The organism is Nocardia sp. XZ_19_369, assembly GCF_015355715.1.
Lineage (GTDB): Bacteria > Actinomycetota > Actinomycetes > Mycobacteriales > Mycobacteriaceae > Nocardia.
Window position 1 is genome coordinate 1 of record NZ_JACVED010000009.1, and the last position, 57671, is coordinate 57671.

Annotated in this window: 50 protein-coding genes (1 of these 50 running past the window's edge); 28 read left to right on the forward strand and 22 right to left on the reverse strand. The window is 68.1% G+C overall.

Annotated features, from left to right (window positions below; genetic code table 11):
• Positions 1 to 497 precede the first annotated feature (497 nt).
• The 4 genes from IBX18_RS30650 to IBX18_RS30665 form a co-directional block, all read right to left on the reverse strand.
• Complete coding sequence (locus IBX18_RS30650) at positions 498 to 1493, reverse strand: TAXI family TRAP transporter solute-binding subunit (protein ID WP_194836994.1); 996 nt, start codon at positions 1491 to 1493, stop codon at positions 498 to 500.
• Between the two features lie 143 nt (positions 1494 to 1636).
• Complete coding sequence (locus IBX18_RS30655; protein WP_194836995.1) at positions 1637 to 2632, reverse strand: TAXI family TRAP transporter solute-binding subunit; 996 nt, start codon at positions 2630 to 2632, stop codon at positions 1637 to 1639.
• On the reverse strand, positions 2629 to 4656 hold the full coding sequence (locus IBX18_RS30660; protein ID WP_194836996.1) for a TRAP transporter fused permease subunit: 2028 nt from the start codon (positions 4654 to 4656) through the stop codon (positions 2629 to 2631). Before IBX18_RS30660 ends, IBX18_RS30655 begins: the two co-directional genes overlap by 4 nt.
• A 100-nt stretch (positions 4657 to 4756) precedes the next feature.
• Entirely contained in the window at positions 4757 to 5740 is a 984-nt protein-coding gene (locus IBX18_RS30665) for a YafY family protein (RefSeq protein WP_194836997.1), read from the reverse strand.
• 62 nt (positions 5741 to 5802) lie between these two features.
• On the opposite strand from IBX18_RS30665, the gene IBX18_RS30670 reads away from it, so the two are divergent.
• Entirely contained in the window at positions 5803 to 8088 is a 2286-nt protein-coding gene (locus IBX18_RS30670; protein ID WP_194836998.1) for an excinuclease ABC subunit UvrA, read from the forward strand.
• Between the two features lie 33 nt (positions 8089 to 8121).
• Here the strand turns inward: IBX18_RS30670 and IBX18_RS30675 are convergent, their stop codons facing one another.
• On the reverse strand, positions 8122 to 8886 hold the full coding sequence (locus IBX18_RS30675; RefSeq protein WP_194836999.1) for a tyrosine-protein phosphatase: 765 nt from the start codon (positions 8884 to 8886) through the stop codon (positions 8122 to 8124).
• A gap of 159 nt (positions 8887 to 9045) precedes the next feature.
• Between IBX18_RS30675 and IBX18_RS30680 the strand changes: the two genes are divergently transcribed.
• Complete coding sequence (locus tag IBX18_RS30680; RefSeq protein ID WP_373889245.1) at positions 9046 to 10218, forward strand: MFS transporter; 1173 nt, start codon at positions 9046 to 9048, stop codon at positions 10216 to 10218.
• Positions 10219 to 10289: 71 nt separating this feature from the next.
• Positions 10290 to 11177 (forward strand): glycosyl hydrolase family 32, encoded by an 888-nt coding sequence (locus IBX18_RS30685; RefSeq protein WP_228542080.1) that lies wholly within the window; start codon positions 10290 to 10292, stop codon positions 11175 to 11177.
• Positions 11178 to 11188: 11 nt separating this feature from the next.
• On the opposite strand, the gene IBX18_RS30690 is transcribed toward IBX18_RS30685, so the two are convergent.
• Positions 11189 to 13336, reverse strand: coding sequence for a trehalose-6-phosphate synthase (locus tag IBX18_RS30690; protein ID WP_194837002.1), 2148 nt, complete (start codon positions 13334 to 13336; stop codon positions 11189 to 11191).
• 45 nt (positions 13337 to 13381) lie between these two features.
• Positions 13382 to 14356, reverse strand: a complete 975-nt coding sequence (locus tag IBX18_RS30695) for a carbohydrate kinase family protein (protein ID WP_194837003.1) — start codon at positions 14354 to 14356, stop codon at positions 13382 to 13384.
• A gap of 139 nt (positions 14357 to 14495) precedes the next feature.
• On the opposite strand from IBX18_RS30695, the gene IBX18_RS30700 reads away from it, so the two are divergent.
• The 4 genes from IBX18_RS30700 to IBX18_RS30715 are packed head-to-tail and all read left to right on the forward strand — an operon-like array spanning position 14496 to position 18943.
• Positions 14496 to 15908, forward strand: coding sequence for an L-fucose/L-arabinose isomerase family protein (locus IBX18_RS30700; protein WP_194837004.1), 1413 nt, complete (start codon positions 14496 to 14498; stop codon positions 15906 to 15908).
• Complete coding sequence (locus IBX18_RS30705) at positions 15908 to 17392, forward strand: FGGY-family carbohydrate kinase (protein ID WP_194837361.1); 1485 nt, start codon at positions 15908 to 15910, stop codon at positions 17390 to 17392. The genes IBX18_RS30700 and IBX18_RS30705 overlap by 1 nt, the downstream gene beginning before the upstream one ends.
• A 58-nt stretch (positions 17393 to 17450) precedes the next feature.
• Positions 17451 to 17921, forward strand: a complete 471-nt coding sequence (locus IBX18_RS30710) for a co-chaperone YbbN (protein WP_194837005.1) — start codon at positions 17451 to 17453, stop codon at positions 17919 to 17921.
• Positions 17918 to 18943, forward strand: a complete 1026-nt coding sequence (locus IBX18_RS30715) for a glycoside hydrolase family 172 protein (RefSeq protein WP_194837006.1) — start codon at positions 17918 to 17920, stop codon at positions 18941 to 18943. The genes IBX18_RS30710 and IBX18_RS30715 overlap by 4 nt, the downstream gene beginning before the upstream one ends.
• Here the strand turns inward: IBX18_RS30715 and IBX18_RS30720 are convergent.
• Positions 18922 to 19437 (reverse strand): hypothetical protein, encoded by a 516-nt coding sequence (locus tag IBX18_RS30720; RefSeq protein ID WP_194837007.1) that lies wholly within the window; start codon positions 19435 to 19437, stop codon positions 18922 to 18924. The genes IBX18_RS30715 and IBX18_RS30720 overlap by 22 nt on opposite strands.
• 78 nt (positions 19438 to 19515) lie before the next feature.
• On the opposite strand from IBX18_RS30720, the gene xylB reads away from it, so the two are divergent.
• From xylB to IBX18_RS30745, 5 genes are all read left to right on the forward strand, one after another.
• Positions 19516 to 20994 carry a xylulokinase gene (gene xylB / locus IBX18_RS30725; RefSeq protein ID WP_194837008.1) on the forward strand — a complete coding sequence of 493 codons (1479 nt, stop codon included), beginning with the start codon at positions 19516 to 19518 and terminating at the stop codon, positions 20992 to 20994.
• An 86-nt stretch (positions 20995 to 21080) separates the two neighbouring features.
• The gene (locus tag IBX18_RS30730) at positions 21081 to 22805 is read left to right on the forward strand and encodes an amidohydrolase family protein (RefSeq protein ID WP_194837009.1); all 1725 of its coding nucleotides are present in this window, start codon (positions 21081 to 21083) and stop codon (positions 22803 to 22805) included.
• Between the two features lie 188 nt (positions 22806 to 22993).
• Positions 22994 to 23656, forward strand: coding sequence for a maleylpyruvate isomerase family mycothiol-dependent enzyme (locus IBX18_RS30735; protein ID WP_194837010.1), 663 nt, complete (start codon positions 22994 to 22996; stop codon positions 23654 to 23656).
• A 134-nt stretch (positions 23657 to 23790) separates the two neighbouring features.
• Positions 23791 to 24420 carry a maleylpyruvate isomerase family mycothiol-dependent enzyme gene (locus IBX18_RS30740; protein ID WP_194837011.1) on the forward strand — a complete coding sequence of 210 codons (630 nt, stop codon included), beginning with the start codon at positions 23791 to 23793 and terminating at the stop codon, positions 24418 to 24420.
• A 51-nt stretch (positions 24421 to 24471) separates the two neighbouring features.
• Complete coding sequence (locus IBX18_RS30745; protein WP_194837012.1) at positions 24472 to 24996, forward strand: DinB family protein; 525 nt, start codon at positions 24472 to 24474, stop codon at positions 24994 to 24996.
• Positions 24997 to 25076: 80 nt separating this feature from the next.
• On the opposite strand, the gene IBX18_RS30750 is transcribed toward IBX18_RS30745, so the two are convergent.
• On the reverse strand, positions 25077 to 27368 hold the full coding sequence (locus IBX18_RS30750) for a LuxR C-terminal-related transcriptional regulator (RefSeq protein WP_306796494.1): 2292 nt from the start codon (positions 27366 to 27368) through the stop codon (positions 25077 to 25079).
• 114 nt (positions 27369 to 27482) lie between these two features.
• Here IBX18_RS30750 and IBX18_RS30755 point away from each other — a divergent pair, with 114 nt between their 5' ends.
• Positions 27483 to 28292 carry an ABC transporter ATP-binding protein gene (locus tag IBX18_RS30755; protein ID WP_306796495.1) on the forward strand — a complete coding sequence of 270 codons (810 nt, stop codon included), beginning with the start codon at positions 27483 to 27485 and terminating at the stop codon, positions 28290 to 28292.
• Between the two features lie 36 nt (positions 28293 to 28328).
• Here the strand turns inward: IBX18_RS30755 and IBX18_RS30760 are convergent, their stop codons facing one another.
• Complete coding sequence (locus IBX18_RS30760) at positions 28329 to 28913, reverse strand: cytochrome P450 (RefSeq protein WP_228542113.1); 585 nt, start codon at positions 28911 to 28913, stop codon at positions 28329 to 28331.
• Complete coding sequence (locus tag IBX18_RS42405; protein WP_228542081.1) at positions 28798 to 30024, reverse strand: hypothetical protein; 1227 nt, start codon at positions 30022 to 30024, stop codon at positions 28798 to 28800. The genes IBX18_RS30760 and IBX18_RS42405 overlap by 116 nt, the downstream gene beginning before the upstream one ends.
• Positions 30025 to 30213: 189 nt before the next feature.
• Between IBX18_RS42405 and IBX18_RS30770 the strand changes: the two genes are divergently transcribed.
• From IBX18_RS30770 to IBX18_RS30780, 3 genes are all read left to right on the forward strand, one after another.
• Entirely contained in the window at positions 30214 to 30564 is a 351-nt protein-coding gene (locus IBX18_RS30770) for a YciI family protein (RefSeq protein WP_194837015.1), read from the forward strand.
• 16 nt (positions 30565 to 30580) lie between these two features.
• Complete coding sequence (locus tag IBX18_RS30775) at positions 30581 to 31858, forward strand: RNA polymerase sigma factor (protein ID WP_194837016.1); 1278 nt, start codon at positions 30581 to 30583, stop codon at positions 31856 to 31858.
• Between the two features lie 88 nt (positions 31859 to 31946).
• Positions 31947 to 32420: a hypothetical protein gene (locus tag IBX18_RS30780; protein ID WP_194837017.1), complete on the forward strand. Its 474-nt coding sequence runs from the start codon at positions 31947 to 31949 to the stop codon at positions 32418 to 32420.
• On the opposite strand, the gene IBX18_RS30785 is transcribed toward IBX18_RS30780, so the two are convergent.
• The 4 genes from IBX18_RS30785 to IBX18_RS30800 all read right to left on the reverse strand — a co-directional run bounded on the left by IBX18_RS30785 (position 32414) and on the right by IBX18_RS30800 (position 34397).
• The gene (locus IBX18_RS30785) at positions 32414 to 32575 is read right to left on the reverse strand and encodes a hypothetical protein (protein WP_159080367.1); all 162 of its coding nucleotides are present in this window, start codon (positions 32573 to 32575) and stop codon (positions 32414 to 32416) included. The two genes, IBX18_RS30780 and IBX18_RS30785, sit on opposite strands and share 7 nt — an antisense overlap.
• Before the next feature lie 117 nt (positions 32576 to 32692).
• Positions 32693 to 33457 (reverse strand): alpha/beta fold hydrolase, encoded by a 765-nt coding sequence (locus tag IBX18_RS30790; protein WP_194837018.1) that lies wholly within the window; start codon positions 33455 to 33457, stop codon positions 32693 to 32695.
• A 65-nt stretch (positions 33458 to 33522) separates the two neighbouring features.
• On the reverse strand, positions 33523 to 34032 hold the full coding sequence (locus tag IBX18_RS30795; RefSeq protein WP_194837019.1) for a hypothetical protein: 510 nt from the start codon (positions 34030 to 34032) through the stop codon (positions 33523 to 33525).
• Positions 34029 to 34397 (reverse strand): hypothetical protein, encoded by a 369-nt coding sequence (locus IBX18_RS30800; protein WP_194837020.1) that lies wholly within the window; start codon positions 34395 to 34397, stop codon positions 34029 to 34031. Before IBX18_RS30800 ends, IBX18_RS30795 begins: the two co-directional genes overlap by 4 nt.
• Before the next feature lie 21 nt (positions 34398 to 34418).
• Here IBX18_RS30800 and IBX18_RS30805 point away from each other — a divergent pair, with 21 nt between their 5' ends.
• Positions 34419 to 35033 carry a TetR/AcrR family transcriptional regulator gene (locus IBX18_RS30805; RefSeq protein WP_194837021.1) on the forward strand — a complete coding sequence of 205 codons (615 nt, stop codon included), beginning with the start codon at positions 34419 to 34421 and terminating at the stop codon, positions 35031 to 35033.
• 1416 nt (positions 35034 to 36449) lie between these two features.
• On the opposite strand, the gene IBX18_RS30810 is transcribed toward IBX18_RS30805, so the two are convergent.
• A complete protein-coding gene (locus IBX18_RS30810) occupies positions 36450 to 37106 on the reverse strand; it encodes an HAD family phosphatase (protein ID WP_135236982.1) in 657 nt (218 codons plus the stop codon).
• A 200-nt stretch (positions 37107 to 37306) separates the two neighbouring features.
• On the opposite strand from IBX18_RS30810, the gene IBX18_RS30815 reads away from it, so the two are divergent.
• On the forward strand, positions 37307 to 37981 hold the full coding sequence (locus IBX18_RS30815; RefSeq protein WP_194837022.1) for a PaaI family thioesterase: 675 nt from the start codon (positions 37307 to 37309) through the stop codon (positions 37979 to 37981).
• Positions 37982 to 38160: 179 nt separating this feature from the next.
• Here IBX18_RS30815 and IBX18_RS30820 read toward each other — a convergent pair whose 3' ends face one another.
• The 3 genes from IBX18_RS30820 to IBX18_RS30830 are packed head-to-tail and all read right to left on the reverse strand — an operon-like array spanning position 38161 to position 41304.
• A complete protein-coding gene (locus IBX18_RS30820) occupies positions 38161 to 39324 on the reverse strand; it encodes a sulfotransferase (protein WP_373889246.1) in 1164 nt (387 codons plus the stop codon).
• A gap of 40 nt (positions 39325 to 39364) precedes the next feature.
• Positions 39365 to 40141 (reverse strand): SDR family oxidoreductase, encoded by a 777-nt coding sequence (locus IBX18_RS30825; RefSeq protein ID WP_194837024.1) that lies wholly within the window; start codon positions 40139 to 40141, stop codon positions 39365 to 39367.
• Positions 40141 to 41304, reverse strand: coding sequence for a hypothetical protein (locus IBX18_RS30830; RefSeq protein WP_194837025.1), 1164 nt, complete (start codon positions 41302 to 41304; stop codon positions 40141 to 40143). Before IBX18_RS30830 ends, IBX18_RS30825 begins: the two co-directional genes overlap by 1 nt.
• Positions 41305 to 41399: 95 nt before the next feature.
• Here IBX18_RS30830 and IBX18_RS30835 point away from each other — a divergent pair, with 95 nt between their 5' ends.
• From IBX18_RS30835 to cysC, 3 genes are read left to right on the forward strand one after another with little or no spacing between them, the layout of a single operon-like run.
• A complete protein-coding gene (locus IBX18_RS30835) occupies positions 41400 to 42332 on the forward strand; it encodes a helix-turn-helix domain-containing protein (RefSeq protein WP_194837026.1) in 933 nt (310 codons plus the stop codon).
• Positions 42329 to 43261: a sulfate adenylyltransferase subunit CysD gene (cysD, locus tag IBX18_RS30840; RefSeq protein WP_194837027.1), complete on the forward strand. Its 933-nt coding sequence runs from the start codon at positions 42329 to 42331 to the stop codon at positions 43259 to 43261. The genes IBX18_RS30835 and cysD overlap by 4 nt, the downstream gene beginning before the upstream one ends.
• Positions 43261 to 45096: an adenylyl-sulfate kinase gene (gene cysC / locus IBX18_RS30845; RefSeq protein WP_194837028.1), complete on the forward strand. Its 1836-nt coding sequence runs from the start codon at positions 43261 to 43263 to the stop codon at positions 45094 to 45096. Before cysD ends, cysC begins: the two co-directional genes overlap by 1 nt.
• A gap of 57 nt (positions 45097 to 45153) precedes the next feature.
• Here the strand turns inward: cysC and IBX18_RS30850 are convergent, their stop codons facing one another.
• Entirely contained in the window at positions 45154 to 46311 is a 1158-nt protein-coding gene (locus tag IBX18_RS30850; RefSeq protein ID WP_194837029.1) for an epoxide hydrolase family protein, read from the reverse strand.
• A 117-nt stretch (positions 46312 to 46428) separates the two neighbouring features.
• Here IBX18_RS30850 and IBX18_RS30855 point away from each other — a divergent pair, with 117 nt between their 5' ends.
• Positions 46429 to 49386, forward strand: a complete 2958-nt coding sequence (locus IBX18_RS30855) for a helix-turn-helix transcriptional regulator (RefSeq protein WP_194837030.1) — start codon at positions 46429 to 46431, stop codon at positions 49384 to 49386.
• 7 nt (positions 49387 to 49393) lie between these two features.
• Here IBX18_RS30855 and IBX18_RS30860 read toward each other — a convergent pair whose 3' ends face one another.
• Positions 49394 to 50290, reverse strand: a complete 897-nt coding sequence (locus IBX18_RS30860) for a PHB depolymerase family esterase (RefSeq protein WP_194837031.1) — start codon at positions 50288 to 50290, stop codon at positions 49394 to 49396.
• Between the two features lie 45 nt (positions 50291 to 50335).
• A complete protein-coding gene (locus tag IBX18_RS30865; RefSeq protein WP_306796496.1) occupies positions 50336 to 50932 on the reverse strand; it encodes a TetR/AcrR family transcriptional regulator in 597 nt (198 codons plus the stop codon).
• A 96-nt stretch (positions 50933 to 51028) separates the two neighbouring features.
• Between IBX18_RS30865 and IBX18_RS30870 the strand changes: the two genes are divergently transcribed.
• From IBX18_RS30870 to IBX18_RS30895, 6 genes are all read left to right on the forward strand, one after another.
• Entirely contained in the window at positions 51029 to 52144 is a 1116-nt protein-coding gene (locus IBX18_RS30870; RefSeq protein WP_194837033.1) for a hypothetical protein, read from the forward strand.
• A gap of 5 nt (positions 52145 to 52149) precedes the next feature.
• Entirely contained in the window at positions 52150 to 53181 is a 1032-nt protein-coding gene (locus tag IBX18_RS30875) for a phosphotransferase family protein (protein ID WP_194837034.1), read from the forward strand.
• Positions 53182 to 53332: 151 nt separating this feature from the next.
• Positions 53333 to 54454: a CaiB/BaiF CoA-transferase family protein gene (locus IBX18_RS30880; protein WP_194837035.1), complete on the forward strand. Its 1122-nt coding sequence runs from the start codon at positions 53333 to 53335 to the stop codon at positions 54452 to 54454.
• Between the two features lie 113 nt (positions 54455 to 54567).
• A complete protein-coding gene (locus tag IBX18_RS30885) occupies positions 54568 to 56364 on the forward strand; it encodes an acyl-CoA dehydrogenase (protein WP_194837036.1) in 1797 nt (598 codons plus the stop codon).
• 35 nt (positions 56365 to 56399) lie between these two features.
• Entirely contained in the window at positions 56400 to 57026 is a 627-nt protein-coding gene (locus tag IBX18_RS30890; RefSeq protein ID WP_228542084.1) for a QsdR family transcriptional regulator, read from the forward strand.
• Between the two features lies 1 nt (position 57027).
• A protein-coding gene (locus IBX18_RS30895; RefSeq protein WP_194837038.1) for a 1-aminocyclopropane-1-carboxylate deaminase/D-cysteine desulfhydrase crosses the window boundary here: on the forward strand, positions 57028 to 57671 show its 5' portion. The gene runs 349 nt beyond the window's last position; 644 of the gene's 993 nt are visible here — the first part of the coding sequence; it begins with the start codon at positions 57028 to 57030; the stop codon falls past the right edge of the window.

Here is a 57671-nt window from a genome sequence, read left to right on the forward strand (position 1 = left end):
CAAAAAGATTTGCTGACTAAATGTCCGACCTCTCAACCGGGGGGTATGAGAAGCCGGAACCAATTAAATAATTGGCACTGACATTCATCGACACACTATTGAGTTCTCAAAGAACACACGCACACACCATCTCGCGGGGCTGGCCCGGTCGATCGGTGAGGCAACTTATCAAGCTTAGCTCAGCCATGAACCCGACATGAAATCGGGGTACCGGTAGAGCTAGTGTGAGCGTCAGGCGCTCCTCGTCCTACCTCGTTTCCCGGTCCATCCGCGCAGCGTCTCCGCTGTGCTTCTCGGCTCCGGGTCGGTGTCCGTGTCGCTCTGACTTGGATAAAGTTACGCGGCGGAGAACGCCACGTCAAATCGCCTGCGCAGCCCGAGAATTCGCAGGTCAAGGCCCCTGGCATCGGCCGAGGATCGGTCTGAATCACACGAATGTGACCCAGACCACCGCAACTTCATCCGAAGGAGGCCAGCAGGCCTCCTCGCAGCCCCCGTCAGTTGGCCAGTGCGTGCTCCGCCCCGCGGTGCAGCGGCACCGGGTTCGTCTCCCGCGCGTGATCCCGCACGATCCCCTTGGCCGCGGAGTTCGCCTGCTCCAGCTGAGCCTTCCGATCGAACAGCGCCTTGGTGAGCACACAGGCCACATCCGCATCCAAGTTGTCCCGCACCAACAGCACATTGGGCACGACGATGGACGGCACGTCTTCCGGCAGTCCATAAACAGCGGCGGGAATGGCGCCCAACTCGTACACCGGGCTCAGGATGCGCATCCCGGCCAGCAGATCGGACGTATCGAGGAAGCGGAACCTGTCCCCGCCTGAGCTGAACAGCTCGACCAGGCCCGGCGTCGGCACGCCCCCGGTGAAGAACAGCGCATCGAGCGACCCGTCCTTCATCCCGGCGACCGCCTTCGTGAGATCCAGGCGATGGACCGCGATATCGCTGTCCGGGTTCAACCCGGCCGCCCGCAGCTGCCGACGTGCCAGCATCTCGGTGCCGGATTTCGGCGAACCGGTCGACACCCGCTTACCGCGCAGCTCCGAAACAGAGGTGATGCCGGAGTCGGCCCGCACGACCACCGCCGCATAACTCGGGTACAGCCGCGCCAATGCCTGCACCGGCTGCTTCGCCCCGTCGAAGGTGCCGATGCCCAGCACCGCGTCGGCGGCCGTATCGGTCTGCGCGAACGCCACCTGATACTTCCCCGCCACCAATTGCTGAATGTTCTGCACCGACGCCATCGTCTCCGCGGCCGTCGCCGTCACCTTGCCGCCGGTGGCCAGCGTGATCTGGTCCGCGTACGCATTACCCAGCGCCGAGTACACACCGGTCGCGTTGCCGGTGGCGATGCCGAGCTCCGTCTCCTCCTGCACTGTGCAGGTGACCGGCGCTCCCGAGTCGGTGGGCGTGCCCTCCTGACTCTTCGTACATCCGGTGACGAAACCCGCCGACACCGACACCACGGCGACAACGATCGCCACTTTCCTCATCGCATCCTCCCTGGCGTGCGCCGGCGACCACAGCGGCCGCGACCCACTCCGCACCTGCACCGTGTGCTCCGCCTCGTCGACCACCACCGGCGGCCGGCTCGCCACGGACTCGAGCCGGCCGCCTTCGCGAGGTGGTCGGGTTCCTATTTGGTCAGTGCGTGGTCGGCGCCGCGGTGCAGCGGGACCGGATCGGTGTTGCGGGCAGTGTCGCGAGTGATGCCCTTGGCCGCGGAGTTCGCCTGTTCCAGTTGCGCCTTGCGGTCGAACAGCGACTTGGTCAGGACGCAGGCCAGATCGGCGTCGAGGTCGTCGCGGACCAGCAGCACGTTGGGCACCACGATGGTTTTGGCGTCGGCGGGCAGGCCATAGGTGGCGGCGGGAATCGTGCCTGCCTCGTAGACGGGGCTCACCTTGCGCATCGCATCGAGCTGGCCCGAGAGATCGAGAAAGCGGACCTTGTCCCGCGAGGAGGTGAAGAGGTCGGTGATGCCGGGGGTCGGCAGACCACCGGAGAAGAACATGGCGTCGATGGAGCCGTCCTTCATACCGTCGACGGTTTTGGTGAGATCCAGGCGCTGGGCGGAGATATCGCTGTCGGGGTTCAGGCCCGCGGCTTGCAGCACGCGCTGGGCGATCACCTCGGTGCCGGACTTGGGCGAGCCGGTGGACACGCGCTTGCCACGCAGGTCTGCGACGGAGTTGATGCCTGCGTCGGCGCGGACCACCACCTGGGTGTAGTTCGGGTAGAGGCGGGTGAGCGCCTGCACCGGTTGCTTCTTACCGTCGAAACTGCCGGTGCCGAGTACGGCGTCCGCGGCGGTGTCGGCGAGCGAGAACGCCACCTGGTAGTTGCCCGCGACCAGCTGCTGGATGTTCTGCACGGACGCACCCGTTTCCGAGGCAGTCGCCTTCACCTTGCCGTTGGTCGCCTGCGCGACCTGATCGGCGTAGGCGTTGCCCAGCGCGAAGTACACACCGGTCGCGTTGCCGGTCGCGATGCCGACCCTGGTCTCCTGTTTCACCTCGCAGGTGATCGCGCCCCCTGCGTCGTTTTGCGGCGCGTCCCGGCGGCCACCGCATCCGGTGAGCAGACCGGCCGATACCGCGGCAACAGCGAAAATTACGGCGACTCTTCTCATGTCGTCCTCCTTCGAGTGAGCAGAGTGATCCCGATGGCCGCAGACAGCGCGACCAGTCCGGCGATGAGCGCGCCGGTCTCCAGGTACAGCAGCAGCAGACCGCCCACGCCGGCCAGCACCCTGGCGACCGGCCGGGCGGGACCGACCCCGAGGACCCAGCCGCCGGTGGCGACCGCGAGGCCGGCGACACCGAGGCAGGCGGCGGCCGTGGCCCACAGAATGCCGAGCAGCGGGCCGCGCCCGAGCAGATATTCGCCGGGCTCGGTGAGCACGAAAACGACCGGGACCAGGAAGGCGGGCAGCGCGTATTTCAGCGCCTGCCACATGGTCGGCACGGTGCGCGCGCCGGTGACCGCGGCGGCGCCCACCGCGGCCAGCGCCGTCGGCGGCGTCACCTCCGACAGCACCGAGTAGTAGAAGACGAACATGGCGGCCGCCGGGGGCGGCACGTCGAGCGCGAGCAGCGCGGGTCCGATGATCGCCCAGCCGATGATGAACGACGCGGTCACCGGCACCGCGAGGCCGAGCAGCGCCAGCGCGATGGCGGCGAGCACGACGGTGCAGGCCAGCACCACGGTGTGGTTGTCGGACAACGCTCTCGCCGCCCGCACCAGCAGAGCCGCCAGCTGCGCGCCGAGTCCCGTCTTGGTCGTCATCGCGGTGATCACGCCCGCCGAGGCACATACCGCGACCACCGGCAGCGCGGCGCGCACACCGCTGCCGATCGCGTGGAACACCCGCCGCGGCGACCGTGCGTTGGCGCGGGTACGCGGATCGAGGAAGGAGAGCACGAAAGCCAGCACCGTCGCGTAGACGACCGCCCGGGTGGCGCTCACGTCGATCAGCAGCAGCACGACGATCGCGATGAGCGACAGGAAGTGGTAACCGAAGCGCAGCAGCAACCGCCAGGCCGAAACACCGTCCGTCTCCACCGGTTTGGTGCCCAACCGGCGCGCATCGATCTCCACGGCCAGCAGGATGCCGAGGTAGTAGAGCACGGTCGGGATCAGGGCCCAGCCGAGCACCGTGACGTAGGAGACCTCCAGGTACTCCGCGACGATGAATGCCGCGACGCCCAGCGTGGGCGGCGAAAGGATCGCGCCGACACCGGCGGCCGCGAGCATGCCGCCCGCCTGCTCCGGTGGGTAGCCCGCCCGCTTCAGGATCGGCCAGGTGACCGCGCCGACCGTCACGGCCGTCGCGGTACCGGAGCCCGACACGGTGCCGAGCAGGAAGCCCGAGGCGACGGCGGTCCGTCCGGCGGCGCCGCGCGAGCGCCGGAACGCGGCCACTGAGAGGTCGACGAAAAACTGTGCCGCGCCGGAGAATTCGAGGACGGCCCCGTACAGCGTGAACAGCACGATATAGGTGGCCGCGACATCCAGTGGCGTGCCGTAGAACCCGCTGCCCGAGTTGAACAGCGCGTCGATGATCTGCCCGAAGTCCAAGCCCGCGTGCGCGATTGTCCAGTCCTGCGGCAGGAACCCGCCGTAATACCCGTAGGCCACGAACACCAGGCAGACCGCGACGAGCACCCAACCCGTGGTGCGTCTGCACGCTTCCAGCACGAGGATCAGCAGCACCGCGCCCATGCCGACGTCGACCGGGTCCAGCAGTCCTTGCCGATCCAGGAAGGCGTTGTATCCGCCACCGCCGGAACCGATCGTGAACGGCAGCACCGGATACAGGCACACCAGCACGGCGACGCCGGCGAGCAGCCAATCGAAGACGCCGGGTCCGTCGGCCCGATCGAGGAACCGCACGCCGGACCGGTACGCCAGGAACACCAGCGGCAAGGTCGCCGCCAGGAACACCACCAGGTAGTACTGGCTGCCCTGGGGCAACGGCCGAAATACCTGCCACACCACCAAGATCGCGACAACGAACGACGTCACCGCGACTATCCGCTCGGCCCAGCCGGTCAATACCCGGGCGGGCTTCTCCTCATCATCGACCTCCAGCAAGGAGGGCCGATCTTCCACGGGCGCCTCGGCATCCAAACGCTCGCCCGCCGTGTTCGACATGGCGGAACGATAGCAACGCACGCCCGGTTGTATACGGGTATTGAAAACAGGGGTACCGGTCGCCTTTCAGTTTGTGGCCGCCCCGGGCAACCCGCGGGCGTCACCTCGGCTCGTCGTCCTGCGGATCTCCCGCCGCCCGAAGGAGTTTGGCGCCGAGATCGCGCAGCATGGTTCGCATCTCCGGCGGTTCCCGCACCTCGAACTCCACGCCGAGGTGGGCGATCCGCAGGGCGGTCCACTCCAGCGAGTCGGCGCTGGTGCGGATCAGGCAGCTGCGATCGTCGATCGGCTCGACCTCCTCGGGTCGCACGCGGAAAATCTCGGCTAATTGCTCGGCCGAGGCGTGCACCAGGATGACCACGCTGCGCGCCGGGCGTGAATGGGCGAGCTGAGCGGTGACGAAGGCCGCGGCATCGGCGGCGGGTAGTTCCCTTGGCGCGCAACGTACCCCGGTCGGAAACGGGGCGTCGATCCGGTCGAGGCGGAAGGTCCGCCAATCGGCCCGGTCGACATCCCAGGCGACCAGGTACCAGCGGCGGCCCGCGGAGACGAGGCTGTGCGGTTCGGCGAATCGCTTGGTCTCCGCGTCACCCTTGTCGCGATATCGGAAGCGGATCCGTTCGCCGTCGCGGGCCGCGGCGGCCAGGACGACCAGGGTCTGCGGGTCGACGCGCGGCCCGGTGGCCGGGCCACCCAGCGAGACGGTTGCCGAGTCGATGGCGTCCACCCGGCCGCGCAGCCGCGACGGCAGCACTTGCTGAAGTTTGACCAGAGCCCGCGCGGCCGACTCCTCGATGCCGGCGACCGAACCTTGCGCGGCGCTCCGCAGGCCGAGGGTGATCGCCACCGCCTCCTCATCATCGAGCAGCAGCGGAGGCAGCGCGGTCCCGGCTTCGAGGCGATATCCGCCGACCGCGCCGAGGCTGGCGTGCACCGGATACTCCAGTTCACGCAGCCGCTCGATATCGCGGCGCACCGTGCGCACGGTGACGCCGAGGCGTTCGGCCAGCTCAGGACCCGTCCATTCCCGGCGAGTCTGCAAGAGCGACAGCAATTGCAGCAGTCGCGCGGCGGTCTCGGTCACTGTTTCAGTATGACGCGCAATGAGGACCGAAGCTGACCTCATTGCCACCTACCGTGGCGTTCGTGAATGCAGAGCGAGACACCATCCAGATCGTCGGAGCCCGCGAGAACAACCTGCGCAACATCTCGCTGGAGATCCCGAAGGGCAAGATCGTGGTCTTCACCGGTGTGTCCGGGTCCGGCAAATCGTCGATCGTGTTCGGCACCGTCGCGGTCGAGTCGCAGCGCCAGCTCAACGAGACCTACACCTGGTTCATCCGCAACCGACTACCGAAGTACGAGCGCCCGGAGGCCGACGCGATCGACAATCTGGCCCCCGCGGTGGTGGTCGATCAGCGCCCGATCGGCGGCAACTCCCGCTCCACCGTCGGCACCATGACCGACATCCAGTCGATCATCCGGGTGTTGTTCTCCCGGCACAGCGAGCCGAGTGCCGGTGAGGCGACCAGCTATTCGTTCAACGACCCGCTCGGCATGTGCCAGGAATGCGGCGGGCTCGGCCACGTGGTGCGGCCGGACCTGGACAAGCTGCTCGACACCGACAAGTCGCTCAACGAAGGAGCGATCACCTTCCGGCCGTTCGCCATCGGCACCTTTCAATGGCAGTTGTACGCCGAGTCGGGGTTGTTCGATCCGGACAAGCCGTTGCGCGACTTCACGGCCGAAGAGTGGCAACTGTTCCTGCGCGGCAACGGTTTTCGGGTACCGCGGCCGAACAGGACCGGAAGTATGGGCAACAACGCCTACGAGGGTCTGCTCGAACGGTTCGATCGCCTCTACATCAAGCGTGATCTCGACGCGCTGTCGAACAAGAATCGGGCGGCGGCACGTGAAGTGGTCACCGAGGAGGTCTGCCCGGCCTGCGGCGGTGCGCGGCTCAACGCCGCCGCGCTGGCCAGCCGGATCGACGGGCTCGGCATCGCCGACTACGGCAGGCTCGAGGTGTCGGACCTGATCGAGGTGCTCGGTACCATCGGCGATCCGATCGCCCGGCCGATCGCCGAGGCCGCGATCGCCCGGCTGCGCCGGATCGAGGAGGTGGGTCTGGGCTACCTGTCGCTGGATCGGGAGACCTCGTCGCTGTCCGGTGGTGAGGCGCAACGGCTCAAAGTCGTTCGGCACCTGGGTTCCAGCCTCACCGGCATGACCTACATTTTCGACGAGCCGAGCGTCGGCATGCACCCGCGCGACGTGGGCCGGTTGAACAACCTGCTGATCCAGTTGCGCGACAAGGGCAATACCGTGCTGGTGGTCGAGCACTCCCCCGACGTCATCGCGGTCGCCGACCATGTGGTGGACATGGGCCCCGGTGCGGGCGGGCACGGCGGACAGGTCATGTTCCAGGGCACGGTCGAAAAGCTGCGCGCCTCGGGCACTTTGACCGGCGAGCGGCTGCGCCGGGTACAGCCGGTCAAGGACGAGACTCGCGCGCCGACCGGGTGGTTGAGCGTCACCGATGTCGCGTTACACAACTTGAAGAACGTCACCGCGCGGTTCCCGACCGGTGTGCTCACCGCGATCACCGGTGTCGCGGGCTCGGGTAAGAGCACGCTGGTCTCCGGTGCGTTTCTGGCCGCGCACCCCGACGCGATCGCGGTGGACCAGTCGGCGATTCATGCGTCCCGGCGCTCCAGCCCGGCCACTTATATCGGCATCATGGATCCGCTGCGGCAGCTGTTCGCCAGGGAGCATGGGGTGAAGCCGGGACTGTTCAGCTTCAACTCCGATGGCGCGTGTGCCGAATGCGGCGGCGCGGGAGTGATTTTCACCGACCTGGCGTACATGGATCCGATCACCACCGTGTGCCAGGCCTGCCACGGCAGGCGATTCCGGCCCGAAGTGCTCCGGTACACGGTGCGCGGTGCGTCGGTCGCCGACGTGCTGGACATGACCGCCGAACAGGCCCTCGACTTCTGGGACGGGCACGCCGACAGCAAGATTCGGAAGCCGCTGCGTTCGCTGAACGAGGTCGGTCTCGGCTACCTCACGCTGGGCCGCTCGCTCAGTTCGCTGTCGGGCGGGGAACGCCAGCGCATCAAACTGGCCGATCACCTGCACCGCAGCGGCGGCATCTACGTCCTCGACGAGCCGACCACCGGCTTGCACATGGCCGACGTCGACACGCTGATGGGATTGCTCGACCGCCTGGTGGACGCGGGCAATACGGTGATCGTCATCGAGCACGACCTGGATGTGGTCAAACGGGCGGATTGGGTCATCGATCTCGGTCCGGACGGCGGTAAGCACGGTGGCGAGATCGTGTTCACCGGCACGCCCGCCGCGCTGCTCGCCGCTGAGAACTCGATTACCGCCGATTACCTCCGGCGGAGCCTGGTCGATGCCGCATAGTAGGTTCTTGTCGCAGCGCTGGATTCGCGCCGTTCAGGACTGCTCGACCATCGCGCGGCGCAGGGCGGCCAGTTCGAGGTCGGTGAGGCCGTTCGCCCGCAGCCAGCGGGCGGCGCCACCGTGGTCGATATGCAGGTCGCGCAGGAAGCGGCGCATCGGGGCCGGGTCGACGTCGAGGATTCCGGTCCGCACCGGCGGGAGACCTCGGTAGGAATGCATGGCGTCGAGGCGGGCACGGATGCGGACGATGCGTTCCGCGGTGAGCGCGTAGTCCGCGACGATGGCCTCGGCGTGCACGCCCACCGCGTCGAGCAGCATGGCCGCGAGGATCCCGGTGCGATCTTTGCCTGCGGCACAATGGAAGACGACCGAATGCCGACGTGCATCACCGATCAATCGTGCGGCGCACACCACGGAGTCGGCACTGCCGGAGAGCAATTCGTGGTAGAGCTGCCGTAGATCGAACCGGTGCGCGTCCGGCACCAGTTCGCTGGGCGCCGCCGTACTCGCCGCCTTGCACACCGGCAGATTGACCAGCCGCACGGCGCTTTCGGCGAGCCGGCCGTACCCCTCCTGCGTAACCTCCAGTGGCGTCCGCAGATCCACGAGGGTGCGCAAACCCACCGGCCCGAGCAGGTAGGCCAGGTCCGATTCGGACAGCTGCTGGGGTGTGCTGGATCGATAGACAACACCGAAACGAGTGGCGCCGCCACCCTGCACGGGCAGACCACCGAGATCGCGCGCATTGTCGATCTCGGCGAATTTCACCCACCGGCGCGAGGTGAGGTCGCTCTCCATGACTGACTCTCCGCAAGCCCGGATCAACGCTCGCCGGGGTCGCAACACCAGTCTACGGCGAGCACAGCGTAAAGATGTTGCCGGGCGCTGGCTTTCGTGCTTCGCTGGCCGCTTCGTGACCCCGTGCGGGTCTGCTGAGAGGAGCATGCGCCGGTGCCGATGCTGACTTCGGGCCCATCCACCACCGACGTACGGTCGGCGCTGTGGTCGGTTCGGTTGATCTTCTTTCTCACCGGGTCGCTGTTCGCCACCTGGGTTGCGCGCACGCCGACCATCAAGGACGAGCTCGGGCTCGACGAAGCCGGGCTGGCAACGGCATTCGCGGGGTTGAACATCGGGGCGGTACTCGGCCTGCAACTCGGCAAGTTCGTCACGCTGCGGTTCGGTAGCCGCGCCACGCTGCGCCTCGCGGTGCCGCCGTTCGCGCTGTCGCTGTCCGGCCTGCTGGTCGCCGGTAACCTGGCCGGGCTGACGGCAGCGCTACTGGTGTTCGCGGTGCTCAACAGTGTGGTGGACGTCGCGATGAACGCGCACGGGGTGGCCGTGGAAAAGGCCAGTGGGCGGCCACTGCTGTCCGGCATCCACGCCTGTCACAGCCTCGGGATGATCGGCGGTTCGCTGGTCGGTGCGGCGGTCGAGCGGGCGCAGGTCGCGCTGGCGGGCCACTTCCTCGGTGTCAGCGCGCTGGTCGCCGTCGCGGCCGTGCTCGGCGCGCGCGGGATGTTGCCGTCGGCCACCGACCGCACCATGCGTGGCGCGGAGGTCGCCGCCGGCGGCGCACTGCGTTGGCCGACCAGGTTGATCGTCCTCGGCGTATTGGCGTTCTGCGTGGCGTTGGCCGAAGGCGCGGCCAACGATTGGACCGCCGTCTACCTGCGCGACGAGACGCACGCCAGCACCACGGTTGCGGCCCTGGGTTTCGCGCTGTTCGCCGGGTCGATGTGCGCCGGACGCCTGCTCGGCGATCGGCTCGTCGCCTGGTCCGGCCCGGTGCGGCCGTTCCTGATCGGCACCCTCACGGCCGGACTCGGCCTGGGCACGGCACTGCTGATCGGGGACACCACCGCGGCACTGATCGGATTGGCGGTGTTCGGCCTCGGCATCTCGTGCACGCTGCCGCTGGCCTTCGCCGCGACCGGCACCGTGGCCGGCGTCGCACCCGCCCGTGCCATCGCCAACGTGTCGTTCGTCGGGTACCTCGGCTTCTTCACCGGTCCCGTGCTGATCGGCTACGTCGCCCAAAGCCACGGCCTCACGGTCGGTCTCGCGATTCCAGTGCTGTTCGTCCTGGCGGCAGCGGCGGGCGCGGGCGCACTACGCACCCGGCACTGAACCGATACCCGAACCGCATCGGTGCGGGTGATCAGCACAGCGGCGCGACCATGTCGAGGATGATGGTGGGCATGGCGATACGCGATGTGGTGCGTGCGGGCGCCTTCACCCGGATCTACGATCCCGGTCTCGGCGAGCCGGAGCCGTGGTACATCAACGATCACACCATCGTTCGGGCCGCGGGTGGGCGGTGGCATCTGTTCGGGATCACGCATCCGGAGCCCGCGGATCCGTTCGACGAGACCGAGTTCGCGCACGCGACCGCCGACGACCTGTTCGGACCGTGGACCAAGCAGCCGTCCGCGCTGCACGTCGACCCGGACTACGGGGAGACGCATCTGTGGGCGCCGTTCGTCATCGCGGCGCACCGGCGGTACTACATGTTCTATGCGGGCGGCGGCACGGATCGGACCGCCGCCGCGATCAACCTGGCCACCTCGACCGATCTGTTCCATTGGGCGCGTAGGCGTTCCGGCCCGCTGTTCCGCGACGGCTACGATGCGCGCGACCCGATGGTGGCCCGGGTCGGCGACCAGTGGGTGATGTATTACTGCGCGACCAGCACACCCGCGGGCGGCCACCATGTGGTCGCGTACCGCACCAGCACCGATCTCGTGCACTGGGGCGAACGGCACATCGCCTACACCGATCCGACCAAGGGCACCGAGGCGGGAAATACCGAGTCCCCCTTCGTCGTCCAGCACAACGGCTGGTGGTACCTGTTCATCGGCCCGCGCCCGCGCTACGTCGGTACCGATGTGTTCCGCAGCGACAGCCCTTTTCGATTCCGCATCGGCGACAAGATCGGTCATATCGCCGCGCACGCCGCCGAAGTGGTGCACGACGACTTCCGCTGGTGGGTGACCAGCGCGGGGTGGGGGCAGGGCGGGGTCCACCTCGCTCGGCTGAGCTTCCCGCAGCCCCGCGACCCGCATTCGGTCAATGCCGTACCGAGGTAACCTGATTCGGTTCAGGCGGCCCGGCCGGTGGACTCGGTCCGCCGAGCGAGCTGGATGGCGGCAATGATCTCGGCGGCCCATTCGGCGGGATTGTGCTGCCCGAGTAGTTCACTCAGGCAGGCCAGTCGCTCCCGCCGTTGCGCAGGCGGCAGATTCAGCGCACGCAGCAACGTGTCGGCCAGATCGGTCGGCGAATTCGGTTCGGTGAGCAGGGCTCCGGCTGCCAACTGTGCAGCGGCGCCGGTGTGCCGCGAGAGCACCAGCACACCGCAACCGCCGACGGCCGCCTGCGCTGCGATGAATTCCTTGGCGGTCAGGTTCATGCCGTCCTGTAGCGAGGTCACCCAAAAGACGTCCGCGGCGAGATAGTGGTCGACGACCTCGGGAAAGCTCAGGAATTCCGGGAAGTACTCGATGGGTTGCCAGCCGCCGATCGCCCAGGCTTGGTTGACCTCATCGATACGGCGCTCGAGCAGCTGTCTTGTCGCGTCGTAGGCGGTGAGGCCAAGTTCCGGTGGCGGGCAGACGAGCCGGAACCGCAGTGCGCCGCGCAGTTCGGGATGGCGGGCCAGCAGCTCGGCGATCGCGTCGACCTTCTGTACCGGGGCCTTGATGTAGTCCAGGCGTTCGACCGAAAGCACTACGGGCCCATCGTGTTTCCGGCGGCCGAGTGAGCGGCTGCGGGCCAGCTGCTCGATCGCGGCGCGGTCGATGCCCAGCGGGTGGACACCGATCAGGGGACGTCGGGCGTGGTCGGTGAGTGACCCGAGGAAGCGGTCGGCGAAGACCTCGGTGTGGAAGCCCGCCCAGTCCAGCGCCCCGAGGGAGGCGCGGATCTCCGCGGCAGGCGGCAGCGCGGCGAAGACCTCGGGCTCTGGAAATGGTGTGTGGTGGAACAGGCCGAGCCGCAGGTCCGGTCGCGTCTCGCGCAGCCGGCCCGGCACCAGCCACAGGTTGTAGTCGTGCAGCCACACGGTCGCGCCCGGCGCCGCGTGCACGCCGATGTGGTCGGCGAAACGCCGGTTCACCGCGCGGTACTCGGCCCAGGCGGCGGGATCGAAACGCGCGCGGTGTGGTTGCGACATCAGGACCGGCCACAGCGCCTCCTTGCAGGCCCGGTGGAAATATCCGCTCCATTCGGCCGAGGTCAACGGCAGAAAAGCGAGGGGCAGGCCGGTGTCGTGATCGTCGAGGTGCGCGGCGCATTGGTGGGGTTCGATGACGACGCCTGCCGCCCACACCGCCCGCAGGTTTCCGGTGAACACACTGTGCAGTGTCGGCAGGATGCCATTGGGGCTCGACGGGCTGCGCCAGCCGCCCGGCGTCCAGGTGATCGGCGCGCGGTGGTAGCCCACCACCAGCGGGAAGTCTGGCTCGATCCAACCCAGATCCTGTAAGGCGGCAAGGATTCCGGCGGCGCCGGGGAGATCCGGCCGATGTGCCGCGTCGGCGGCGGGCACCGTGCTCAGCAGGCCACTTTCGGCGTTGCCGACGATCACCCCGTGGGCCCCACGGCCGAACATCGAGCGGTCGTTGGCGGAGTCACCCGCGACCAGCACCGCGTCCATCGACCAGCTCTGTTGCGTGGCGAGGGCGACGAGCGCGTTGCCCTTGTTCGCGTGGGCGGGCAGCACGTCGAAGTAGGTGTCGGCCGAGTACTGCCACGAGCAACCCAGCGCGTGCACGGCGTCGATCAGTTCCGGTGTCAGTCCCGCGGGCGGCAGGTGGAACGAGCAGCGTCCGTCCTGCGGCACACCGTGCTGGTAGGTGAGCGCCGGAAAATGGCGCAGGGCAACGCGAATGCGGTCGGCGCCTGGCCAGCCTGCGCGCAGCGGCGTTTGCAGCGCGCTGACGGGCGTGAGGTCCGCGCCGTCGATGATGCTGGCGCCGACGTCGGCGATGATCCACCGTGGCTGCGGGACAAGCGGATCGCGCAGCACCGCGCGGATCGACTCGAGGCCGCGCCCGGTCGCGAAGACCACCGTCACCTCGGGATGCCGGGTCAGCGCGTTACGCAGTCGCAGCCGATCGGTAGGGGTACCGCCCAGCAGGGTGCCGTCGAGATCGGCGACGAGGATCTTCCGGGCTACCCCGCGGCATCGTTCGCCGGATGAATTTGCTTCCGGCTCAACAGGTTTGGGACCATCGCCGGTTGCCATCTACGCAACGATAGCAGGAACGCATCATGAAACCGTGCGGAATTTTCAGACCTGACCGGCCTGCGGCACCCGGGCGAGCCACCCGGGGAGCCCCGTCAAGTCCGGCGCGGCACTGGATCCGAGTGCCGTGGTCGCGGCCGCACCGCAGGCCACGGCGGTGGCGAGGCAGTCCGGCAGCGCGTGTCCGGCCAGGTGCGCGTGCAGGAAGCCGGCGTTGAAACAGTCGCCCGCGGCGGTGGTGTCGACGACTTCGACTGCGACGGCGTCGGTCTCGCACCGCTCGCCGTCCCGGACCGCGATGGCGCCGCCGCTCCCCCGTTTGACGACGAGCGTATTCGCCAGGTCCGCAAGGATGTCGATGGCCGCGTCGAGGGTCGGCGCACCGGTGAGACGCAATGCCTCGTCGGCGTTCGGCGCGAAAATGTCTACCCGGGTGAGGATCTCACGCACCGTCGGCGTGTCGAGCGTGCAGGGAACGTCCTGGCAGTCCATGAAAACTTGGGTCCCGAGCCGGTGTGCAACATCGAGGTCGGCATATACGGTTTCGCCGTACCGCAACTGTGGCAGGATCACCACCCGTGCCCGGTGTTCGCGCAGCAGCGTCGCGAGCGGAAGGGCGGCCACCGGGTCTTGGTAGCTGACCATCGCCCGGTCCTCTGGGTACGACAACGCCGCGGTGACACTGCGTACCGGCACCGTATGCAAGCGAAAGCCGCTGTCGTCCAAACCCTCCGCGCGAGCCGCCGCGAGGACCTGTTCGCTGAACAGGTCGGTGCCGAAGTCGGTGGACCACACCACGTCGTGCCCCAGCCTGCGCATCGCCATCGCGGGCGTGAACGCGCCGCCGGGCAGTATCGCGAAGCCGCCGGCAAACACCTCGGTACCGGGCTGAACGGACCGCGTCAGGCCGTGAAAAACGAGATCGGCGAAGTAGGCGCCGACTACGAGCACCTCAGTGCGGTAGTGCCGGCTGTTCGATGAGGTCGCGGCATCGACCCGCCCCGCCGGGTCCGTTCCCATCCGGCGACCCTAGCAAACCGCACGCCATCCACCGGCCTGGTCGCCCGATTTCGCGAATTGCCTCGAACGCACTGTTCAGCCTGGTATTTCTGGAGTGGAACCGTCTATCCGACCCACCCACCCGCGCGGAGGGACCGGCATGGCCCGAATCGGTGTAATCAGCATGTCCGACGGTCGCGACTATGTGCACGCGGGGATCGCGGACTTCATCAGGACCACCGAGGATCACTTGGTGGCGGCGCTGACGCGGGCCGGCCATGAGGTGGTGTGCGGCGCGGCGGCCGTCAGCGACAACGCCCTCGCCACCTCGGTGGCGCGCAGCGTGGCGGGGACCGACGTCGATCTGACCGTATTCCATTACGCCGTCTGGGCTTTCCCGCATTTCACCATGCTCGCGGCGGGTGCGACGCCCGGCCCGCTGCTGCTGTTGTCGAATATCGACCCGGTGCAGCCCGGCATGGTCGGCATGCTCGCCGCCGGTGGCGCGCTCGACCAGATCGGGCGCAGCCATACCCGATTGTGGGGCGACCCGGATGATCCCGCGCTGATCGAGGAGATCGGCGTACGGGCCCGCGCGGCCGCGGCGGGGGCGAGCCTGCGCGGCAGTACCTTCGGGCGGTTCGGCGGGCGACCGATGGGGATGAACACGGCGGTCGCCAATACCGATCAGTGGCAACGGATTTTCGGTATCGATGTCGAGGAGATCGATCAGTGGGAGATCGTGCGGCGTGCCGAACTGGCCGACGCGGGCGAGGCGAAGGCGGCCCGCGAGTGGCTGGAACGCCATGTCGCAGGCGTGCATTACGACGGCGCGAAACTGACACCGGACATCCTGGAACGCCAGATTCGCTCGTATCTGGCGGTGCGTGAGCTGATCGCCGAACGGCGACTGGACTTCTCGGGCATCAAGGGCCAGCCGGAACTCACCCAGTACTTCGCCACGATGGACATCACCGAGGCCTTCCTCAACGACCCCTACGACTGGAACGGGCCGAAGGAGACCCACGTGTGCGCCACCGAGGCGGACATGGACGGTGCGCTCACCATGCAGCTGCTCAAGCAGATCGTGGGCACCCCGGTGCTTTTCGCCGATGTGCGGCACTACCACGCCGACCGCGACATCTGGGATCTGTGCAATTCGGGCCAGCACGCGACCTGGTTCGCCGCCCGCAGCGCGGACCCGGCGGAGAACCTCGCCAAGGTGCACCTGTATCCGGAGGTGTTCTTCTTTCCGGCGGGCGGCGCCTCGGTGCATCACCTCGCCGCACCGGGCGCCATGACACTGGCCCGGCTGACGCGCAAGGACGGCGACTATCGAATGCAGTTGATGCTGGGTGACTTCGAGACCTACGACGACCAGACGAACGAAGCGCTGATGAAGCAGTCCACCTGGGAATGGCCGCACGCGTTCGCCCGGCTGGATGCCCGGGCCGAGGATTTCCTGTCCCGCTTCGGCGCCAACCACATTCACGCGGTGCCGGGCGATCACCGGGCTCCACTGCGGGCGGCGTGCGACCTGCTCGGCGTCACCCTCGACGAGTTCACCCGGTGATGCGGTTCCTCGGCGTCGACATCGGCACCGCCAGCTCGAAGGGCGTGCTGACCGACGAAAACGGTGCGGTGCTCGCCAGATCCGAACGAGCACATGGCGTTTCGACGCCACGACCGGGCTGGGTAGAACACGATGCGGAGCAGGTGTGGTGGGCCGACTTCGTCGCGATCGTCGGCGAGCTCGTCGCCGCGGCGGACGGCGCGGCCCTCGACGGCCTCGCGGTCTCGGGTATCGGTCCGTGTCTGCTGGCGGCCGACGCGCACGGCCGTCCCCTGCGTCCCGCCATCCTCTACGGGGTCGACACCAGAGCGACCACCGAAATCGCGGAACTGACCGCCGAATTCGGCGCTGAGGACGTGCTGGCACGGGCGGGGTCACCGATCACCAGCCAAGCCGTCGGGCCGAAGCTGCGCTGGCTCGCCCGCCACGAACCACAGGTCGCCGCGGACACTGCCCTGCTGCTGATGGCGAGTTCCTTTCTGGTGCACCGGCTCACCGGCCGGTACGTGCTCGATCACCAATCGGCCAGCCAGTGCGTCCCGATGTACGACCTGCGCCGCCGCGAGTGGGCCATGGACTGGGTCGAACAGGTGGCGCCCGGTCTGCGGCTGCCCGAACTCGCCTGGCCGACCGAGGTGGTCGGGCGGGTCGGGACGCAGGCGGCGGCGAGTACCGGTCTGCCCGTCGGCCTTCCGGTCACCACCGGCACCATCGACGCCTGGGCCGAGGCCGCCAGCGTCGGCGTGCGCGCGCCGGGCGACGCGATGATCATGTACGGCACCACCATGTTCCTGGTGCAGGTGCTGAAAGATCCACGCCCGCATCCCGGCCTGTGGGGCACCTGCGGAACCTGGCCCGGCACATACACTCTCGCCGCGGGCATGGCGACCTCGGGCGCGGTGACCGACTGGCTGCGCAACCTGGTCGGCGGGGAGTTCGCCGACCTCGTCACCGAAGCGGCCCAGGTGCCGCCGGGCAGCCGAGGACTACTGGTGCTGCCCTATTTCGCCGGCGAACGCACTCCCCTGTTCGATCCGGCTGCCCGCGGCATCATCGCGGGCCTGACCCTCGGCCACGGGCGCGCCGAGCTGTACCGGGCGGTGCTGGAGGGCATTGCCTACGGCGTGCGGCACAACCTCGCGGCCATGACCGAGGCCGGTGGCGGGGCCGGGCGGCTGGTCGCGGTCGGCGGCGGCACCAAGGGCGGGTTGTGGACGCAGATCGTTTCCGACGTGACCGGGCTGCCGCAACAACTCCCGGCCGAGACGATCGGCGCGTGCCTGGGCGATGCCCTACTGGCGGCCGAGGCCGCAGGCGTCGACACCGCGACATGGAACCCGGTGATCAGCACCGTCGAGCCCTATCCTGGACGTACCGGAGAATACGATTCGTACTATCGGCATTACCGCGAACTGTATGAATGCAGCACTGCTATCACGCATTTCCTGGCGGCCGAACAGCACCGCAAGGGGGTGTTTTCCTGATCCTCGTTGATCATGCGAGGATGCAGGGTTGCTCTGTCGGACATCAAACGAGGATTTCATGCCCACTGTCACACTGACCCCGCACAATTTCGATGCTGTCATCGCCCGCCACCCCATCGTGCTCGTCGATTGGTGGGCTGACTGGTGCGGCTGGTGTACGCGATTCGCCCCGGTCTACGAATCCTCGGCGGAACGACATCCCGACGTCGTGCACGGCATGGTGGACGCCGTCGCGGAGGAGGCGATGAAGGTCTCGGCGCAGATCACCGCCTTCCCCACGTTGATGGCGTACCGGGAGGGCCTGCTGGTGTACAACGAGTCGGGCTTCCTCGCGCCCGAGGCCCTCGAAGAGCTGGTCCAGAACATCAAATGGCTGGATATGGAGAAGCTTCGCCGTGAAGTAGCCCAGCAAATGGACGCGCCGCAGTATCCGGCCAACGCACCCGCACCACCGGCCGCACCCGGGCCGGGTTCGCGGCAGGCGGGTCTGGCGGCCACCGCGAGTCGATACGGCTGGCCCGGGTTATGACCCCGGAGCGCCCGGCGGAACTATGGCGGCTGGACGGCACGCGCACGCGGTCGATCAGCGCGGAGAATCCGACGGGCGCTCCCGGCGGCGGCGCCCGCGCGACCACCGGCACCGGCGCGCACGCGGCACGGCTGCTCGGTATCGGCTGGAAGATATCGCCCTCGATCTTGCTCGCGGATGGCGAAACGGCCACCCTGGCAGGCATTTCCGGCCCCGGCGTACTCCGCCACTGCTGGCTGACCACCGACCGCACCGCCCTGCGGGCCATCACGCTACGGATGTATTGGGACGAGGCCGCCGAACCAGCGATCGAGGCGCCGCTCGGCGACTTGTTCTGCAACGGCTGGGACGAACTGGCCCTGATCGATTCGGAGATGATCGTGGTCGCCCCGGCGGGTGGCTTGAACAGCTACTGGCCCATGCCGTTTCGCGGGCACGCCAGGATCACGCTGGAAAACAACTGCGGCCGAACAGTTCCGGTGTACTACCAGATCACCTACAGCGAGGAGGAGGTACCCGCGGACGCGGGCTACCTACACGCTCGGTGGTCACACAGCGCTCCGGTGGGCAGCCCCGCCATCCATACCGTCCTGGACACGGTGCCGGGTCCCGGGCGTTATGTCGGTACCTACCAGGCGATTCAGCCCAACGCCCCACGCTGGTGGGGCGAGGGCGAGTTCAAGTTCTATCTGGACGGCGACATCGAGTTCCCCACCTTGTGCGGCACCGGCACCGAGGATTACTTCGGCGGCGCTTGGAATTTCGACATCAACGGGGCGTATCGGCCGTACTCCACGCAGTACCTCGGCTTGCCGCAGGTGCTGCCCGCCGGCGAGATCTACCAACCGCACCAGCGCTACGGCATGTACCGCTGGCATGTGCGCGACCCCATCTGCTTCGACCGGGACCTGCGCGTCACCGTGCAGGCGCTCGGCTGGCGGGACTCCGAAACCTATCTGCCGCTGGAGGATGCGGAGATCGCGACCACCGCGTGGTGGTATCAGGCCGTGTCGTCGGGCTGATCGTCCGGCTCGGCCGGTAACTCGTCGAAGTCCATGGCGAGCAGTTCGTCCGCGCGAGCCATCGCGTCGTCCATGGTGGCTTCGATGCCGTCCAGCACCGACACGCCGCCCAGTAGATCCTCGAAGTCGTGCAGCACCGACTGCACCTCGGCGACGGCCGGATCGACCCGATACCAAGCGACCGTGTCACGCCACCACGGGTCATCGTCCACCCACGCCCACATCACGTCACGCACCAGTCGGGCGTCGGAGGTGTACATCTGGAACAGCTCGTCCGACCCGTCGGCGCGGTGCTCGATCTCGTAGACACCGTCGGGAAGCAGACGGGTCTGGATGTAGTCGTGGTCGCCGCGGTTGATCACGATGAACGGACATTCCGGATCGGGTGGCTCGTCGAGCATTTCGGTCAGCACGTCGTCGGTCAGCTCCGGCACCGGCGTTCCGGCGCCGGTCCGGACATGCACGTCGGCAGGTCGGTCCGGATCGTCGGTCACCCGGGCCAGTGTGCCCGATCCGGCCGTCGATTGCCCGAAATGCGCCGAGCGCGACCGCTTCGGGTGCAAGGTGGAGCTATGTGCGCGGCGAAGGTGGCCGGGGTGGACAGCTCCACCCAGTCCTGCAAAGTGGTGGTCTGCGACGCGGACACCGGCGAAATCCTGCACCAGGCGCACGCGCCGCATCCGGACGGCACCGAAGTGGCGCCGGAGGCCTGGTGGGACGCCCTATGCGCGGCGGGCGACGGGTTGCTGGACCAGGTCGACGCGATCGCGGTGGCTGGCCAGCAGCACGGATTGGTCGCTCTCGATGCCGAGGGCCGGCCGGTGCGCGACGCGCTGCTGTGGAACGACATCCGCTCCGCCGCGGCGGCCGACGAGCTGATTCTCGAGCTCGGTGGTGCGCAGGCGTGGGCCGACGCGGTGGGCAGCGTGCCGGTCGCCGCCTTCACGGTGGCGAAGCTGCGCTGGCTGGCCGATCACGAGCCCGAACTCGCCGACCGCACCGCCCGGATCATGCTGCCGCACGACTACCTGACCTGGCGGTTGCGCGGCGGTGGGCCCGGGACGCCCGAGCCCGAGCCGACCACCGATCGCGGCGACGCCTCGGGCACCGGCTACTGGTCGCCGGCCGACTGTGAATATCGCAAAGACCTACTCGCCCTCGGCTTCCGCGGGCGCACGCCGGAACTGCCGCGGGTGCTCGAGCCGGCCGAGGCCGCGGGGCGCACCCCTGCCGGTGTGCTCGTCGCGGCCGGGACCGGCGACAATGCCGGTGCCGCACTGGGTCTCGGCATCGACGACGGTGACGTGGTGGTGTCGCTCGGCACCAGCGGCACCGTCTTCGCCCGCAGCACCGTACCCAGCGCCGACGCCACCGCCGCGGTGGCCGGATTCGCGGACGCGACCGGGGCATTCCTGCCGCTCGTGTGCACGTTGAACGCCGCACGCGTCCTGGAGTACGCCGCCGAACTGCTCGGCGTCGACCTGGTCACGCTGGAATCGCTTGCCGCGCAGGCACCCCCGGGCGCCGACGGGCTCGTGCTGCTGCCCTACCTGTCCGGCGAACGTACCCCGAACCTGCCGCACGCCACCGGTAGCCTGCACGGTCTGCGTCCGGAAACCATGCGGCCCAGCCACATTGCCCGGGCCGCCTTCGAGGGCATGCTCTGCAATATGGCGGAGGCGCTGGATCATCTGCGCTCGCGGGGCACCGGTGTGCGGCGCATTCTTTTGATCGGCGGGGCGGCCCGGTCCGCGCTGGTCGCCGGGATCGCCGCGCAGATCTTCGGCGTCCCCGTCACCGTGCCGCAGCCGATCGAATACGTCGCGCTCGGCGCGGCCAGGCAGGCGGCTTGGGCGCTCAATGGTGCGGCGGAACCACCGACCTGGCCCGCCCGGACCGCCGCCGAGATACCGGCCCCCGCCGCACCCGCGATCGGTCGGCGCATTCGTGCGGAATATCAACGGGCGCACGGCGATCTCTACGGCTCGTCGAGCATGGGAGTGGCGACGCATGTACCGCGACGGCGGCGACGGCGAGGCGGTCATGACTGACCGGGCTGAACGAGACGGCGAACCCGTGCGACGATGTAGTCATTACCGGTAGTACTGGATACCGGCGGTTAGTCGAGGGAGCGCAGATGCAACCGTGTGACGTGGTGATTCGCGGCGGATCGGTCTTCGACGGTGCGGGTTCCGCGCCGCGCACGGCCGATGTCGGCATCAAGGACGGCAAGGTGGTTGCGGTCAGCGCCGAGCCGCTGCCCGATGGGGCACGGAACCTCGATGCTTCGGGCAAGTGGGTCATTCCGGGCATGCTCGACGTGCACACCCATTACGACGCGGAAGTGCTCGGCAGTCCCGGCCTCGGCGAGTCGGTGCGGCACGGCGTCACCTCCGTGGTGATCGGGAACTGCTCGCTGTCCACGGTCTACGCCGAGGCCGACGACTGCGCGGACATGTTCGCCCGGGTCGAGGCGCTGCCCTGGGACGCGGTGCACTCGGCGGTCAAGGAGCACAAGAACTGGGACAGCCCGCGCGCCTACGTCGAGTCGCTCGCCGCGCGCCCGCTCGGCGCGAATGTGGCTGCGCTGCTGGGGCACTCGGATATTCGGGTGGCCGTGATGGGTCTCGGTCGTGCCACGGATCCCCAGGCGCGGCCGACCGGCGACGAGCTGAATCGCATGCGGCGGATGCTGACCGACGCGCTCGATGCGGGATTCCTCGGCCTGTCCACCATCCGCAGCTCGTTCTCCAAGCTGGAGGGGACACGCTTCCCCACCAGGCAGCTGCCGTCGACCTACGCGAGCTGGCGCGAATACGCGGCGCTGAACGACATTCTGCGGCAACGGAATCGGATTCATCAGAGCACGCCGAACCTCACCTCGCGGCTGGAGATCGCGCGCTACTTCGCGCAGAGTGCCGGACGATTCCGTAAGCCGCTCAAGACGACGCTCATCGCGGGCATGGATGTGAAGGCCGACCGCACCACGGCACGCGCCGCGACCACCGCGGCGTGGATCGCGAATACCTTGGGCAAGGCCGCTTTCCGCTGGCAGCATCTGCCCGTGCCGTTCGAGGTGTACGCCGACGGCGTCGATCTGGTCGTGTTCGAGGAGTTCGGCTCGGGGGTCGCGGCGCTCAATATCCGCGACGTGCTGAAACGGGGCGAATTGCTGGCCGACGAGGGCTACCGCAGGCAGTTCCGCAAGGACCTCGCCAAGAAGTACGGTCCACGGGTGTGGCATCGGGACCTGTACGACGCCCAGATCATGGCCTGCCCGGATCCCGAGGTGGTCGGCAAGTCGTTCGGCGAGGTGGCCGACGAGCGCGGCATCCATCCGGCCGACGCGCTGCTCGACCTCGCCGTCGCACACGGGGCGAAACTGCGCTGGCGTACCGTCATCGCCAATGATCGCGACGACGTGCTCGACTGGCTGCAACGCTCCCCGCACGTCCAGGTCGGGTTCGCCGATTCCGGTGCGCACCTGCGGAATATGGCCTTCTACAACTTCGGCCTGCGCATGCTGGAACGGGTGCACGAGCGCAAGTTCATGCCGATCGAGGCGGCCGTGCACCGGCTCACCGGCGAGCTGGCCGACTGGTACGGGCTGGACACCGGCCGCCTGCACGAGGGTGCGCGCGCCGATATCGCCGTGATCGACCCGGCGGGCTTCGACGGCTCCAGTGCCGCCTATGCCGAAGCCCCGTTCCCCGGTATCGCGGGCCTGGACCGCATGGTCAACCGCAACGACCGCGCCGTCGCCGCCACGCTGGTCGGCGGGCAGGTCGTCTACGAATACGGCACCTTCGCTCCCGGCTTCGGCAGCACCCTGCACGCCGGTACTTTCCTCACACCCGCCTGATCTCCTGCGCGACACGCCGGTGTGAAACGCCGAGAACCCACTCCGCTCCGCCGAGGCATAGCATCACCCGAACGGGACAATCCCGACAATTCGCAGCTCAGTCCACCGGCGGGTACCGCGCGGCCGGACAACGGGCGCGGTCGGGTGGCATCTCACGGCGTGGGGGGAGACCACGGCGAGGAGACACAATGACGGATAGCGACGTGCGCAGGGCGATCACGGCAGAACGAACCGACCTCGCCGAAATACTGACCGGACTCGACCCCGACAGCTGGAACGCACCGACACTGTGCCGCGGCTGGCGGGTCCGCGAGGTCCTCGCCCACATCACCCTCCCCTTCCGCCTCTCCGAACCCCGCTTCGCCTACGAAATGCTCCGCGCAGCAGGCAGTTTCAACCGCATGGCCGACCACGCCGCCCGCCTGGACGCCGCCGAGTTCACCGCCGAAGACCTACTGAAATCCCTGTGGGACAACGTCGCCCACCCCTGGAAGCCCCCCGGCGGCGGTTTCGCCGCCGCCCTCGGCCACGACATCATCCACGGCCTGGACATCACCGTCCCCCTCGGACTGGACCGCAAAGTCCCCGAAGACCGACTACGCCCAGTCCTCGACGCCATCAACCCCCAGTGCCTCAAATTCTTCGGCGTCGACCTCGACGGACTCCAACTCCGCGCCGAAGACATGGACTGGCACTACGGCACCGGCGAAATCCTCTCCGGCCCCGCCCAAAACCTCCTCCTCATCCTCTGCGGCCGCATCCTGCCCGACGGTTCCTTACACGGCCTCAAAGCCAACCGCTTCACCCGCGCCGGCCAACGCGGCCGCCACCGCCGCCACCTCCCGGTCTAGACGCGGACGTGTAGGCCCGTAGAGGCAGGTCAGTCGCACAGCGCCCGGATAGCCGCCAGCGGCTGCCCGGCGAATTCGCTCGTCCTCTGGCGTCTCGGGTCCGTAGGAGGGATGATCTGCGGCGAGGAGAGACGATGACCGATACCGGGGTGCGTAGGGCGATTACTGCTGAGCGGACCGAGCTTGCCGAGTTGCTGGCGGCGCTCGATGCCGAGAGGTGGGATGGGGCGACGTTGTGCCGGGGGTGGCGGGTGCGGGAGGTGGTTGCGCATATCACCATGCCGTATCGGTTGTCGGGGGCGCGGTTCGCGGTCGAGATGGTGCGGGCGGCGGGGAGTTTTCATCGGATGGCGGATCGGGTGGCTCGGCGGGATGCGGCGGAACTGACGGCGGAGGATTTGTTGAAGTCGCTCTGGGACAACGTCGCTCATCCGTGGAAGCCGCCGGGTGGTGGGTTCGCGGGGGCGTTGAGTCATGACGTTATTCATGGGCTGGATATCACGGTGGGGCTCGGGTTGGGGCGGAAGGTGCCGGAGGATCGGTTGCGGATGGTGCTGGAGGCGATCAATCCGAAGAGTGTCAAGTTCTTCGGGGTCGATCTGAAGGGGATCGAGTTGCGCGCTGACGACGTGGATTGGCACTACGGTTCCGGCGAGGTGGTGTCCGGTGCGGCGCAGGATCTGCTGTTGGTGCTGTGCGGGCGCAGGCTGCCCGCCGGGACACTGCATGGGGCCGAGGCGAAGAGGTTCACCCGCTCGGGCTAGCACGCGATAATCGCAGGGCGCCGATCACCATGCGGCGTTAGAGTCGGCTGCGTGAACTGGATCGCGCCCGACCTAGCCCGCACCGATGCACCGCGGATCGCCGACGAGCGGCCGATGCTGCAGGCCTGGCTCGATTTTCACCGGGACACGCTGCTGCTCAAGTGCACGGGCCTCGATGAGAAACAGCTCAAACGGCGTTCCGCCGAGCCGTCGACATTGTCGCTGCACGGCCTGGTCCGGCACATGACCGAGGTGGAACGCGGCTGGTTCCGTCTCGCCGCCGCGGCCCAGCCGGTGCCGTACGTCTACTGCAGCGAGGACAACCCGGACGGCGACTTCGACGACACCGAAACCGCCGATCCCGCCACCGATTTCGCGGCACTGCGGCGCGAGATCGAATTGGCCGACGCCGCGGTGGCCGACCTGTCACTCGACCACACCTTCAAGCATCCGAGGCGACCCGACCTGGAGTACAACCTCCGCTGGGTCTACCTGCACATGATCGAGGAGTACGCCAGGCACAACGGGCACGCCGATCTGCTGCGCGAACGCATCGACGGAGCGACCGGCGACTAGGGCCTGTCGCAAAGTCCGGCCAGGCGGCGATCCAGCCCCCGGAGGCGCCGGATGGGACTTTGCGACAGGCCCTAACCTGGTCAGGGGCTGTGCCTGCTGACCCACGCCGCGATCTGGGCGCGAGAGGTGAAGCCGAGCTTCGTCAGGATGTGGTCGACGTGACTCTCCGCGGTGCGAATCGAGATGACCAGTTCGGCGGCGATGCGTTTGTTGCTGTAACCGGCGGCCACCAATCGCGCCACGTCTCGTTCGCGACGCGTGAGTTGCTCGACGGCAAGGGATTTCGGCGGCGCGGCAGGCTGCTCGGTTCCGAGGGCGTAGCGCACTGCCTCGTCGAGTCCGAGCGCGGCACCACTGTCGAAGGCGACCCGGAACTCCTTGTCCCCCATAGCCTCATAGACCGACAGTCGGACTTTGTCGCCGACCACGTCGGTCATCGCGTGCGCGAGCCGCTGGGTGCTGCCGTGCCGCACGGTCGACGCGGCACCCATCAGCCGAGCGGCACGGTTCAGGTCACCACCGGCCGCTGCGACCCAGGCGAGCCCATCGAACGCGGAGGCGGTCCACACGCACCGATCGAACAGTCGCAATAGCTCGAGGGCGCGCCGGAGCTCCTCGATCGCCTTGTCCTCGTGACTATTTCGCCAATGATTCGTCCCGACCGCCCACGAGGCGAGTCCGCCGAGCAGATGCGAACCGTGCTGGGTGGACTTCGCCAGGAACTGCTCGGCCAACGCCCCCGCACGCTCGTCCGCCAGCACCATCGCGCAAACGTAAGCGAAGGCAAGGCATTCCATCTCGGTGCCGTGGTGCCCGCACGCACGCGCCCGCACGGCCGCCTCCTCAGCGACTTCGAGCGCGCGCACCGGACCCGACTCGGCGAAAGCCAGCACCGCCGACAGCAGGGTCGCCTCGACCAGCACCTCCTCAGCACCCAATTCCGTGGCTATCGACACACATTCGCGCAGATACTCGTTCGCCGACTCGGTGTCCGACAGCATGGCCGCGATGATCGACGCGGCGGTCAGCGCCCGCGCCCGGTCGCTGGTGCGCGCGGGGTCCTTGCCGAGCGCGTCCATCAACCAGCGGTAACCCTCCAGCAGGAACCGATAGTGTTCCCAGAACGGCCGCAGCTCGGCGGCGATCTGTAACCCGCGGTGCGCACCGTCCGGGTCGGCGAGCGCGAACTGTAGCGCCGCACGTAGATTCGCGTGTTCGCGGGTGACGTCCCGGAACCAGACGACGTCGGCCGCACCCCAGTATTCGGTGCGCCCGCGCTGCGCGACGCGGTAGTAGTGATCGCGGTGCCGGATACGGACGGCGTACTCGTCGCCGTACGCCGCCAGCCGCGCCAGCGCGAACTGGCGTAGTGGCTCGAGCACGGTGTAGCGGCCGGTGCCGTCGCTGTCGTGCCGATGGCTCAGCACCGACTTGTCAACCAGACCGGTGAGCGCGTCCACCAGCGCGCCCGGCGGCTCGAGCACGCACACCGCCTCGGCGGCGGCCAGGTCGAAGCCGCCCGCGAATACGGCGAGCTGCTCCCAGAGGCGTTGTTCGTCCAGGGTGCACAGGTCGTAACTCCAGCGGATGGCGGCCTCGAGCGTCTGCTGCCGCTCCGGTGCCGTGCGCAGTCCGGTGGTGAGCAGGCGCATGGTGTCGTCGAGGCGTTCCAGCACCTGGTCGGGGGTGAAAGCCCGCAGCCGCAACGCCGCAAGCTCCAAGGCCAGCGGAATGCCCTCCAGCCGAAGGCAAATCCCGGCCAGCGCACCGAGATTGGCGGTGCTGACCCGGAATTCGGGATTCGCGGCGGTGGCCCGATCGATCAGCAGCCGCAGCGCCGCGTTGTCCGTGGCGTCGACTTCACCGGAGTCCTCGTCCAGCTCGGGGACCGGCAGCGGCGCGATCGGCAGCACCTGCTCCCCCACCACACCGAGCGGCTCCCGGCTCGTTGCCAGCACCCGCACCTCGGGCGTGCTCGCGATCAGCCGGTCGACGAGTTCGGCGCAGGCGTCGATGAGGTGTTCGCAGTTGTCGAGGATGAGCAGCAGATGCTTGCCACCGAGATAGTCGGTGAGGCCGGCCAGCGGCGCGCTGGTGTCGTCACGCAGACCGAGCGCCTGGGCGACGCTGAGCGCCACCAGCTCACCGTTGTTGACGTGGGCCACCTCGACCAGCCACACGCCGTCGGGAAAGGCGCGCCGCACCGTGTCGCCCACCCGTCGGGCCAGCCGGGTCTTGCCGACACCGCCCGGCCCGGTCAGCGTGAGCAACCGCGTGCTGGACAGCAGTTTCCTGGCGGCGGCGACTTCGCTGCCCCGCCCGACGAAGCTGGTCACTTCGGCGGGGAGGTTTCCTGTCACGTGCCGCGCCACGCCGATTACCTTCGCACGGACGGCCGTGGCCCCCGGGCGTTTTGCCGGAAGATGCCGGGTGCGGCGGTGGGGTCCGTGCTGGCTAAACTGCTCCTTTCCGAAGGAGGCATGCACGTGACCGGCGCACCGGTGCTCGAACTGACGGATGTGACGTTCCGCCGCGAGGGCAAGAAGATCATCAACGGTATCTCGCTGACCGTGCGCGCGGGCGAACATTGGGCGCTGCTCGGGCCGAACGGTGCGGGCAAGAGCACCCTGCTCGGTTTCTGTGGCGCGGTCATGTTTCCCACCTCGGGCACGGTTCGGGTGCTCGGCGAACAGCTGGGGCGCGTCGAACTGCAACGCCTGCGCCATTCGATCGGGCATGTGAATCCGCGCCACCCGCTGCGTTATCCGCTGACCATCCGCGAGGTCGTGCTGACCGGTCTCACCGCGACCATCGACACCCCGATGCGGTGGACACCGACGCCCGATCAGCTCGGCCGCGCCGACGCGATGATCGATACGGTCGGCCTCACCGGTAAGGCCGACAACACTTGGCCGACGCTCTCCCAGGGTGAACGCGGCCGCACGTTGATCGCTCGAGCGCTCATAGCCGAGCCCCGCCTGCTGCTGTTCGACGAACCCTCCACCGGACTGGATCTCGCTGCCCGCGAACAACTCCTGGAAACCATCGACGCTCTCGGCGACACCCATCCCGAGGTCGCGTCGGTCCTGGTCACGCACCATCTGGAGGAGCTGCCGAGCACCACCACGCATGCGCTGCTCATCGCCGACGGGCACACCGTCGCCGCTGGTCCCGCGCGCGACACCCTGACCACCGAGAACGTCACCAGCGCCTTCGCGCACCCTGTCGAAGTGCGCTACGACGGCCGGTGGACCGCGCGTGCCGCACACGCTCGAGCCGTTTGGCCTGGCGAATAGCGCTGAGCGGCACCAGAAGCGCGCATCAGCGCACGATCAGGTGACGCGTGGCGTGAGGTTCATCCGGATGTCATCGGCCGCCCACAGGACGAAGCGTTCGACGGGAACCACCGAATGTCCAGGGGCAAGCTCGAATCGGAAGCGGCGCAGCAGAACCGCAAGTACCAGTTGCGCTTCGACCATCGCCAGGGCAGCGCCTTCGCAGCTCCGTGGGCCGAGGCCGAAGGGGATGTAGGCGAGCCTGGGACGTCCGGCGGATTCCGCGGCGGAGAACCTTTCGGGGCGGAAAACCTCTGGCTGCGGCCAGTATTCGGGGTTGAGGTGCACGGCCCAGATCGGGTAGAAGATGGTGGTCCCGGCCGGGATCGAATAGTCGCCCACGCGAAGGTCTTCCGAGATTTCGCGGGCACCGTATGGGCCCGGCGGGTAGAGCCGCATCGATTCCTCGAGCACCATCTTCAGATACGTCAGGCGCTTCAGATCCGCGTAGTCCGGCGCGGGGCGCTCACCGAGTACGTTGACGAGTTCTTCGGCGACGCGGTCGGCGACGTCGGGGTGCTGCGCGAGTAGATACAAGGTCCAGGAGATCGCAACGCCGGTGGTGTGGTGTGCGGCCAGCATCGTCATCAGCACGGTGTCGCGGATCCGCGTCGGCGATTGGCCCGCTGCTGCCAGCGCGGCGACCAGATCGCTGCCGTCGGTCCGGTGCGCGGTCGGTCCGCCGTGCGCCGCCCTGGTGCGCGCTGTGCTGATGCGGGCTGCCGTGATGCGGGCTGCCGTGATGCGCATCGTCCTGGTCCACGCTGTCCGGCCGCGCCTCGTCCTGCCCCGCGACGTCCTGCCCCGCAGCCTCCTGGCCCGCAGCCTCCTGGCCCGCAGCGTCCCGGCCCGCAGCGTCCCGGCCCGCAGCGTCCCGGCCCGCAGCGTCCCGGCCCGCAGCGTCCCGGCCCGCAGCGTCCCGGCCCGCGACGTCCTGCCCCGCAGCGTCCCGGCCCGCAGCGTCCCGGCCCGCAGCGTCCCGGCCCGCAGCGTCCCGGCCCGCACCGACCTGGTCCGCGGCATCCTGATGCGCGGCGAGCACGTCGTCCACGGTCGTCCGAAGAAAGGTCAGCGCCCGCTGCGCGCGATCGCCGCGTTCGGCGTCGGTTCCCGGCAGGTCGGCCTGATACAGCCGCGCCAGCTGGTCGGTCAGCACATCTTCGAAGGCCGACACAATCCGTCCGGCCTGCTCAGGCGAGTCCGCACCGGCACCGTGCGCGTAATCACAGATCATCCGCAGCGACAGCTCACTGAGACTCTGCTGCAAAGCAACAGGCTCGTCCAAGGTCGCCCACCGATCAGCCATGTCGCAGGTCAGCGCGACGAACTGCCCGAAATGCGCTTCGTGCGAGCGCCGCCCGGCCAGCACCGACAGCAACACCCGCCGCCACGGGGTGTGCTCCTCGGCGGAAAGCGTCTGCAAATTATCCGATTCCTGGAGCGGCGCCAGGAACTCGAACAGCTTCTCAGGCCGCTTGTCGACCTTCGCCGTGGCCTCCAGCAGCACCGGATCGGCGATCGACACCGCCGTCTCCGCGCCCGGTAACCGGAAACGGACGACGGGACCGTACTCGGCATGCAGCTTCAGCTGGTAGTTGTGCAGCCCACCCGCCGCCACGATGTCGGCGAGGCCGTCACCCGCGCCGCCGGGTCCGGGAATCAGTGCGAAAGTATCGCCGACACCAGGTTTCATGACATCCCTCCACGGCCATGCTCCCCGCCGCGAATGCCCCACGCAATACCCGGAAACCGTGGCCTGCCGTCCCGCGCCGAAAAGTACTCGAGGAGAATTTTTCGGTGACGTGTCGATTCGGGTGGTGGCCGTTCGATGCAGTGAGGTGAGGATCGGACGATCCTGACGACGACGAGCAAAGGACCCGATATGCGCTACATGATGCTGATCCACCTCGACCCGACCACCGCGCCCGAGCCGGACGCGGCGCTGATGGAACGGGTGGGCAAGGTGATCGAGGAGATGACCAAGGCCGGCGTCCTGCTGGACACCAACGGCTTGAGTCCGGTCAGCGAGGCCACCACGATCAAGCAGTCCAGCGGCAAGCAGACCGTGATCGACGGGCCGTACACCGAGTCCAAAGAGATTGTCGGCGGGTACTGCATCTTGCAGACGAAGACCAAGGAGGAAGCGGTCGAGTGGACCTCACGCTTCCTCGACGTGCACGGCCCCGAGTGGGATATCGCGGTCGAGCTCCGGCAGATCGCCGAAGAGGCCTGATCGGGCGCGGCGGACGATGAGCCCGGACCGGTCGCCCGAGCAGACCCACCGCGCCGTGGAAACGGTGTGGCGGATGGAATGGCCGCGACTGGTCGCGGGGCTCACCCGCGTCGTCGGCGATATCGACGCGGCGGAGGAACTCGCGCAGGACGCGTTGGTCGCGGCCCTCGAACAGTGGCCACGCGACGGTGTGCCGCCGAATCCGGGTGGCTGGCTGATGCTCACCGCCAAGCATCGGGCGATCGACCGGATCCGCCGTAATCAGACCTTCGCCCGCAAGCTCGCCCTGCTCGGTCACCAGCTGGTGACCGAGCAGGCGCCGAACGAACCGGAGCCGGACGGCGCGGTCGCGGACGATCTGCTCCGGATGATGTTCACCGCCTGCCATCCGGTGCTGCCGGAGCAGGCGCGGGTGGCGTTGACGCTGCGGCTGCTCGGCGGCTTGACCACCGAGGAGATCGCCCGCGCCTTCGTTGTCGCGGAATCCACGGTGGCGCAACGCATTGTGCGCGCCAAGCGGACGATCGCCGCCAAGCAGGTGCCTTATGAGGTGCCCAGTGGCGAGGAGCTGACCGAGCGGCTGGCCTCGGTGCTCGCGGTCGTCTATCTGATCTTCAACGAGGGATATGCGGCGACCGCGGGCGAGGATTGGATCCGCGTCGAGCTGTGCCAGGACGCACTGCGATTGGCCCGTATCCTGGCCGAGCTGCTGCCCGCCGAACCCGAGGTGCACGGGCTGGTCGCGCTGCTGGAACTGCAAGCCTCGCGACTGCCCGCGCGCACAGGTCCGGCCAATGATGTTGTGCTGCTTGCCGATCAGAACCGGACCCGGTGGGATCGGCTGTTGATCCGGCGCGGGTTCGCGGCGTTGGGGCGCGCCAACGCGGTCGCCCGGGACCGCGGCCTGCTGCCGGGCAGTTACGCGTTGCAGGCCGCGATCGCCGCCGTGCACGCCATGGCGGCGACACCGCAGGACACCGATTGGCGGCGCATCGCCGGGCTGTATGCCGTTCTCGCCGAACGCTTTCCATCGCCGATCGTGGAGTTGAATCGCGCGGTGGCGGTGAGCAAGGTGCACGGTCCGGCGGCGGGCCTGGACCTCGTCGACGCGCTCACGGCGTCGGGCGCGCTGGACTCCTACCACCTCTACTACGCCGTGCGCGGCGATCTGCTCAGCCAGCTCGGCAGGCACAGCGAAGCGGGTGCCGAATTCATCCGCGCCGCCGAGCTGACCGGCAACAAGGCCGAGCGGGCGCTGCTGCTCGACCGCGCGAAGGACAGCGGGGCCCGCTAGTTCGGTTGTAACGCCGTGGTAATCGCTACACCGCAATCGAGTGTGAGCATGCTACGAAACCGCTTACCTCCGAAAGGAATCCGGCCGCGTGCGACAGTTCTATCGAGCAGTGCTCCTGGACGACGACTACCGGCTGATCGGATATGTGGAGCCCGGTGCGCGGCTGGTGGAGCACGCCTGGATCGGCAATCACAGCGTGCAGGGCATCGAACGGCTGCTGTCCGTGCCCGCCCGGGTGGTGTGGGCTCGGCGGCAGCTGGGCGACGAAAATCTCTACGCGGCTGCGGCCGCCGTCGCGGCGCTGCGGCCGCCGGAGCACGGCTGCACCGGGCGATACATCCTCAATCATGATCAGCTCGGCTATGTGGACAAGGCGGCCGCGGTGGAGCAGGCCGGACGGCGGCGCACCCATCCGCTGCCGATCCTCACCGCCGCGGGCGGCGCCGAGCCGCACGCCTTGGCCGGAGCGTGGGCGCGCGACCGTATTTCGGTCAGCGACACCGTGCCCGACGGGTTCGAGCTGTGGAAGTTCGATGTAGCCGAACTTCACCAGTTTCAGTAAATAGTGGGCAACCCGCCGACGACACGCGGCATCTCGACAGTGTCGTCGATATATTCGGCGCGCACGTCGGCCAACCGGTCCAGGAACGCTTCCGCAGAGCCGAACTTCGCCGCGACCTGCGCCAACAGCTGCTCGGCTGGTTTCATGAAGTCCATGCGTTCAGCATGACTGGTCGGATGCCCAGCAGCGATACTGTTAGCACATAGTTTGCCCAAATATCTTGCGCTGCCGGGATCCTGCTACCGGATAGAAACGTTCGGGACACTCCCCACTCAGGCGCGGCGGATCGGCTGCCAGGTTCGGGTCGCATCGGTGGTGAGGAAGGTGCCGACGACGCGGTAGACATCGGCGGGTTTCTCCACCACCAGCAGATGCGAGGTGCCCGGGATGATGGCGAGCTCGGAATCGGGGATGGCCCGGTAGAGGGCGATCGTGTGCTCCAGGCTCATCGCGTCGTCGTCGGCGGCGATGACGAGGGTGCGGCTGGCGATGCCCGCGAGCTGCTCGACCGTCAGGGTGGGCTCGGCGCGCGCCATCGACAGCAGTTTCTCGGCGACCACCCGGAAATGCTCCTCGCCGTCGGGCGACACCTCGCCGTACCGAGCGGCCAAGCGCCGCATCGGTTCTTCGTGCGCGAAACCGTCGAGCACACCGGGCAGTAGTCCGTCGTGGTGGAAGTTGCCGCTGATGGAGACGAGCTTGCGGACCAGATCCGGTCTACGGAGCGCGACCAGCAGTGCGACGACCGCGCCGTCGCTGTAGCCGACCAGATGCGCGGCGCCGCCGACGACCTTGTCGAGGAATTCGATGGTGTCCTGCGCCATCAGGTCGTAGGAGATCGGTCCCGCGACGTCGGGGGTGCGTCCGTGGCCGCGGCGATCCATCCGGTAGACGCGGAAGTGCTCGGCCAGGCCGGCGACGGCGGGTTCGAACGAGCGGGAGTCCACGAAACCACCGTGCAGCAACAGCACCGGGTCGCCGTCGCCTGTTTCGTCGTACCAGGTGCGGACGGCACCGAGCTGAATATCTTTTGCCATGAGCAAATCATGCTTGAACATCTGCCCGAACCACTTCCGGCGCCACTGTGTAGCGCGACACAGCCCTATTGCAGTTCGACCCGTGGCTCGGCGCGATCCTCGGCTTCGGCCAGCTCTTTCAACGTCAGCAGTTGCTTGCGCATCATGATGAGGTCACCGAAGGCCAACAGGCGTCCGATGATTCGGGGACCGCCCATGCGCACCCGGACCACCAGGCGAGTGCCGTCGCCCTCGGGACGGACCGCGTAGGTGACGGCGATCCTCCCGGTGACCAGGGTGATGTGCTGGCTCAGCGCGAAGGAGACCAGGTCGAACTGACCCATGAAGCGTTGTCCCACTTCGAGTTCCGCCAGTTGCGGATCGCGATGCCGGGGACTGGGGCGACCCCAGCGGTCTAGCAGGTCGTAACTGTATGGCGCGACCCGCAATTGGCACAGCCAGGCATAGACCAGGCCGTGGGGTGCGTCGATGCTGATGGCCCGATCCGCCCGCACCCCCGTGGGTTGCAGGGCGTCGCACGGCAGTGGGAGTTCGCGCTCGGCGTCGGTGGCGCCCCAGACCAGTCCGGGGATCATGCCGCGGCCGCGATCTGGCGCAGCAGCCGGCGGACCACGATCTTGTGCCCGCCGCTGCCGATGACGAGGGCACGATAGATCTTGCCGTGCAGCCCAGGAAAATTGCCCCACGACTTCGCACGGACGCGGGTCCGGCTCGCCCCCTCGTCCTCTAGTTCGAAGACCAGGGCGTACTCCGAAAACCAGTGCCGCCCTTTCATTGCCAGCCGGGCGGGGACTTCCGCGGCCTCCAGTACGAAACCGCTCGGTACGGTGGACGGATCCGCCGGGTCCTTGCAGACGACTTTCAGCAGTGCCTTCCAGGCCCGGTCGCGATTCGCGTCGACGGATCTGGCATGCTCATCAATGTAGGACAAACGCTCCATATAGAAGGAACGTACTAGTACATGGCACCTCCCCGCAAGCACGACACCGACGTGATCCTCGACGCAGCACGCGCCCTCGTGCTCGCCGAGGGACCCCGCGCCGCCAGTGTTGCGGCGATCGCCGAGGCCAGTGGCGCGCCGGTCGGCACGCTCTACCACCGCTTCGGCAACCGCAACGGTGTGCTGACCGCCGCCTGGCTGCGCGCCCTCGAACGTTTCCAGAGCGGAGTGATCACCGCCGCCGAGCACCCCGACGCGATCGAAGCGGGCGTCGCCATGGTCCGCGCCGCCCTCACCTTCGGACGCGAATTACCCGACGACGCAAGACTTCTCCTGAACCTGCGCCCCAGCGATCTCCTGGACGGCGGCCCCGACGACGACTTCCGCGCCCGCCTGACCACCATGAACGCCCCCCTCTTCGACCACCTCCGCCGCATCGCCACCGCCCGCTTCGGCCGGGCAGGCGACCGCGAAATCGACGCAATCAGCCGAGCCGTCGTAGACCTCCCCTACGCCGCCCTACGCCGCCACGCCCACTCCCCAACCCTCCCCACCTGGCTCGACACCGTCCTCCCCACCGCCGCCCGCACCCTCCTCACCTCATACCACCCAGAAGAGTCACCGCCCGACCCCTGACGGGTCACCACTCGCAACTCGCCACCACGTCCCCCTCGGCACGGCGACCACCTGCGAACGGGACTCGAGGGCGGCCCCACCCGCGATTCAGCGCCACCAAGCCCCGCTCGGCTCAGCGACCACCTCAGGACGGGAAACGACGGCGGCCCACCACGAGCCAGCGCCACCATGCCCCACCCGACACGGCAACCTCGTCCGGACGGGACATGAGGGCAGGTCCACCCACGATTCGACGCCACCGTGTCACCCTCGGCGCGGTCGCCACCAGCGGACGGGACATGACGGCGACGCTTGTCGCGATTCGGCTCAGCCTCGGCCGGGCGGCTCATCGGCCGGAGGATCTCGCTGGCCGCACCCGAATCGGCGCGGTTGCCGAGTTCGGGTACCTCGATCCGACGCCACCACGTCCCCCTCGGCACAGCGACCACCTACGAACGGGACACCACAGCGGCCTCACCAGCGATTCAGCGTCACCATGTCCCGCGCGGCACGATGATCACCCCCGGACGGGACATGATGGCGGCGCCACCCGCAATCCGACCCACCAAGTCCTCCTCGGCACGCGACCGCCCGCGAACGGGACACGAGGGCGGCGCCACCCGCGATTCGATGCCACCAAGTCCCCTTCGCCACGATGACCACCTCCGGGCGGGACATGGCGGCGGCACTACTTACAAATCAGCGCGGTCGCCGAGCACGGGTGCCTCGGCCCGACGCCACCACGTCCCCTCGACACAGCGACCACCCGCGAACGGGACACCACGGCGGCACCGTCCACGATTCAGCGTCACCATGTCCCGCGCGGCACGGTCACCACCTCCGGAAGGGACATAATGGCGGCGCCACGCGCGATTTGGGCGAGGTGCCATCAGAGCACCGGATCACCGAATATTCCCATCGGCCACCGATAATCGATAAGCGGTGCGGCCATCGAGGTTCAACGCCACCATGTCCCCCTTGGCGCGCTGACCACCCGCGAACGGGACACCACAGCGGCCTCACCAGCGATTCAGCGTCACCATGTCCCGTGCGGCACGATGATCACCTCCGGACGGGACATGATGGCGGCGGCACTCGCGAATCGGCGCCGCCGTGTCCCCCTCGGCGCGGTGACCATCTACGGACGGGACCTCATGGCGGACTCACCCGAGAATGCCGCCTCCATGTCCCGCCCGGCACGATGGCCACCTGCGAACGGGACACTACGGCGGCATCACCTGCGAATCAGCGCCACCATGTCCCCTCGACACCATGACCATCTCCGAACGGGACATGATGGCTGCGCCACTTGCGATTCGACACCGCCTCGTCCGAGGTGCAGCTCATCGGCTGGAGTGCCACACAGGCCGCACTTGGCTCGGCGCGGTCGCCGAGTGCCGGCAAGTCCCTCGATTGGGCGTAGCCGCGTCCCCGCGGTCAGGCTGGTTCGGTGACGAGGGTGGGGGTTAGTTCGTCCAGGTCGGTGATGACGTGGGTGGCGAGGGCGAGGGCGTCGGGGGCCGGTGGGTATTCGGGGCGGGGGGCGGCGATGACGCGCATGCCTGCGGCGTGGGCGGAGCGCATGCCGTTGCTCGAATCCTCTACTGCGGCACAGTCGGTGGGGCGTTGGCGGAGGAAGGCGGCGACGGCGACGTAGACGTCGGGGGCGGGTTTGCCGCGGTCGACCTCTTCGGTGGAGAAGGTGACGGTGAAGAATTCGATCAGGCCGGTGCGGCCGAGGACGACGTCGATCAGCGTTCGCGGGGAGGAGCTGGCCACGCCGAGCGGCCACTTCTCGCTCATGCGTTGCACGGCGTCGATGGCGCCGGGTAGCAGCGGGACCTTGCGGTCGTATTGCGCGGCCATCCGCTCGATCACTTCGCGAGCCACCGTCTCCGGCGGTGCGTCGACGCCCAGATCGGTGCTGAGGTACTCCGACCATTCGCGGGTGCTCATGCCCATCAGCCGTTGCTGAGTGTCGGGCAGCCACTGCCCGCCCCGCTCCGCGACATAGTCCCGGCGCACCCGCTCCCACACGGGCTCGGAGTCGATCAGTACGCCGTCCATATCGAAGACAACTGCCGTAATACCCATCTACTCAAAGCCTTTCGCCAGCGGTCTCGTCGTTGCGCCGAGCGGCCGAGCTGCGCCACCCACCTGCTGATTCCCGGCGCGTCCCGCGCTCGGTGATCGCGGACCAGCCTAGGCCACTTCGATGGTTTCGGGCCCGATCCGCCGATCCACCGGCCGCCCGTGACGCGAGCATTCGGTGGGCAACCGATAACGTGTTCCGCATGAACGAACAGCAGGCCGGTGACTCGCTACCGAACGCGGAGCACCATGAGGGCGCGTTCCGGCCGATGACCGAGCTGATGAACGCGCACGACGACGGCACCATCGATATCACCCGAGGTGGGCCGCACTACGGGGAGTTCGTCGAGCAGGTGCGCGGGCTGATGGATCGCGCGCGGCTCGCCTGCCCGTCGGACGAGCAGGCCCTGGAAACGATCGGCATTCTCAAGCAGCTGAACGACAAGCTGGACGCCGCGATCGTCGACGAATGGTCCACGCCGACCTGGACCCGGCACGATCTGCCCGCTCGCGGCAACATCACGCTGCCGCCGTTCGTCGTCGACCACGCCGACCGCGAGGGCGTCGACGCGCGCATCACCTTCCGCACCTTCCACCTCGGTGGCAACAATGCCGCACATGGCGGCCAGATCGCGATCGGCTTCGACGATCTGCTCGGCTTGGCCGCGGCGGTGCACGCGGGCGCGGTGACCAGGACCGCCTCGCTCACCGTCGACTACCGCTCCGTCACTCCGCTGAACACGGAACTGAAGGTCCGCGCTTGGGCCGAGCGCCAGGAGGGCCGCAAGGTCTACGTTCGCGCCACCCTGCACGACGGGGACCGCCTCTGCGCCGAAGCCCGCGGCTTGTTCATCGTCCTCAAGCCCGGCCAGCCGTAACGCCGAGCGGATGCGGCGTGCGCCCTCGGAATTGCGCACGCTGCATCCGTGCACGAGATGCTCTGATACCCAAGCTATTCCGAATTCGGGCCCGTGGGACAACAGCTGTCGCCCACGGGCCCGAAAACTGCGCACCGTGCATTCATGCACGAAACGCCTTGCCCGACTTACTCTCCGGATCAACGCCCCGGGAAGTGCGCCTCCCGATACGCCGCGAACCGTTCATCGACTTCCTCGGCGGTAAGGCCGAAGTCGGCGAGGGTGTAGCGATGCGCGGGACGTGCCGCCCCCGAGGTGCTTTCGGCGTGCAGCGCCGCCATAGCCGCGGTGGCGTCCTCGGTCAGTGGCAGGTCGAAGTGCCGGTAGATCGAGGCAACAGTGCCGATCGGGTCGGCGACGAAGTCGTCATAATCGACATCGCAGAACTGGGCGGCGTTGTGCTGCTTGCGGTCTGCCAGGAAGCGATCAGCGCCCCGTGCCCACAAGTCCAGCTGAGTCGCGCCGACCACCGACCCGCGGAACTTGTCGGACCAGCCCGCCGACGCCTGCTCGTTGAGACTGCACACCGAGGCAATGATGGTTCGCGGATCGCGATGCATCTGGATGACGAGCGCGTCCGGATACACCGCGAAAATGGCATCGAGTGCGAACAAGTGGCTGGGGTTCTTCAGCACCCAGCGGCGCCCGGCGTCCGGCAGGCCGATCAACTGCAGGTTGCGCCGATGCCTGCGGTAGGCCGGCGTCCAGTCCTGCTCGCGCAGCCACTCGGAGTAGGTGGGCAGGTAGCCCAGGCACTCGTAGGACACCGACATGGCCGACTGCCGCAGCAGCTGCCAGCACTCCTCCACCTGGTCGGCGGAGATGTGGTGCACGCCCATGAATTCCGGATGCGCCACATGGTGCTGCTCGAACGCGGCCTCGATCCGCTGGTACACCGGGTTGCTCGCCCACGTCTCGCGCGGCGGGCGCGGCTGCGGCATCTCGGTGAGCCACATCTCCAGGCCCTGGTGCGCCGGGTCCGCATTGAGCAGCCGGTGCACCGCCGTCGTGCCGGACCGCGGCAGACCGGTCACGAAGATCGGCCGCTCGATCGCCACGTCGGCGTGCTCCGGAAAGCGTTGCCACGCGGACTCGCTGAGCAGCCGGGCGATCAGCGCCCCGCGCAGGAAGGCCCGATTCACCTTGTTGCCGAACGGCGTCAGCTCCGCATCCTTGGCATAGGACTCGAGCAGCACCTCGAGCCCGGCGCGGTAGTCGTCGGCCCCGAAATCGTCCAGCCCGACGACCTTGGTCGCCGACGCGTGCAGATCATCGATGGTCCCGACATCGTCCCTACCGATCAACGTCATCTCCTCAATAATGGTGCGGGCAGGCCGCACCCGATCAGTGGTGGTATTCGCCGCCGTTGACATCCAGACAGGCCCCGGTGATCGCGCGCGCCATCGGCGAGGCGAAGAACACCACGGCGTCGGCGATCTCGTCGGGTTCGGGCAGCTTGCGCAGGTCGATGGTCTTCGCCGTCTCGGCGTAGACCGCCTCGGCGGTGATGCCGCGCTGCTCGGCGAGGTAGTTGAAGTACCACTTCAGGTTGTCGGCCCAGATGTAGCCGGGGGCAATGGTGTTCACCCGGATGCCGCGCGGCCCGAGCTCGGTGGCCAGGCTCTGCGCCAACGCGAGCAAGCTGGCCTTGGCCATCTTGTAGGGCCCGAAGGTACGCCGGGAATGCCGCAGCACCGCCGAGTTGATCATCACCACCGAGCCGTTGGTTTCGTCCAGCGCGGGGATGAACAGCCGCGTCAACCGCAGCGCCGCAAGCACATTGGTCTCGAACCCGGCGCGCACCTGATCCAGGTCCACGTCGGCGAGGTCAACGATCGGCGGAATCGCGAAGGCGTTGTTCACCAGGGTGTCCACCCGGCCGAACGCACTGTGCGCGGCCTCCACCAGATTCGCCGCGGCCGCTTCGTCGTTGATGTCGGTCGGCACGACGACCGCGCGCCTGCCGAGCTCGGTGATTTCCTTGGCCACCTCGGTGAGCCGCGATTCGGTCCGGGACGCGAGCACCACATCGGCGCCCGCCTTCGCGCTCTGCACCGCGATGGCGCGACCGAGCCCGGGGCCCACCCCGGAGACCACAACAACCTTGTCCTGCAACAACATCAGCCGAGCATCCTCTCCGCGACGGCGGCCTGCCGTACCGCGATTCGTGCGCGCCATTGGTCCGGCGTGACGCGCGCCTGGTCGTAGAACGGCAGGCGCTGCGCCAGTTCATCGACCGTCACCACCTCGACGGTCGGCCCGTCCTCGGGCTTCATCTCGCGCGCCAGCCGCTGCCAGCGGAACTGGAGATAGCCGCGGTCGTGCCCGGTGCGTTCGATCCAGTTCGCCAGCCCGGGGTTTCGCTCGCTGACCACCAGCCGGATCATGCCGTCGGGGTCCACGTGTGCCTGGTCGGCGGTGAGGCTGGTCTGGTGATTGATGTAGTCCAGCGACAGGTACCACATGCTGCCGAGCTGGAAACCCTGATACGGCGCATCGGATTTCGGCACGGTGATGATCATCGCCTGGTCGTCGGTCAGCTCGTAGTGACCGGCCGAGGAGAACTGCGTGGTGAGACCGCCCGGCGTGGACCGGGGTTCGGTCATCGTGTTCACCGGCAGGTTCAGGTAGAACCACTCCGGGAAGGCCAAGAAGGTCTTGATCCGGGAGATCAGCATCTTGCCCGCGACGCCGTAGCGCTTGGTCAGCTGGTCTTTCGTCAGCGGCGGCGGTGCGTCACCGATGCCGTCGACCCGCGCGATCCGGATCGTGCCCGGCTTCTCGACGGCCCAGTCGCTGTAGACCTCCCGGACCACCAGCATGGCGGAGTCGGCGGCGAGGTGCACATAGCCCGGCCGGGCTTCGCCGGGGCCGAGGCGCAGTTCGTAGGAACCATCGGGCCCGACTTCCAGGGCGCGGTCGTCGAAGGCGGTGAGGCTGTCCGGCACATCCACCGGCGAGTAGTTTCCGTTCAGCACCTGGAAGCTCAAATCCCTGGTGGTGCCGCGCTTTCCGGTGACCACGTACTCGGCGTCCGGGCGCAGATACGAGTGGTAGTAGAGCGTATCCGGGTTGTCCAGGCCCATCTTCGTGTACGGCCCGGTGGACTGGACGAAGAACGGGAAGTCCCGCTCGTAGGCCCACGCCATCTGTAAGGCGGCGCGAATGCTGCCCGCCAGATAGTCGTAGCCCTCGACGAGGTCCTGCTCGGTGCGGATGTGCGCGGCTCCGGTGATGATCTGCTCGGCGGCGGCGATGGCATCCGCGAACGGCTGTGTCAGCAAAGGGTCTCCAGTGGATCGGGCGCGGTGTTCCAAATATGTACCGCTCTGGTACATTCGGTGTGAGGCAAGATTAGAACGTGTTCTAGGAGTGGTCAATGGTCGGCCGTAGATCCGCACCCACGGTGCGGGTGGTGCAGGTACTGGATTTCCTCGTCGAGCAGCGCGGCAAGCGCTTCGGCCTGTCCGAGCTCGCCCGGGCGCTCGACCTGGCGAAACCGACCTGCCTCGGCATCCTCACCGAGCTCACCGCGGGCGGCTACCTGGTGCGCGACGCCGACACGCTGACCTACGGCCTCGGACCCGCGCTCATCGCCGCGGGCCGGGTCGCCCAGGACAGCTTCGCCATCTCCGCGCTCGCCCGCGCCGAGCTGGAGCGACTCACCGCGCGATACCGCACCACCTGCACCGCGTCCGCCGTGGTCGGCGAGCAGATCATGGTCCTGGAGAGCACCGGGCCGGGGATGGTCAAGGTCGGCGCGGCCTACCACTTCGCGCCGCCGGTCGGCCTGATGTACGTGCTGTGGGACACCGACGCGGCGTTCGACGCCTGGCTGGCCAAGCCCTCCACGGTGCCGCTGCAGCAGGACGAGGCGCGGCTGCGGCAGGTGGTCGCCGAATGCCGCGAGCGCGGCTACCTGGTGGAGAGCCTGACCGCGGCGGGCCGCAGGCTGTACTCCATGCTGGCCGGTTTCGCCGCCCACGATCTGCCCGATGAGCTGCGCGAACTGGTCGGCGAACTGGTCACAAGCCTCGGCGAGCGGGTGTACCTCGGCACGGATCTGCGGCCACGCAAGGAGCACCCCGTCAGCCTGCTCGCCGCGCCGACCTACGGCGGCGACGGCAGGCAGAACATGGTGTTGACCATGTATGTCGGCGCGTCCATCACCGGTGCCGAAATCGACCGGCGCGGAACAGCTCTGGTCGCGGCGGCGGACGCGGTGACCGCCGCCTCGGGCGGGCGCAAACCTGCCCGCAGCCCCGGCGAGCTGTTGCCAACGACCGAAACGTGTTCTAGTTTTGCGGTGTGAGCCAGTACGCGAAGTCGACGGCGAGCACCTACGAGCTGCCCCATCTGGACGTGCTCGAGGCCGAGTCGGCACATATATTCCGTGAAGTAGCGGCAACTTTCGAACGTCCGGTGTTGCTGTTCTCCGGCGGCAAGGACTCGGTGGTGATGCTGCACCTGGCGGCCAAGGCCTTCTGGCCGGCGCCGCTGCCGTTCCCGGTGCTGCACATCGATACCGGACACAACTTCGATGAGGTGATCGCCTTCCGCGACGAGACGGTCGCGCGATTCGGGCTGCGGCTGGTGGTCGGCAGCGTGCAGGACGACATCGACGCGGGCCGGGCGGTCGAGGAGACCGGACCGCGCGCCTCCCGCAACCGATTGCAGACCACCACGCTGCTGCGGTCGATCCAGGAGGGCGGCTTCGACGCGGTCTTCGGTGGCGCGCGCCGCGACGAGGAGAAGGCCCGCGCCAAGGAGCGGGTGTTCAGCTTCCGCGACGAGTACGGCCAGTGGGATCCGCGCAGCCAGCGACCGGAACTGTGGAACCTCTACAACGGCAAACACCGTGCGGGCGAGCATATTCGGGTGTTCCCGCTGTCCAACTGGACCGAGCTCGACATCTGGACCTACATCGCCGCCGAGAGCATCGACCTGCCACCGCTCTACTACGCGCACCGCCGCCCGGTGGTGCAGCGCGACGGAATGCTGTTGGCGCACACCCGCTTCCTGCAGCTCCTCGACGGCGAACAGCCGCACGAGACGACGGTGCGCTTCCGTACGGTCGGCGACGCCACCTGCACCGGCTGCGTCGAGTCGACCGCGGCCACCCCCGCCGAGGTGGTCACCGAGGTGGCCGCGGCCCGGGTCACCGAGCGTGGCGCCACCCGCGCCGACGATCGAATCTCCGAGGCGGGCATGGAAGATCGCAAACGAGAGGGCTACTTCTGATGACCGCAACACTGCTGCGTCTCGCCACCGCGGGCAGCGTCGACGACGGCAAATCGACCCTCATCGGCCGGCTGCTCTTCGATTCCAAGACGATCTTCACCGACCAGCTCGCCGCCGTGGAGCGGACCAGCCGCGACCGCGGCGACGACTACCCGAACCTGGCCCTGCTCACCGACGGACTGCGCGCCGAACGCGAACAGGGCATCACCATCGACGTGGCCCATCGCTACTTCGCCACGCCCCGACGCAAATTCATCATCGCCGACACCCCCGGCCACATCCAGTACACCAGGAACATGGTGACCGGCGCGTCCACCGCCGACCTCGCGTTGATCCTGGTCGACGCGCGCAAGGGCGTGGTGGAGCAGACCCGCAGGCATGCCTTCCTGGCCAGCCTGCTCGGCATTCCGCACCTGGTGCTGTGTGTCAACAAGATGGACCTGGTGGACTGGTCGCAGGCCCGGTTCGAGGAGATCCGTACCGAATTCGCCCAGTTCGCTTCGAAACTCGACATCTTCGACCTGACCTTCGTGCCGATGTCGGCGCTGGACGGGGAGAACATCGTGCACCGCGGCGCGAGCATGCCCTGGTACGAGGGCACTCCCCTGCTGCATCACCTCGAAGAGGTGCACATCGCCTCCGACCGCAATCTCATCGACGCGCGGTTCCCGGTGCAGTACGTAACCCGCAGTCACGCACAGGATTTCCGTGGGTATGCGGGCACAGTGGCGGGCGGCGTGTTCAAGCCCGGCGACGAGGTCGCGGTGCTGCCTTCGGGTTTCACCACCACCGTCGAGGCCATCTGGGGTCCGGGCGGCAAGCCGGTCACGGAAGCCTTTCCGCCACAGGCGGTGACCATGCAGCTCGCCGACCACCTCGACGTGTCCCGCGGCGACATGATCTGCCGCCCGAACAACCGTCCCACCGCCGGACGCGATCTCGACGCGATGGTCTGCTGGTTCGCCGACGAGTCACAACTGACCCCGGGTGCCACCTACACCATCCGGCACACCACCCGCACCGCCACCGTCGAGGTGCGCACGCTGGACTACCGGCTCGACGTCAATACCCTGCACCGGGACGAGCAGGCGGAGTCGTTGTCGCTCAACGAGATAGGCCGCGTCCAGCTGCGCACCCGGCAGCCGCTGCTGTTCGATCCGTATCGGCGTAATCGGTTCACCGGCAGCTTCATCCTGGTCGACGACACCACCAACAACACCGTCGGCGCAGGCATGATCACCGGCCCGAGCCTGCCGTCCTCGCGGGTGGTCTGGCATTCCACCGCGGTTGGGCGGGACGAACGGGCGACCCGTGGCCTCACGGTGTGGCTTACCGGCCTGTCCGGTTCGGGAAAGTCGACCGTCGCAGTGGAACTCGAACGCCGACTGGTCGCGGCGGGCCGTCCCGCCTTCCTGCTCGACGGGGACAACCTGCGGCACGGACTGAATGCCGACCTCGGCTTCAGCGCCGCCGACCGGGTGGAGAACGTGCGCCGGGTCGGTGAGGTGGCCCGGCTCTTCGCCGAAGCCGGTGTGGTCGCGGTGGTTTCGTTGATCAGCCCGTACCGCGCCGACCGAGACCGCGTCCGTGCGACCCACCTGGCGGCGGGCATCCCGTTCGTGGAGGTCTTCGTCGACACGCCCCTGGATATCTGCGAGGCCCGGGATCCGAAGGGCATGTACGCCAAGGCTCGTGCGGGCGAGATCCGCGGCTTCACCGGTATCGATGACCCGTACGAGTCGCCCACCGAGGCCGAACTCGTGCTGCGTCCCGACGACGGCGATCCGGCGGCGATGGCGGCCACCATCCTCGCCCGGCTGTCGGGTCTCGACTGAACGAACCGATCAAGGGGCAGGCAGCGGATTGCTGCCTGCCCCTTCCTCTTTCGTGCTTCAGCTCAGCGAGCGGAAGAACTCCCGGATATCGCCGGTGAGCAGGTCGGGCACCTCGAGGGCCGGGAAATGGCCGCCGGAGTAGAACTCCGACCAGTGCGTGATGTTGTGCGCCTTCTCGGCAAAGCGCCGGATGGCGTAGTCGCCGTCCTTGAATACCGCCACGCCCGTCGGCACGGTGCCCTTCGACGCGGGGGCGAACATGCTCGTGTCGTGGAACCGCTCATAGTAGAAATTGGCTACGCTGCGCGCGGTCTCGGTGAACCAATAGATGCTGACGTTGGCCAGGATGCGGTCCTTGTCGATCGCCTGCTCGGGCAGTTCGTGCGACTGGTCGACCCACTCCTTGTACTTCTCCACGATCCAGCCGAGCTGCCCGGCCGGTGAGTCGGCTACCAGTTGCGCAATCGTGTTCGGGCGGGAGCCCTTCAGGTTCATGTAGGCCGCGCCGTCGTCCTGGAACTGCTTCATCCGGCCCAGCCGCTGCCGTTCGGCCTCGGTCAGCGCGGCCATATCGCCCGGGTCACCGCTCGGGAAGGTGACCAGCGCGTTGACGTGCACGCCGAGCACATGGTCGGCGTCCACCCGGCCGAGCCGCGGTGCGATGAACGCGCCGTGGTCGCCACCCTGCACCCCGTACCGGTCATAACCGAGCCGCGCCATCAGTTCGGCCAGTGCGGCGGCGACGCGGTCGTCGTGCCAGCCCGCCTCGGTGACCGGGCCGGAGAAGCCATACCCCGGCAGCGACGGGATGACCAGATCGAAAGCGGGTGCGTCGGGCGCACCGTGGGCCTTCGGGTCGGTGAGCGGGCCGATCACGTCGAGGAAGTCGACCACTGAGCTGGGCCAGCCGTGCAGCAGGAGCAGCGGGATGGCGTCGGCCTCGGCGGAGCGGATGTGCAGGAAATGCACGCTCTGCCCGTCGATGGTGGTGATGAACTGCGGGTGCTTGTTCAGTTCGGCTTCGATGGCGCGCCAGTCGAATTCCGCCGCCCAATAGTCGGCCAGGTCCTTCAGGTAGGCGGTCGGCACGCCGCGCTCCCAGCCGGTGCCGGGCAGGTCGTCGGTCCAGCGGGTGCGGGCCAGCCGGTCGTGCAGATCGTCGAGGGCGGCCTGCGGGATCTCGATGCGGAAGGGGCGGATCTCGGTGCTTGTCATGCCATTAATACTTCGGGTAACGAGGGGGCATGCGAATCACAAGAATTCGTTATATCGGTGAGGACAAAGGTCTTTACGGGGTTGGCACAAACCGCGTGGTCCGTGCATGATCGCGGGGTGGTGAGCCTTCCAGTCTGCGGTGCCTTCGTCGGGCGGGCCGCGGAAGTGTCGGCGCTGCTGGCGACCTATCAGAATCCGGCGGTGCATACCGTGCTGATCGCCGGGGAAGGCGGACTCGGCAAGTCCCGGTTGGTCGCCGAGTTCACCTCGCGGCTCAGCGCGGACACGGTGGTGTTGACCGGGCGGTGTCCCGAATTCGGCAATGGTGTGCCGTATGCGCCGTTCGTGTCGGTGCTGCGCGCGGTGGTGCGGGAGCTCGGGGTGGATCGGCTGGCCATGTTGCTTCCGGTGGTCCGGCCGGCGTTGGCGCGGTGGTTGCCCGAGCTGGCGGCGCGCGCCGGGTCGGCCGAGGGGGAGGCCGATCGGATTCGGTTGTTCGGGGAGATCCTTACCGTGCTGGAGCAGCTCGCGGTGGGCCGGCCCGTGGTCGTCGTGCTGGAGGATCTGCACTGGGCCGATGATTCGAGTCGGGAACTGCTGGCGTTCCTGGTCGCGAATTCGGCGCAGCGCGATCTGCTGCTGGTGGGTACCTATCGTCCCGCTAATTCGGCCGCGACGCGCAGACTGGTCGCGGGGCTGCGGCGGGATCCTGGTGTGCGGCTGGTCGTTCCGGAGCCGCTGAACCGGCACGAGGTGGGCAGGCAGCTGGCCGCGCTGTACGGTCGCGAACCCGAGCCGGGAACTATCGCGCGAATCTATGAGCGCAGCAAAGGGATTCCGTTGTTCGTCGAGGCGCTCAGCACGTCGCCCGAGGACACGCCCGCCGATCTGTCCGAGTTGTTGCTGGGCTATCAGGCCACGCTGCCGCCGGAGACGCAAGCGCTGCTGCGGCTTGCCGCGGTTGCGGGGTCGCCGGTGCGGCACACGTTGCTCGAATCGGCCACCGAACTCGACCAGGACGCCTTGCATCGCGCGCTTCGTCAGCTGATCGATCAGCAGCTCCTCACTGCGGACGACACCGGGTACGAGTTCCGGCACATGCTGATTCGCGACGCCGTCTACGACCACCTGCTGCCCGCAGAACGGAAACGCCTGCACGCCCGGCTTTCCCAAGTGCTTACCGGCGATGCTGAAACATCGAGCACCGCCGCACTGGCCTATCACGCACATGCCGCCGGTGAGTTGCCGCTGGCACTCGGCGCCTCTTGGAGGGCGGCGGTGGAAAGCGCAGGCGCGCACGCTGAACGGCTGCACCATCTCGATCGAGTCCTCGAACTCTGGGACAGCGTGCCGGATGCCGCCGAACGTCTTGCCGTCGATCGGCTCCAGGTGCTCGAGCAGGTCGTCGAGACCTGCTATCTCGGCGGCATCGTCGAACGCGGCATAGCAGCTGCTGACGAAGCGCTGCCGCTGGTGGATACCGGCAACGCGCCGGAGCACGCCGCCCGGCTGTTCTACCGGCGGGCCACCCTGAAGAATCAGAGCGGCAAGGGATGTGGCGACGATCTGGTACGCGCCTCAGCGTTGCTTCCCACGCGCCCGCCAACCCTCCTGCGCGGCGAGGTGCTGGCCGAGCTCGCCGCCGCCCAGGTCTTCAGCGGCGACGCGGCCGAGGCCGGATGCAACGCGCTGGCCGCCGTCGAGGTGGCCGAACAGCTCGGCGCCATGCCCCTGGCCGCCCGCGCTTACGCCTACCTCGGGCTGGCCACCGCCAGATCCACCAGCGCCATCACCCGCCCCGCCAGCGCCACCACCCAATTCGCCAGCGCCACCGCCCGACCCGACAGCGCGACCGCCCGATCCACCAGCACCGCGACCCGAACCGACAGCACCGCTGCCCGAACCGGTAATGGCACCAAGCAGCCCGACAGCGTCCCTGCGCAACCAGACAGTTCCGTCGCCTGTTTCGAGAAAGCTCACGCCGCAGCGACTGCGGCGGCGGACGCGCAGACGCTGCTCAGTGTGGTGCTGTGGGAATCGGCGGTGCTCGTCGCGGCGGGGGATTACGCGGCGGCGATCGCGGCGATCCAGCAGGGCCTGCGGGCTGCCCACGAAACCTTCCGCTTCGCCGAGGCCAGTCCTATTCTGCTGGTCAAATGGGCGCAGGCGCTGACCGCGCTCGGCCGATGGCCGGAAGCGCTCACCCTCATCGATGAATCTCTGACCGACCACCTGCCGCCGCTCAGTAAGGCGGCTCTGCTGCTCTCGCACGCCAGAATTGTGCTGGCGCAGGGTGATTCGACCGCCGCGGATACCAGCGCGAACACCGCCGCCGGTCTGTTGAGCGACGGACCGTGGGCACGGCAGTACCAGATCCAACTACGCACCGTGCAGTGCGCGACCGCACTCGCTCTCGGTCAGACACACCGCGCGGCCGAGATCGCCGTCGAGACCCTGTCCGCCGACGACCTCGCCGCACACCATCACGAAGTGTGGCCATTGCTCGCCCTCGCAGCCCGAATCGATGCAGTACCAATAGATCTCGACTCGATCGCCGACTCCCTGCCGGTCACCACTGCCGTCGACGCCGCCCATCGCGCCGACCGCACCGCCGCGTGGCCCGAAGCCGTATCAGCCTGGCGAGCATTGAATCAGCCCTACGAACTGGCCCGCAGCCTCCTCGGTGCCGCCGAATCCGAACTGGCAGAAGGCAACCGGCCCATGGCAAAAGCAGCCCTGCGCGAAGCCGCCACTATCGCCGCCGATCTCGGCGCCACTCCCCTGCTCGCGACGGTCCGTCAGACAGCCGACCGAGCCGGACTCACCCTGGCCGACCGGTCGCCCGAACCGTCGACCGCAAGCCCGTCGACCTTCGGCCTCACCCCGCGCGAACTCGACGTACTACGCCTGGTCACCAGGGGATTGAGCAACCGTCAGATCGCCGCCGAACTCTTCATCAGCGGCAACACCGCGGGCGTGCACGTTTCCCGCATCCTCACCAAACTCGGCGTCGCCACCCGCACCGAAGCGGCCGCCGCCGCCCACACGCACCAACTGGTGGCGAACGAAGGCTGATCAGCGGTCATTTCGAGTGCGCCGCGAAGAACTCCCACAGCAGATCGGTCGCGTTCACCCCGGCGTCCGGCTCGGACAGCGTGCCCTGCGCCGCACCTGCCCACCCGTGACCCATCTCGGGAATCCGGTAGACCTGGACCTCGCTGCCGTCGCCGCACCTGGCTGTCGTGCGGGTGATCCCCTTGGCCGAGGTAACGGCCGGTGCCGCGGGCGCGCACGCAAGTCGCTGCTGCCACTGTGTGATTCCGGTTTCGAACTGGCCGTTGTAGCGGTCCCGGCCACCGAGGAAGGTGATCACCGAAACCGGTACGGCAGGTTTGTAGGACTCCTCCTCGGCCTTCGCGCCGATGAAGCCGCCGCTGACCGGAGCGATGGCGGCGAAGGTGCCGGGTAGTTCCACCGCGAGCTTGAAAGACATGTCGCCACCATTGGACATACCAGTGGCGTAGACGCGCTTCGGATCCGCCTTCCACTCGGCGACCATCGCGGCGACGACCGTCCGGATGAAACCCACGTCGTCTTCCGTACCGCAGCAGATCAAGGCGTTGTACGCGCGGGAATACCCCTCCGGGTAGACGACGAGGAAGTTCTCCTTGTCCGCCTTGGCATTCAAGCCGGAGGTGGTGGCGATCTGGGCGGCGTCACCCGGGTAGGAGTGCATGGCAACGACCAGCGGCAGGGCGGCACTCTCCTGGTAACGCGGCGGCGTGTGCACTACGTAAGATCGCTGCTTTCCACCGAATTCGAGGCGGACGGTTCGATCCTGATCTGTACCGCGCGTAGTGGTGACCGGTGGCGGCTGGGCAGTCGGTGTGTCCTCCGGCGCGGACGAGTCCGTGCACGCCGAGATGCTGAACAGACAAACAACACTGGCGATGGCGGCAAAGCCACAAAGCCGACCCATCGAATCACTATGACACCGAAGCCGGTTCCGCGAGGCGACTCGCCGTCAGGTTCCGGCACGTATTATCGCGTGCAGGGCGTCGGCCGTTCGGAGACAGAAGGTTTCGGCGTCGTCCAGGCCGTGTGTCACCCCACGGATGAGGGTGCGCGAAACGAGGATCTCGAAAACCAGGTCGGCGGTGGCGGATTCGTCGGCACCCTCGGGGATGGCGGACGCGATCCGGTCGGCGAGGGCTTTGCGGGCGGGGAGGTCGGCGCGGTCGTGTAGTGCGCGGTAGCGGGCGGGGTCGTGGTGGTATGCCGAGATCAGGCCGGGCACGGCGGCGCGCGTGGCAGGCTCGGCGACCCGTTCGAGAAACAGGCGGGCCCAGGCGATCAGGTCGGCGTGCAGGTCCTCGGTTACCGCTGGCAGCCACAGGGTTTCGGAGCCGAAGACCGCGTCCTCGATCAATGCCTCCTTGCCGGGCCAGCGGCGGTAGATGGGCGCGGTGCCGACGCCGGCGCGGCGGGCGACGGCGGCGATGGTGACGTCCTGGTAGCCGAGCTCGGCGAGCAGCGCGCGGGTGGCTTCGAGCACTGCATGGTCGATCTGGCTGTCGCGCGGGCGGCCCGCGGCGGAGCGGGCGGGGTCGGTGGACGTCACACGGCGCAGCGTACCGGGCGAGAATCGGCGAAACAAATACGTTGCGAAGCGCAACGTAATATATTGACCCGCATCAGTTCTATGAAGGGAAGTTCGGTGCTCGTACCCGACGACGAAATGCTGTGCCACCAGCTGGCAACCACGTTCGACCATGTGGCGCAGAGCGATCTGCGCTGGACCGAGCGGGTGGTGATGTACGGCTTCGACACCTCCGGTGAGGTGAGCGTGATGACCGGCCTCGCCCGCTACCCCAATCGCAACGTGATGGACGCCTACGCGATGGTCACCATCGGCGGCAAGCAGGCGCGGGTGGTCCGCCTCTCCACCGAATTCCACGCTCCCCGTGCGTCGTTGGACGCATGGACGGTCGGCCCTTACACCTACGCGGTCACCGAACCGCTGCTCGGCACCCGAGCGACGTTGGGCGGCAACGAGCACGGGCTGAGCCTGCACCTCGACTTCCACGGAACCTTCCCCGCCTATGAGCAGACACCGGCGTTCCATCGGTCCCGCGGCCGGGTGCGTGAGGACGCCAGGCGCTACTACCAGAACGGCGTCGTCACCGGCTGGATCGAACTCGACGGCAGGCGCATCGATATAGACCCCGAGCAGTGGTGGTTCGGCCGCGACCACTCCTGGGGCGTGCGCCACGGTCCGGGCGGCGGCAGCCCGGAGGAGGGGCCGGGGCTACAGCCCACCGAGGTACCCGACGGCGTCCTCTACTACATGGGCATCTTCCAATTCGACGACCAGCTCGTGCATTTCGCGCAGCGCGAGACGAGCACCGGACAGCGCTGGCAGTTCGAGGGCGAGGTGTTGTACCCGCTCGCCACCGGCCGCGCCCCGACGCCGATCATCGATGTCGAGCACGAGCTGACCTTCGAGCCGGACCTGCGGGTGATATCCGGCGGCACCTTCACCGTGCACCAGGCCGACCGCACCAGCACCACCCTCGAGGTGCAACCCAGCTGCCGCTTCTGGCCCGGTCTCGCCGGATACAACGAATACCGCGGCTACGCGTCGGGCATGTGGCGCGGCCCCGCGTTCAGCGACGGATTCACCGTCGACCTCACCGATCTCGACCAGATCGGGCCGGTCAGCCTGCTCAGCGAAACTCTGTGCACGGTACGGATGGGCGACCAGGTCGGGCACGGCCTGGTCGAGATGGTCTGCGTGGGTAGCTATCCGCGCTACGGCTACACCGGATGGTGACCGCGATGACCGTACGTCCGACCCCCGAACAGCTACCACCGCTGCTGGAAAAGGTGATCCGCCAGCGCATTCCGCACGCCGACCAGGCCACCGTCGTCGGTTGGCAGCGCGCGGAGCAGGGCTTCGCCTCCGACACTTACCTTTTCGATGTCGAGGGTATCGATGGCGCGGAAGCACCGCTGGGCCTGGTGTTCCGACGACCGCCCGAGGTGCCCCTGTTCCCCGACTACGATCTGCGCCGCCAGTTCGTCGTGATGAAACGCCTTGCGCCCACCGGCATTCCGGTGCCAACGGTGCGCTGGATCGACACCGGCACCGCCGACCTCGGCAGCCCCTACCTGATCATGGACCGCATCGAGGGCGGCCGGACACCGAGCGATGTGCCGCCGTACCACGAATCCGGCATGTACCTCGCGGCCGCGCCGCACGAGCGAACGACCATGTGGTGGGGCTGCGTCGACACCATGGCCCGGCTGCACCAACTCGATCCGGCGGCGCTGCGCCTGGACTTCCTGCGCCTCCCCCGATTCGGCAACCACCCCGTCGAAGAGGCCGTCAGCTATCTCGACTGGGCCGTGCACTGGGCGGCGCCGCACATCCCCGACACCATCGAGCGGGCGATCACCTGGCTCCGCGACAACCGCTACGACCCCGAATGCCTCGCCCTCTGCTGGGGTGACTCCCGGCTGTCGAACATGCTGTACGACAAGGATTACGCGGTGATCGGCGCGCTGGACTGGGAGGTCGGCCACCTCGGCGACCCCGAGTCCGACCTCGCCTGGCTGCTGCTCACCGACTGGGTGTCCAGCGAATACCTCGGCAAGCCGCGCCTGCCCGGCACACCGACCCGTGCGGACACCATCGCACGCTACGAAGCCGCCACCGGCCGCCCGGTCCGGCGGCTGCGCTACAACGAGATCCTCGGCGCGGTCCTGCTCTCCGTCGCGCTGCTCCGGATATCGACCTACCTCGACATGGGCGACCTGTCGGCGGTCGCCGTTGCGCGGCTGGAGTTACTGCTCGGTGGGGAGGCGTAGGCGAAAAGATGAGCGCTACGGTCACCCCCTTCCGAGCGCGACGGTCATTGGCCGTACCCCGCAACCGGCCTAGCCTCGGGAACACCGATCCGGACGGGCGGAATTCGGCCGTGGCCGCGTGCCCTCGTCGAGGACGACAGAGAGCGGAGACATGGGACCACTGCACGGAGTGAAAGTCATCGAGATCGCCAGTCTCGCGCCCGGCCCGTTCGGCGCGATGATCCTGGCCGATCTCGGCGCGGAGGTGCTGCGCGTGGACCGTGGCGGCGCACCCGGCGAGGGCATCGTCTCGCCAGAGGGGCCGCTGGATCGCGGAAAGCACTGCATCACACTGGATCTCAAGCAACCAGCGGATCGGGAGACACTGCTCGCGCTCGCCGACCATGCCGACGTGCTCATCGAGGGGTTCCGTCCCGGTGTCGCCGAACGCCTCGGCTTCGGCCCCGCCGAGCTCGCCGCGCGCAACCCGCGCCTGATCTACGGCCGGATGACCGGGTGGGGACAGGACGGCCCGCTGGCCCGCACCGCCGGGCACGACATCGATTACATCGCGATCTCCGGCGCGCTCGGGTTGGTCGGCCGCGCCGGGGAGCCGCCGGTGCCGCCGGCCAATATGCTCGGCGACTACGCGGGCGGTGGCCTGCTGCTCGCGCTCGGCGTGCTCGGCGCGCTGTACGAACGGGAACGGTCCGGCAAGGGGCAGGTGATCGACGCGGCCATGGTCGATGGTTCCGCCCTGTTCACCGCGTCCATGCACGGGCTGCACCATCTCGGCCTGTGGAACTTCCCGCGCGGCGAGAACATGCTCGACGGTGGCGCACCGTTCTACGACACCTACGAGTGCGCCGACGGCCGGTACCTCGCGGTCGGCTGCGTGGAGATCCCGTTCTACAACCAGATGCTCGCCATCCTCGGTATCGACGACCCCGAGCTGCCGTTCCAGCTCGACAAGAACGGCTGGCCGCAGCTCAAGGAGGTGCTCGGCGCGAAGTTCAAGGAGCGCACCCGGGACGAGTGGGCCGAGATCTTCGCGGGTTCGGATGCCTGCGTCGCGCCGGTGCTGAGTCCGTGGGAGGCGCACGAGCACCCGCACAACAAGGCCCGCAACGCGTTCATCGAGGTCGACGGCGTACTCCAGCCCGCGCCGGCGCCGCGGTTCGACCGCACGCCGGTCGACGTCCCCGCTCCGCTCAGTTCCGATCCGGAACAGGTGCGAAAGCTGCTGTCCGGCTGGGGTGTTCACGCCGACCACATCGAACGGGTGACCAGCTGATCCGAGTTCGACTCGAGGCCCCCTCCCGTCCGCTACCTTCGATCCATGGCCGGCCCACTGCATCCGCGAACCGTAAGATACAGTGGTCGTCACATGTCTCGAAAGGACGGCTGATGCGTTCGACGCTGCTTTCCCGGCGCGATCTCGACTTTCTGCTCTACGAGTGGCTGAATGTCGAGGAGCTCACCAAACGTGGGCGCTACGCCGATCATTCGCGCGAGACCTTCGATGCCGTGCTCGAGCTCAGCGAGCAGCTGGCCACCAAATACTTTGCGCCGCACAACAAACTCAACGATGCGAACGAGCCGACCTTCGACGGTGAACGGGTCACCATCATTCCCGAGGTGGCCACGGCGCTGGCCGCCTTCGCCAAGGCCGGATTGCCCGCGGCGGCAATGGATTACGAGCTGGGCGGCGCGCAGTTGCCGGTGACCGTCGCGCAGGCCGGCTACGCCTGGTTCCAGGCGGCGAACCCCGGCACCTCGGGCTACTCGTTCCTCACCGTCGCGAACGCGAACCTGCTGCTCAGCCATACCGGGCCGGAGTTCACCGAGCGATTCGTCCGCCCGATGCTGGAGGGCCGGTTCTTCGGCACGATGTGCCTATCCGAACCGCAGGCCGGTTCGTCGCTGGCCGACATCGTCACCAGGGCCGAACCGCAGGACGACGGCACCTACCGGCTGTTCGGCACCAAGATGTGGATCTCCGGCGGCGATCACGAACTCGGCGAGAACATCGTGCACCTGGTGCTGGCGAAGATCCCCGGCGGCCCGGCGGGCACCAAGGGCATCTCGCTGTTCGTCGTGCCGCGGTTCCTGGTCGACGACGACGGCGCGGTCGGCGAACGCAACGATGTCGCGCTGGCCGGACTCAATCACAAGATGGGCTTCCGCGGCACCGTCAACACCGTGCTGAACTTCGGCGAGGGCCGCTGGACCCCGGGCGGCGCGGCGGGCGCCGTCGGCTACCTGGTCGGCGAGCCGCACCGCGGGCTGTCCTACATGTTCCACATGATGAACGAGGCGCGCATCGGCGTCGGCCTGGTCGCGACGGCGCTCGGTTACACCGGCTACCTCGAATCCCTCGACTACGCCCGCACGCGCACGCAGGGCCGGGCCAAGCTGCCCGCCGACCCGTCGGCGCCGCAGCGGCCGATCATCGAGCACGCCGACGTCAAGCGAATGCTGTTGGCGCAGAAGGCTTACACCGAGGGCGCGCTGGGGCTGGTGCTCTACTGCGCCCGGCTGGTCGACGAGCAGCACACCGCCGACTCGGACGAGGAGAAGCGGGCGCTCACCCTGCTGCTCGATATCCTGACCCCGATCGCCAAGAGCTGGCCGTCGCAGTGGTGCCTGGAGGCGAACAACCTCGCCATCCAGGTGCTCGGCGGTTACGGCTACACCCGCGAGTACAACGTCGAACAGCACTACCGGGACAACCGCCTCAATCCGATCCACGAGGGCACCCACGGCATCCAGGGCCTGGATCTGCTGGGGCGCAAGGTAACCCAGCAGGGCGGCGCGAGTCTGATCGCCCTCGCCGGCCGGGTGCAGAACACCGTGACCGCCGCCCGCGCGGCAGGTGGCGAGGCGGCCGAGCTGGCCGAGCAGCTGGATGCGGCGTGGCAGCGGCTGGTCGAGGTGACCGCGGGATTGTTCGCCGGCGGCGACGTCGAGGCCGCGCTGGCGAACAGCTCGGTCTACCTCGAAGCCTTCGGCCATCTGGTGCTGGCCTGGATCTGGCTCGAGCAGCTGCTGGCCGCCACCGGGCACACCGGCGACTTCTACGACGGTAAGCGGCACGCGGCGCGGTATTTCTACCGCTTCGAACTGCCCAAGACGGCCCCGGCATTGGATCTGCTCGCCCGCCTCGACACCACCACCCTCGAGATGCGCGACGCCTGGTTCTGATTCGGTACACACCTGGGAGGATGTACCATTTTTCGATGACCACCCCGAGCCAGCGAACCACCCGCCCACCAGGACGACCGGCGTCGGCGACCCGCGAACAGGTCATCGCGCTGGCCCGGCAGGCCTTCCTGGCCGGTGAACGGGTGGACATCCAGGCCATCGCGGCCGAGCTCGGGCTCAGCCGCGCCTCGGTCTATCGCTGGTTCGGGTCCCGCGAGGGGGTGCTCGGCACCGTGCTGGCCGGCGAGTTCGCCGCGCTGCTCACCCGCGCCGACGCCCGGCGGCGCTCGACCGGGGCCCGGCGCATCCTCGACGTGCTGTATCGGGTGAATCGCTGGATGACCGACAACGTGCCGTTCCGGCGGTACTTCGAGAACGAGCCGCTGTCCGGGCTGCGAATCCTCACCGCCAGCGACGGGCCGGTGCAGCCGCTGGTGGTCACCACCGTGCGCGAGCTCATCGCCCGGGCCGAGCGCGAGGACGGCTACCGGCCGCCGGTCGAACCGGACCTGCTCGCCTACGCGCTGGTCCGCCTCGGCGAGGCCTTCCTGTACAACGATAATGTCGCAGGCATCAGCGGAGATGTCGACCGGCTGCACGCGGTGCAGGCCGCGCTGCTCGGCATCCCCGAGGCGATCACGAGACCTGCCACAGGAAGCTGACATGTCGGACGCATTGCTGCACAAGCGTTTTCCTGACCTCACCGACTCGCTGCCGTACGTGCGGCTCGGTACCGCGCCGACCCCGATCCGACGGCTCGACGTCGGCACCGGAGCTCCGCTGTGGTGCAAGGACGACGGTCGCTACGGCGACGGCGGCTGGGGCGGCAACAAGGTCCGCAAGCTCGAATGGCTACTGCCCGAGGCGCATCGGCGCGGCGCACGGACGATCTTCACCGTCGGCGGCACCGGCACCAACTGGGGGCTCGCCACCGCACTGTACGGCCGCGAGCAGGGCATCGAGACCGTGCTCGCGCTGGTCGACCAGCCGATGGACGACCATGTCCGCGTGCAACTGCGGCGACTGGAGAACTCCGGCGCCACAGTGCATTTCACGCACACCAAGCGGCGCACCCTGCTGACGGCTCCGTGGTTGTACCTGCGGCACATGCGGGGCCGTAAGCGGCCCTACTACCTGCCGGTGGGTGGCTCGTCGCCGATCGGCGCGCTCGGCTATGTCGAAGGGGCGCTCGAACTGGCCGAGCAGATCGCTGCCGGTGCGATGCCGGAGCCGAGTCATATCGTGACAGCCGTCGGATCAGGCGGCACCGCAGCAGGTTTGGCGCTGGGTCTGCGGCTGGCCGGGCT

What these genes read in the sequence shown, in the direction of transcription:
- IBX18_RS30650 (WP_194836994.1), bottom strand. Translation starts at nt 1,493, where the DNA reads ATGAGGAAAGTGGCGATCGTTGTCGCCGTGGTGTCGGTGTCGGCGGGT.
- IBX18_RS30655 (WP_194836995.1), bottom strand. Translation starts at nt 2,632, where the DNA reads ATGAGAAGAGTCGCCGTAATTTTCGCTGTTGCCGCGGTATCGGCCGGT.
- IBX18_RS30660 (WP_194836996.1), bottom strand. Translation starts at nt 4,656, where the DNA reads ATGTCGAACACGGCGGGCGAGCGTTTGGATGCCGAGGCGCCCGTGGAA.
- IBX18_RS30675 (WP_194836999.1), bottom strand. Translation starts at nt 8,886, where the DNA reads ATGGAGAGCGACCTCACCTCGCGCCGGTGGGTGAAATTCGCCGAGATC.
- IBX18_RS30680 (WP_373889245.1), top strand. Translation starts at nt 9,046, where the DNA reads ATGCTGACTTCGGGCCCATCCACCACCGACGTACGGTCGGCGCTGTGG.
- IBX18_RS30685 (WP_228542080.1), top strand. Translation starts at nt 10,290, where the DNA reads ATGGCGATACGCGATGTGGTGCGTGCGGGCGCCTTCACCCGGATCTAC.
- IBX18_RS30690 (WP_194837002.1), bottom strand. Translation starts at nt 13,336, where the DNA reads ATGGCAACCGGCGATGGTCCCAAACCTGTTGAGCCGGAAGCAAATTCA.
- IBX18_RS30695 (WP_194837003.1), bottom strand. Translation starts at nt 14,356, where the DNA reads ATGGGAACGGACCCGGCGGGGCGGGTCGATGCCGCGACCTCATCGAAC.
- IBX18_RS30700 (WP_194837004.1), top strand. Translation starts at nt 14,496, where the DNA reads ATGGCCCGAATCGGTGTAATCAGCATGTCCGACGGTCGCGACTATGTG.
- IBX18_RS30705 (WP_194837361.1), top strand. Translation starts at nt 15,908, where the DNA reads ATGCGGTTCCTCGGCGTCGACATCGGCACCGCCAGCTCGAAGGGCGTG.
- IBX18_RS30710 (WP_194837005.1), top strand. Translation starts at nt 17,451, where the DNA reads ATGCCCACTGTCACACTGACCCCGCACAATTTCGATGCTGTCATCGCC.
- IBX18_RS30715 (WP_194837006.1), top strand. Translation starts at nt 17,918, where the DNA reads ATGACCCCGGAGCGCCCGGCGGAACTATGGCGGCTGGACGGCACGCGC.
- xylB (WP_194837008.1), top strand. Translation starts at nt 19,516, where the DNA reads ATGTGCGCGGCGAAGGTGGCCGGGGTGGACAGCTCCACCCAGTCCTGC.
- IBX18_RS30730 (WP_194837009.1), top strand. Translation starts at nt 21,081, where the DNA reads ATGCAACCGTGTGACGTGGTGATTCGCGGCGGATCGGTCTTCGACGGT.
- IBX18_RS30735 (WP_194837010.1), top strand. Translation starts at nt 22,994, where the DNA reads ATGACGGATAGCGACGTGCGCAGGGCGATCACGGCAGAACGAACCGAC.
- IBX18_RS30740 (WP_194837011.1), top strand. Translation starts at nt 23,791, where the DNA reads ATGACCGATACCGGGGTGCGTAGGGCGATTACTGCTGAGCGGACCGAG.
- IBX18_RS30760 (WP_228542113.1), bottom strand. Translation starts at nt 28,913, where the DNA reads ATGCTGGCCGCACACCACACCACCGGCGTTGCGATCTCCTGGACCTTG.
- IBX18_RS42405 (WP_228542081.1), bottom strand. Translation starts at nt 30,024, where the DNA reads ATGAAACCTGGTGTCGGCGATACTTTCGCACTGATTCCCGGACCCGGC.
- IBX18_RS30770 (WP_194837015.1), top strand. Translation starts at nt 30,214, where the DNA reads ATGCGCTACATGATGCTGATCCACCTCGACCCGACCACCGCGCCCGAG.
- IBX18_RS30775 (WP_194837016.1), top strand. Translation starts at nt 30,581, where the DNA reads ATGAGCCCGGACCGGTCGCCCGAGCAGACCCACCGCGCCGTGGAAACG.
- IBX18_RS30785 (WP_159080367.1), bottom strand. Translation starts at nt 32,575, where the DNA reads ATGGACTTCATGAAACCAGCCGAGCAGCTGTTGGCGCAGGTCGCGGCG.
- IBX18_RS30790 (WP_194837018.1), bottom strand. Translation starts at nt 33,457, where the DNA reads ATGGCAAAAGATATTCAGCTCGGTGCCGTCCGCACCTGGTACGACGAA.
- IBX18_RS30795 (WP_194837019.1), bottom strand. Translation starts at nt 34,032, where the DNA reads ATGATCCCCGGACTGGTCTGGGGCGCCACCGACGCCGAGCGCGAACTC.
- IBX18_RS30800 (WP_194837020.1), bottom strand. Translation starts at nt 34,397, where the DNA reads ATGGAGCGTTTGTCCTACATTGATGAGCATGCCAGATCCGTCGACGCG.
- IBX18_RS30805 (WP_194837021.1), top strand. Translation starts at nt 34,419, where the DNA reads ATGGCACCTCCCCGCAAGCACGACACCGACGTGATCCTCGACGCAGCA.
- IBX18_RS30810 (WP_135236982.1), bottom strand. Translation starts at nt 37,106, where the DNA reads ATGGGTATTACGGCAGTTGTCTTCGATATGGACGGCGTACTGATCGAC.
- IBX18_RS30815 (WP_194837022.1), top strand. Translation starts at nt 37,307, where the DNA reads ATGAACGAACAGCAGGCCGGTGACTCGCTACCGAACGCGGAGCACCAT.
- IBX18_RS30825 (WP_194837024.1), bottom strand. Translation starts at nt 40,141, where the DNA reads ATGTTGTTGCAGGACAAGGTTGTTGTGGTCTCCGGGGTGGGCCCCGGG.
- IBX18_RS30835 (WP_194837026.1), top strand. Translation starts at nt 41,400, where the DNA reads ATGGTCGGCCGTAGATCCGCACCCACGGTGCGGGTGGTGCAGGTACTG.
- cysC (WP_194837028.1), top strand. Translation starts at nt 43,261, where the DNA reads ATGACCGCAACACTGCTGCGTCTCGCCACCGCGGGCAGCGTCGACGAC.
- IBX18_RS30850 (WP_194837029.1), bottom strand. Translation starts at nt 46,311, where the DNA reads ATGACAAGCACCGAGATCCGCCCCTTCCGCATCGAGATCCCGCAGGCC.
- IBX18_RS30860 (WP_194837031.1), bottom strand. Translation starts at nt 50,290, where the DNA reads ATGGGTCGGCTTTGTGGCTTTGCCGCCATCGCCAGTGTTGTTTGTCTG.
- IBX18_RS30875 (WP_194837034.1), top strand. Translation starts at nt 52,150, where the DNA reads ATGACCGTACGTCCGACCCCCGAACAGCTACCACCGCTGCTGGAAAAG.
- IBX18_RS30880 (WP_194837035.1), top strand. Translation starts at nt 53,333, where the DNA reads ATGGGACCACTGCACGGAGTGAAAGTCATCGAGATCGCCAGTCTCGCG.
- IBX18_RS30885 (WP_194837036.1), top strand. Translation starts at nt 54,568, where the DNA reads ATGCGTTCGACGCTGCTTTCCCGGCGCGATCTCGACTTTCTGCTCTAC.
- IBX18_RS30890 (WP_228542084.1), top strand. Translation starts at nt 56,400, where the DNA reads ATGACCACCCCGAGCCAGCGAACCACCCGCCCACCAGGACGACCGGCG.